At 70.3% G+C, this 56,193-nt stretch carries 53 protein-coding genes and 1 rRNA gene (1 of these 54 only partly in view); 21 read left to right on the forward strand and 33 right to left on the reverse strand.

From position 1 onward, the window contains the following. Nucleotides 1-95: ribosomal RNA gene (rrf, locus tag ACZ4N5_RS36125) — 5S ribosomal RNA — on the forward strand; the annotation flags it as partial. Between the two features lie 199 nt (nt 96-294). On the opposite strand, the gene ACZ4N5_RS36130 is transcribed toward rrf, so the two are convergent. From ACZ4N5_RS36130 to ACZ4N5_RS36140, 3 genes are all read right to left on the reverse strand, one after another. After that, nucleotides 295-606, reverse strand: a complete 312-nt coding sequence (locus ACZ4N5_RS36130) for a transposase (RefSeq protein WP_467761263.1) — start codon at nt 604-606, stop codon at nt 295-297. 103 nt (nt 607-709) lie between these two features. Further along, the gene (locus ACZ4N5_RS36135) at nt 710-2,386 is read right to left on the reverse strand and encodes a hypothetical protein (RefSeq protein WP_467761264.1); all 1,677 of its coding nucleotides are present in this window, start codon (nt 2,384-2,386) and stop codon (nt 710-712) included. Nucleotides 2,387-2,899: 513 nt separating this feature from the next. Beyond that, nucleotides 2,900-3,661, reverse strand: coding sequence for a CDP-alcohol phosphatidyltransferase family protein (locus ACZ4N5_RS36140; RefSeq protein WP_467761265.1), 762 nt, complete (start codon nt 3,659-3,661; stop codon nt 2,900-2,902). A 145-nt stretch (nt 3,662-3,806) separates the two neighbouring features. Between ACZ4N5_RS36140 and ACZ4N5_RS36145 the strand changes: the two genes are divergently transcribed. Beyond that, nucleotides 3,807-4,367 (forward strand): GNAT family N-acetyltransferase, encoded by a 561-nt coding sequence (locus ACZ4N5_RS36145; RefSeq protein WP_467761266.1) that lies wholly within the window; start codon nt 3,807-3,809, stop codon nt 4,365-4,367. A 226-nt stretch (nt 4,368-4,593) separates the two neighbouring features. Here ACZ4N5_RS36145 and ACZ4N5_RS36150 read toward each other — a convergent pair whose 3' ends face one another. The 7 genes from ACZ4N5_RS36150 to ACZ4N5_RS36180 all read right to left on the reverse strand — a co-directional run bounded on the left by ACZ4N5_RS36150 (nt 4,594) and on the right by ACZ4N5_RS36180 (nt 13,777). Beyond that, nucleotides 4,594-6,234 carry a type IV secretory system conjugative DNA transfer family protein gene (locus ACZ4N5_RS36150; protein ID WP_467761267.1) on the reverse strand — a complete coding sequence of 547 codons (1,641 nt, stop codon included), beginning with the start codon at nt 6,232-6,234 and terminating at the stop codon, nt 4,594-4,596. A 1-nt stretch (nt 6,235) separates the two neighbouring features. After that, nucleotides 6,236-7,660: an ATP-binding protein gene (locus ACZ4N5_RS36155; RefSeq protein WP_355841017.1), complete on the reverse strand. Its 1,425-nt coding sequence runs from the start codon at nt 7,658-7,660 to the stop codon at nt 6,236-6,238. Between the two features lie 14 nt (nt 7,661-7,674). Next, nucleotides 7,675-9,234 carry an SCO6880 family protein gene (locus tag ACZ4N5_RS36160; RefSeq protein ID WP_355841019.1) on the reverse strand — a complete coding sequence of 520 codons (1,560 nt, stop codon included), beginning with the start codon at nt 9,232-9,234 and terminating at the stop codon, nt 7,675-7,677. Continuing rightward, complete coding sequence (locus tag ACZ4N5_RS36165; RefSeq protein ID WP_467761268.1) at nt 9,231-10,562, reverse strand: hypothetical protein; 1,332 nt, start codon at nt 10,560-10,562, stop codon at nt 9,231-9,233. The genes ACZ4N5_RS36160 and ACZ4N5_RS36165 overlap by 4 nt, the downstream gene beginning before the upstream one ends. After that, nucleotides 10,552-11,406: a hypothetical protein gene (locus ACZ4N5_RS36170; protein WP_467761269.1), complete on the reverse strand. Its 855-nt coding sequence runs from the start codon at nt 11,404-11,406 to the stop codon at nt 10,552-10,554. The genes ACZ4N5_RS36165 and ACZ4N5_RS36170 overlap by 11 nt, the downstream gene beginning before the upstream one ends. Nucleotides 11,407-11,615: 209 nt before the next feature. Beyond that, nucleotides 11,616-11,924 (reverse strand): hypothetical protein, encoded by a 309-nt coding sequence (locus ACZ4N5_RS36175; protein WP_037622434.1) that lies wholly within the window; start codon nt 11,922-11,924, stop codon nt 11,616-11,618. A gap of 527 nt (nt 11,925-12,451) precedes the next feature. Beyond that, nucleotides 12,452-13,777, reverse strand: coding sequence for a S53 family peptidase (locus tag ACZ4N5_RS36180; RefSeq protein WP_467761270.1), 1,326 nt, complete (start codon nt 13,775-13,777; stop codon nt 12,452-12,454). A 386-nt stretch (nt 13,778-14,163) separates the two neighbouring features. Here ACZ4N5_RS36180 and ACZ4N5_RS36185 point away from each other — a divergent pair, with 386 nt between their 5' ends. After that, nucleotides 14,164-14,802 (forward strand): SRPBCC family protein, encoded by a 639-nt coding sequence (locus ACZ4N5_RS36185; protein ID WP_467761271.1) that lies wholly within the window; start codon nt 14,164-14,166, stop codon nt 14,800-14,802. Nucleotides 14,803-14,819: 17 nt separating this feature from the next. On the opposite strand, the gene ACZ4N5_RS36190 is transcribed toward ACZ4N5_RS36185, so the two are convergent. From ACZ4N5_RS36190 to ACZ4N5_RS36200, 3 genes are read right to left on the reverse strand one after another with little or no spacing between them, the layout of a single operon-like run. After that, a complete protein-coding gene (locus tag ACZ4N5_RS36190) occupies nt 14,820-15,080 on the reverse strand; it encodes a DUF397 domain-containing protein (RefSeq protein ID WP_467761272.1) in 261 nt (86 codons plus the stop codon). Continuing rightward, nucleotides 15,073-15,267 (reverse strand): DUF397 domain-containing protein, encoded by a 195-nt coding sequence (locus ACZ4N5_RS36195; protein ID WP_467761273.1) that lies wholly within the window; start codon nt 15,265-15,267, stop codon nt 15,073-15,075. Before ACZ4N5_RS36195 ends, ACZ4N5_RS36190 begins: the two co-directional genes overlap by 8 nt. A gap of 11 nt (nt 15,268-15,278) precedes the next feature. Further along, nucleotides 15,279-16,124 (reverse strand): helix-turn-helix domain-containing protein, encoded by an 846-nt coding sequence (locus tag ACZ4N5_RS36200; protein ID WP_467761274.1) that lies wholly within the window; start codon nt 16,122-16,124, stop codon nt 15,279-15,281. Nucleotides 16,125-16,333: 209 nt separating this feature from the next. On the opposite strand from ACZ4N5_RS36200, the gene ACZ4N5_RS36205 reads away from it, so the two are divergent. The 4 genes from ACZ4N5_RS36205 to ACZ4N5_RS36220 all read left to right on the forward strand — a co-directional run bounded on the left by ACZ4N5_RS36205 (nt 16,334) and on the right by ACZ4N5_RS36220 (nt 19,681). Beyond that, entirely contained in the window at nt 16,334-16,780 is a 447-nt protein-coding gene (locus tag ACZ4N5_RS36205; RefSeq protein ID WP_467761275.1) for an ATP-binding protein, read from the forward strand. 111 nt (nt 16,781-16,891) lie between these two features. Further along, nucleotides 16,892-17,671, forward strand: a complete 780-nt coding sequence (locus ACZ4N5_RS36210; RefSeq protein ID WP_467761276.1) for a trypsin-like serine peptidase — start codon at nt 16,892-16,894, stop codon at nt 17,669-17,671. A gap of 106 nt (nt 17,672-17,777) precedes the next feature. After that, nucleotides 17,778-18,785: a C40 family peptidase gene (locus ACZ4N5_RS36215; RefSeq protein ID WP_356784624.1), complete on the forward strand. Its 1,008-nt coding sequence runs from the start codon at nt 17,778-17,780 to the stop codon at nt 18,783-18,785. 194 nt (nt 18,786-18,979) lie between these two features. Further along, the gene (locus tag ACZ4N5_RS36220; protein WP_467761277.1) at nt 18,980-19,681 is read left to right on the forward strand and encodes a phosphatase PAP2 family protein; all 702 of its coding nucleotides are present in this window, start codon (nt 18,980-18,982) and stop codon (nt 19,679-19,681) included. 60 nt (nt 19,682-19,741) lie between these two features. Here ACZ4N5_RS36220 and ACZ4N5_RS36225 read toward each other — a convergent pair whose 3' ends face one another. Then, a complete protein-coding gene (locus ACZ4N5_RS36225) occupies nt 19,742-21,319 on the reverse strand; it encodes an FAD-binding oxidoreductase (protein ID WP_467761278.1) in 1,578 nt (525 codons plus the stop codon). A gap of 630 nt (nt 21,320-21,949) precedes the next feature. On the opposite strand from ACZ4N5_RS36225, the gene ACZ4N5_RS36230 reads away from it, so the two are divergent. Beyond that, a complete protein-coding gene (locus ACZ4N5_RS36230; protein WP_467761279.1) occupies nt 21,950-22,783 on the forward strand; it encodes an SCO4651 family lipoprotein in 834 nt (277 codons plus the stop codon). A gap of 130 nt (nt 22,784-22,913) precedes the next feature. Further along, the gene (locus tag ACZ4N5_RS36235) at nt 22,914-23,105 is read left to right on the forward strand and encodes a hypothetical protein (protein ID WP_467761280.1); all 192 of its coding nucleotides are present in this window, start codon (nt 22,914-22,916) and stop codon (nt 23,103-23,105) included. 38 nt (nt 23,106-23,143) lie between these two features. Here the strand turns inward: ACZ4N5_RS36235 and ACZ4N5_RS36240 are convergent, their stop codons facing one another. Next, nucleotides 23,144-23,500: a metal-sensitive transcriptional regulator gene (locus tag ACZ4N5_RS36240; RefSeq protein ID WP_467761281.1), complete on the reverse strand. Its 357-nt coding sequence runs from the start codon at nt 23,498-23,500 to the stop codon at nt 23,144-23,146. A 238-nt stretch (nt 23,501-23,738) separates the two neighbouring features. Between ACZ4N5_RS36240 and ACZ4N5_RS36245 the strand changes: the two genes are divergently transcribed. Both ACZ4N5_RS36245 and ACZ4N5_RS36250 read left to right on the forward strand, forming a co-directional pair. Then, entirely contained in the window at nt 23,739-24,359 is a 621-nt protein-coding gene (locus ACZ4N5_RS36245; protein WP_355841050.1) for a DUF47 domain-containing protein, read from the forward strand. Between the two features lie 7 nt (nt 24,360-24,366). Then, entirely contained in the window at nt 24,367-25,365 is a 999-nt protein-coding gene (locus ACZ4N5_RS36250) for an inorganic phosphate transporter (RefSeq protein WP_467761282.1), read from the forward strand. A gap of 707 nt (nt 25,366-26,072) precedes the next feature. On the opposite strand, the gene pstB is transcribed toward ACZ4N5_RS36250, so the two are convergent. The 11 genes from pstB to ACZ4N5_RS36305 form a co-directional block, all read right to left on the reverse strand. Then, a complete protein-coding gene (pstB, locus tag ACZ4N5_RS36255; protein WP_467761283.1) occupies nt 26,073-26,849 on the reverse strand; it encodes a phosphate ABC transporter ATP-binding protein PstB in 777 nt (258 codons plus the stop codon). Between the two features lie 48 nt (nt 26,850-26,897). Then, nucleotides 26,898-27,956, reverse strand: coding sequence for a phosphate ABC transporter permease PstA (gene pstA, locus ACZ4N5_RS36260; RefSeq protein WP_467761284.1), 1,059 nt, complete (start codon nt 27,954-27,956; stop codon nt 26,898-26,900). Continuing rightward, on the reverse strand, nt 27,953-28,960 hold the full coding sequence (gene pstC, locus ACZ4N5_RS36265; protein ID WP_467761285.1) for a phosphate ABC transporter permease subunit PstC: 1,008 nt from the start codon (nt 28,958-28,960) through the stop codon (nt 27,953-27,955). Before pstC ends, pstA begins: the two co-directional genes overlap by 4 nt. 100 nt (nt 28,961-29,060) lie before the next feature. After that, nucleotides 29,061-30,191 (reverse strand): phosphate ABC transporter substrate-binding protein PstS, encoded by a 1,131-nt coding sequence (gene pstS, locus ACZ4N5_RS36270; protein ID WP_467761286.1) that lies wholly within the window; start codon nt 30,189-30,191, stop codon nt 29,061-29,063. Nucleotides 30,192-30,648: 457 nt separating this feature from the next. Continuing rightward, on the reverse strand, nt 30,649-31,062 hold the full coding sequence (locus ACZ4N5_RS36275) for an NUDIX hydrolase (protein ID WP_467761287.1): 414 nt from the start codon (nt 31,060-31,062) through the stop codon (nt 30,649-30,651). 10 nt (nt 31,063-31,072) lie between these two features. Next, entirely contained in the window at nt 31,073-32,146 is a 1,074-nt protein-coding gene (locus ACZ4N5_RS36280) for a CHAD domain-containing protein (RefSeq protein ID WP_467761288.1), read from the reverse strand. Beyond that, nucleotides 32,127-34,358, reverse strand: a complete 2,232-nt coding sequence (locus ACZ4N5_RS36285; RefSeq protein ID WP_467761289.1) for an RNA degradosome polyphosphate kinase — start codon at nt 34,356-34,358, stop codon at nt 32,127-32,129. The genes ACZ4N5_RS36280 and ACZ4N5_RS36285 overlap by 20 nt, the downstream gene beginning before the upstream one ends. 316 nt (nt 34,359-34,674) lie before the next feature. Further along, nucleotides 34,675-35,649, reverse strand: a complete 975-nt coding sequence (locus ACZ4N5_RS36290) for a hypothetical protein (RefSeq protein WP_467761290.1) — start codon at nt 35,647-35,649, stop codon at nt 34,675-34,677. Continuing rightward, nucleotides 35,646-36,599, reverse strand: a complete 954-nt coding sequence (locus ACZ4N5_RS36295; RefSeq protein ID WP_467761291.1) for a hypothetical protein — start codon at nt 36,597-36,599, stop codon at nt 35,646-35,648. The genes ACZ4N5_RS36290 and ACZ4N5_RS36295 overlap by 4 nt, the downstream gene beginning before the upstream one ends. Then, on the reverse strand, nt 36,596-37,519 hold the full coding sequence (locus ACZ4N5_RS36300) for an ATP-binding cassette domain-containing protein (RefSeq protein ID WP_467761292.1): 924 nt from the start codon (nt 37,517-37,519) through the stop codon (nt 36,596-36,598). Before ACZ4N5_RS36300 ends, ACZ4N5_RS36295 begins: the two co-directional genes overlap by 4 nt. Then, nucleotides 37,516-37,902 (reverse strand): GntR family transcriptional regulator, encoded by a 387-nt coding sequence (locus tag ACZ4N5_RS36305; RefSeq protein ID WP_467761343.1) that lies wholly within the window; start codon nt 37,900-37,902, stop codon nt 37,516-37,518. The genes ACZ4N5_RS36300 and ACZ4N5_RS36305 overlap by 4 nt, the downstream gene beginning before the upstream one ends. A gap of 202 nt (nt 37,903-38,104) precedes the next feature. Here ACZ4N5_RS36305 and ACZ4N5_RS36310 point away from each other — a divergent pair, with 202 nt between their 5' ends. The 5 genes from ACZ4N5_RS36310 to ACZ4N5_RS36330 are packed head-to-tail and all read left to right on the forward strand — an operon-like array spanning nt 38,105 to nt 42,819. Next, nucleotides 38,105-38,647: an RNA polymerase sigma factor gene (locus ACZ4N5_RS36310; protein WP_261702099.1), complete on the forward strand. Its 543-nt coding sequence runs from the start codon at nt 38,105-38,107 to the stop codon at nt 38,645-38,647. Beyond that, complete coding sequence (locus ACZ4N5_RS36315; RefSeq protein WP_467761293.1) at nt 38,644-39,555, forward strand: cupin domain-containing protein; 912 nt, start codon at nt 38,644-38,646, stop codon at nt 39,553-39,555. Before ACZ4N5_RS36310 ends, ACZ4N5_RS36315 begins: the two co-directional genes overlap by 4 nt. Continuing rightward, on the forward strand, nt 39,552-40,412 hold the full coding sequence (locus ACZ4N5_RS36320) for an ABC transporter ATP-binding protein (protein ID WP_467761294.1): 861 nt from the start codon (nt 39,552-39,554) through the stop codon (nt 40,410-40,412). Before ACZ4N5_RS36315 ends, ACZ4N5_RS36320 begins: the two co-directional genes overlap by 4 nt. Next, nucleotides 40,409-41,980, forward strand: coding sequence for an ABC transporter permease (locus ACZ4N5_RS36325; RefSeq protein ID WP_467761295.1), 1,572 nt, complete (start codon nt 40,409-40,411; stop codon nt 41,978-41,980). The genes ACZ4N5_RS36320 and ACZ4N5_RS36325 overlap by 4 nt, the downstream gene beginning before the upstream one ends. A 17-nt stretch (nt 41,981-41,997) precedes the next feature. Beyond that, nucleotides 41,998-42,819 (forward strand): ABC transporter, encoded by an 822-nt coding sequence (locus tag ACZ4N5_RS36330; protein ID WP_467761296.1) that lies wholly within the window; start codon nt 41,998-42,000, stop codon nt 42,817-42,819. Nucleotides 42,820-42,855: 36 nt separating this feature from the next. Here the strand turns inward: ACZ4N5_RS36330 and mshD are convergent, their stop codons facing one another. Then, nucleotides 42,856-43,782 (reverse strand): mycothiol synthase, encoded by a 927-nt coding sequence (gene mshD / locus ACZ4N5_RS36335; RefSeq protein WP_467761297.1) that lies wholly within the window; start codon nt 43,780-43,782, stop codon nt 42,856-42,858. Between the two features lie 570 nt (nt 43,783-44,352). Between mshD and ACZ4N5_RS36340 the strand changes: the two genes are divergently transcribed. After that, complete coding sequence (locus ACZ4N5_RS36340) at nt 44,353-46,149, forward strand: bifunctional metallophosphatase/5'-nucleotidase (protein WP_467761298.1); 1,797 nt, start codon at nt 44,353-44,355, stop codon at nt 46,147-46,149. A gap of 134 nt (nt 46,150-46,283) precedes the next feature. Here ACZ4N5_RS36340 and ACZ4N5_RS36345 read toward each other — a convergent pair whose 3' ends face one another. From ACZ4N5_RS36345 to ACZ4N5_RS36360, 4 genes are all read right to left on the reverse strand, one after another. Then, the gene (locus ACZ4N5_RS36345; RefSeq protein WP_467761299.1) at nt 46,284-47,729 is read right to left on the reverse strand and encodes a HAMP domain-containing sensor histidine kinase; all 1,446 of its coding nucleotides are present in this window, start codon (nt 47,727-47,729) and stop codon (nt 46,284-46,286) included. Beyond that, on the reverse strand, nt 47,729-48,460 hold the full coding sequence (locus tag ACZ4N5_RS36350) for a response regulator transcription factor (protein ID WP_037622391.1): 732 nt from the start codon (nt 48,458-48,460) through the stop codon (nt 47,729-47,731). The genes ACZ4N5_RS36345 and ACZ4N5_RS36350 overlap by 1 nt, the downstream gene beginning before the upstream one ends. A 79-nt stretch (nt 48,461-48,539) precedes the next feature. Beyond that, nucleotides 48,540-48,722, reverse strand: coding sequence for a hypothetical protein (locus ACZ4N5_RS36355; RefSeq protein ID WP_467761300.1), 183 nt, complete (start codon nt 48,720-48,722; stop codon nt 48,540-48,542). Between the two features lie 14 nt (nt 48,723-48,736). Continuing rightward, nucleotides 48,737-49,954 carry a S1C family serine protease gene (locus ACZ4N5_RS36360; protein WP_467761301.1) on the reverse strand — a complete coding sequence of 406 codons (1,218 nt, stop codon included), beginning with the start codon at nt 49,952-49,954 and terminating at the stop codon, nt 48,737-48,739. Between the two features lie 446 nt (nt 49,955-50,400). Between ACZ4N5_RS36360 and ACZ4N5_RS36365 the strand changes: the two genes are divergently transcribed. Next, nucleotides 50,401-52,158, forward strand: a complete 1,758-nt coding sequence (locus tag ACZ4N5_RS36365; RefSeq protein ID WP_467761302.1) for a trypsin-like serine protease — start codon at nt 50,401-50,403, stop codon at nt 52,156-52,158. 105 nt (nt 52,159-52,263) lie between these two features. Here ACZ4N5_RS36365 and ACZ4N5_RS36370 read toward each other — a convergent pair whose 3' ends face one another. Both ACZ4N5_RS36370 and ACZ4N5_RS36375 read right to left on the reverse strand, forming a co-directional pair. After that, complete coding sequence (locus ACZ4N5_RS36370; RefSeq protein WP_355841090.1) at nt 52,264-53,286, reverse strand: LacI family DNA-binding transcriptional regulator; 1,023 nt, start codon at nt 53,284-53,286, stop codon at nt 52,264-52,266. Between the two features lie 23 nt (nt 53,287-53,309). Beyond that, nucleotides 53,310-54,128 carry a response regulator transcription factor gene (locus ACZ4N5_RS36375; protein WP_355841092.1) on the reverse strand — a complete coding sequence of 273 codons (819 nt, stop codon included), beginning with the start codon at nt 54,126-54,128 and terminating at the stop codon, nt 53,310-53,312. Nucleotides 54,129-54,380: 252 nt separating this feature from the next. Between ACZ4N5_RS36375 and ACZ4N5_RS36380 the strand changes: the two genes are divergently transcribed. The 3 genes from ACZ4N5_RS36380 to ACZ4N5_RS36390 form a co-directional block, all read left to right on the forward strand. Next, nucleotides 54,381-55,262, forward strand: a complete 882-nt coding sequence (locus tag ACZ4N5_RS36380; protein ID WP_467761303.1) for an alpha/beta hydrolase family protein — start codon at nt 54,381-54,383, stop codon at nt 55,260-55,262. A 65-nt stretch (nt 55,263-55,327) separates the two neighbouring features. Beyond that, entirely contained in the window at nt 55,328-55,582 is a 255-nt protein-coding gene (locus tag ACZ4N5_RS36385) for a MoaD/ThiS family protein (protein ID WP_467761304.1), read from the forward strand. Between the two features lie 8 nt (nt 55,583-55,590). Beyond that, nucleotides 55,591-56,193: the 5' portion of a hypothetical protein gene (locus tag ACZ4N5_RS36390; RefSeq protein WP_467761305.1), read on the forward strand. The gene runs 573 nt beyond the window's last position; only the first 603 of its 1,176 coding nucleotides appear in the window; its start codon is at nt 55,591-55,593; the stop codon falls past the right edge of the window.

The following is a 56,193-nucleotide window of genomic DNA, read 5'->3' on the forward strand; positions in this document are numbered from 1 at the left end:
AAACGCCCGGTTACATTCCGAACCCGGAAGCTAAGCCTCACAGCGCCGATGGTACTGCAGGGGGGACCCTGTGGGAGAGTAGGACGCCGCCGAACGAATTTTGAAGAAAACCCCCGTACCGGGAAACCGGTCACGGGGGTTTTCTGCGTTTACGGCCATTTTCCCGGACCTCCTATTCCGGATCTCCTATTGCGTACCTCGTATGCCTCATACCCTGTCTTCCTCGTACCCCGTCTCCCTCAATACCCCGTACGCCCCGCAGCCGGCATGTCCCGTACCTCCTGGGCGGTGTCTTCAACGGACGACGGTGGAGTCGACCGACACGAGCCGGTCGATGTCCTCGGCCGCGTCCGCTCTCGCCTGGGCGGCCTGGGGCATCCGCTCGAACGTGCCGTCCAGGGCCCACCGCCGGAACCGGGTGTGCAGTGTGGCCCACGGGCCGTACCGCTCGGGCACGTCCCGCCAAGCGGTCCCGGTACGGAACTTCCACACGATCCCGTTGAGCACCGTGCGGTCGTCCAACCGCTTCCTGCCCCGCAACGACTCGGGCGGCAGCGGCCGGACGAACTCCCACTCCGCATCCGACAGTTCATGGCGACGTATCACCCGACCGTGATCCACCACTCAAGATCATTTGAAGGCGCCGCCCGGAGCGGACCGTGTTCCGGCCGGGCCGCCATGGTTCGCGAGTCCGGGCCCCGTCCTCGTCTCAGTTTCTGCGGCGCCGCGCGACGACGAACAGGGGGCCGCCCGTGATCAGGGCGACCCCGGCCGCCGCGGCCGCGTACCAGGGCAGCGCGCCGGTGCCCGTGTCGGCCATCGAGCCCTGCCCCGTGCTGCCCGAAGCCGCGGTGCCGGAGCCGGCCGAGGCGGAGCCGGAGGTGCTGCCGCCGGATCCGGAGCCGCCGCCGGAGCCGGAGCCGCCCCCTGAGGAGGAGCCGGAGCCGTGGCCCTGGGAGCCGTCGGCGGTCACCGTGATCGCCGCGGTGTTGTCCTTGGCGTTGCTGTCCTGGTGCGGCAGCGTCACCTTGATGGAACCGGGTGCGAGGTCGGCCGGCTTGTCGATGCGGAGGTCGAACACGAACGGCGTGAGCTGTCCGGCGTCGAAGTACGAGTCGTTCGGGTCCTGGTAACAGGTGTAATGGGGGGCGCCAGGCTTGCCCCAGTGCCGGTCGTTGTCCGACGAGTGCCGGTCGTCGTCCCAGCGGCAGAGGTTCGGGACCTTCACCGCCGTCGTGCCGGGTGGGATCGTCACGTGGGCCTCGGAGGTCGGGCCGTCGGTGGGGCCTTCGCCGCGGTCGTACTGCTCGATGGAGGCGGGCCCGTTGTTCCGGACGCCCAGCTTCGCCTCCACCACCTGGCCGGCCGTGCCGTGGACGGTGGTCCCCAGCGCTTCGAGGTCGAAGGGGTTGTTCGTGTAGACCCAGCCGGTCCCGTAGTTCCGGTTGAACGGCTTGGGGCCGTCGGCCCGGGGGGTGACTTCCAGCGCCCGCCCGGTGCCGCGGTGGACGTCGGTCAGATTCAGGTGCTTGTAGTCGTATCCGTCGGTCGTGCCGTACACGGCCACGGACCACCATTCGACCCTCGCGGTCCTGCCGACCTTCGCCGAGAAGTCGTCGAGGTCATAGGAGCCGCCCGCTGTGACTGGGGTCTCGACGTAGCAGCGAGCCCCGACGCCGGCGCCGGCGTCCCCTATGCGGCCGTACTCGCAGTTGCTGAACTCCTTGCCGAACGACAGCCCCTGGCTGACGCGCATGGCGATGTAGACGCCGTTCAAGGGCCGGGAACTGAAGTTCGTGAAGCCGAGTTCGGGACGCACTGTCTCGCCGGTCTTCAGCCGGGTGTCGCTGGGGGTGCTCCGGTCGAGGAGCGGGCCCATGTCCGGCACCTCCGCCCTGAGCGTCGTCCCGCCGAGCGTTGTGTCACCGGCTTCGGCGGAGATCCGGACGTCGCCCGTGAAACCGGGATGCCCGGGCGAGAGGGTCTGGAATTGCAGGGTAAGGCCATGCATGACGTCGCCTGGCTGAAGTGGTTTGCCGTAGTTCAGCTTCTCGCCGTCGCACACGTACAGGAGCTGCTGCTTCTCGACGCAGGCGGCAGGGGGCTGCTCCAGGCTCATCTGGCCTTTGACGGCCGTGGCGTCGACTGTCACCGTGAAGTCCGTCAACTGCTGCGCCCCGGTGTTGCGAGCGTACAGGTAGGCGGTGGCGTGTTCACCTTGATACGGCTGCACCTGCAGCGGGTTGCCACCCTCGGCGACCGTGAACTCCAGTGTCTGCGCGGTCTCCGCGGCCTGGCCGAGGGAGGGTGCGCCCAGGGTCAGCAGGCCCGTCGCGAAGGCGGTGGCACTGGCCAGGAGGGCGTTACGGGGCAGAGGTCTCGGCACGGGTGCTCCTTCGGCGGACTTACGTTGAGGCGGACCGGCAATCCGATCGGCCACTCAGATCGCCGAGCGCGGGCAAAGGTTGTACGAACTCGATCCGGGTCAAACACCTCGGGGAACCCGCCAGTAACAGGCAGGAAATAGCACCGGCGGCACGGCACGGCACGGCGGATGGAACTCATGATGAGCCTTCACGAACGAGCCGCAACTGGGCAATGCTCCCTCACTCAGATGCCCTCCTGCCGCCCGCCCCCGGGCGCACGGGTGCGAGCAGCCTGGCTCGCCACGCCCCTCCGCAGCCGGACGCCGTGACGACGTAGCCGGGCGGCGGGCGGCGGCACGCTCCGGCTCAGCCGGGACGGCTGGGCCTGCACGAGCGCGAGGGTCTCACCCTCTGCCGCCTTGAGAGGGCCGGGGCTGGCGTGGGTGTGGCTGGGCGTTGTTGTGAATGGCGGGCTGGAGGACGGGAAAGGGGGCGGTCTCCTCGTGGAGACCGCCCCCTTTCCCGTGGTGCGGTTACTTCAGGCGGGACGACGCGACGATCGAGACGATGTGCGCGGGCACGAGCAGCCACACGATGGCCGTCACGGCGACGGTCGCGATCCGCGTGGCTGTCAGGTCGCCGGCCGCCAAGTCGATGACCGCGGTGACGAGCAGCAGGATGGTGCACTCGATGCCGTTGACCAGGCGGTGGAGACCCACGGCCGAGGCCAGCCGGCGGATCTGGGCGAGACCGCTGGAGCGCGGGACGACGGAATGGTCGGTCGCCTTCTCCATGCCGCTGTCGGAGCGGGCCACGTGGACGAGGTCGGAGGACGACTTCAGGAGAAGGACGCCGATGGCCGCGGCCAGGCCCGCCACCAGATAGGGGTCGAGGCCGAGTTGGGAGGCGCGGATGCCCATGCCGACCACGACGGCGGCGTCGGCGAGGTAGGCGCCGAGCCGGTCCAGGTAGACGCCGAGCGGGCTGAACTGGCGTCGCCAGCGGGCGACTTCACCGTCGACGCAGTCGAGCAGCAGATACAGCTGCATGAAGAGGACGGAGAGCACGGCGCCGCCGAGGCCCGGCAGGATCAGGGCGACTCCGGAGAGCATCCCCGCGAAGACCATGATCACGGTGATCTGGTTCGGGGAGATACGGGCGTCGACGAGGTGGCGGGTCACACGCAGGGAGAGTGACCTCATGTAGAGGCGGCCGGCCCAGTGTTCCGCCCTGCTGTCCAGCTTGCCCGCAGGGTGAATGACGCTGCGGAGTTCATCTAGTTGGACTTTGGGCATGCGGCGTTCTCCCTGGCGAGCTGGCACTGGATCGGGCGGCTGGCAATGTCGTACAGGGAAGAGCATGACGGGGGTCCCGGCGAAGGTGATCGGCAGGGTGGAAATCAGGTGATCGTTGTCGTACGCGCGTACTACGGTGACCGCCATGACCCCCAAGACCCACGTGTTCCGTTCCATACGCCCCGACGAGTGGGGTCAGGTGAAGCAGCTCAGACTCGACGCCCTGCGGGATCCCGTCGCGCACCTCGCGTTCCTGGAGACCTACGAGGACGCGGCCGCCAAGTCCGATGCCTTCTGGCAGGACCGGACGGCCGGGGCGGCCGCCGGTGTCGTCGAGCGGCAGCAGATCGTGGCCGTGGGCGAGGACGGGGTGTGGGCCGGGTCCGTGACCGTGCTGGTCGAGGAGGCCGGGGCGCGGGATGCGTTCGGCGCGGTGGCCGAGCGGAGCCAGGGGCATCTGGTCGGGGTCTTCGTGCGACCCGAGTACCGGGGGAGCGAGGCCGGGGTGACCCGGGCACTCTTCGACGCCGCTCTCGCGTGGTCCTGGGGGATCGGGCTCGAGCGCGTGCGGCTCTTCGTGCACGAGAAGAACGGCCGCGCCGAGGCGTTCTACCGGAAGACGGGTTTCCTGCCGACCGGACAGACGGTGCCGATGCCCGGGGACACCGGGGAGTTGGAGCTGGAGTTCGTGATCACTCGCGGGTAGGGCGGTCGGCGGGCCTCAGGCGTCAGGCGTCAGGCGGCAGGTCGGCACCGGCACCAGACCTCCGGCCGCGTCAGACCTGCAGCGGCAGTGGACCGTCGGGCCGCGTCAGATCTGCAGCGGCACCGGACCGTCGGGCCGCATCAGACCTGCATGCCCGTCTGACCTGCATGCCCGTATGACCGGCATCTGCATCTGACCGGCAATCCGCATCCGACCGGCATCCGCGTCATACCGGAAGCTCGTACTGCGGCCAGCGTGACCGGAGTTGTTCGCGGGAACGGAGGAGGGCCAGGGTCGGCAGGCCGCGAGCCGGGCCCGTGGTCAGGAGTTCCGGGAGCTGGGGGAGCGGGGCCACGGCCGCGATGTCGTCGAGGACGAGGGTGAGTGGTGGGTCGAGGCGACCGGAGGATGACCGTTCGGCCATGCGCCGGCCACGCTCGACCACGCTTGAGGCGAGGGCCGTCAGGAGCGGCATGGCGCCGGGGCTCGCTTTGGGGTCCTCGATGGGTTCACCGACCAGATAAAGCGTGCCCCCTTCATTGACGAAGGAATCCAAGGCGAGGCTGTCATTTCGGTTCGGAGTGCAGGATTCGCGGATGTTGACCGTGCCGAACGCCGCAAGGGCACGTGCCGTCAGCTCCTGCGCGATGTCCCGGCGTTCGGGGTGCGAGACGAGCGCGGCCTCCAGCTCGCCGGCGGCGCCGGACGCGGCCTTGGGGTTCGTCCGCAGGGCCCGTACGGCGTCCTGCACCTGTGCACCCTGGGCCCAGCGGTGGACATGGCGGAAGGGCTTGCCCTCCACCGCGGCGGCGTGCAGATAGCTGCGCATGAGCGTTTCCGCGACATCGGCCATCGCCTGGTCCGCCTTGGCGGTGGGGCGTACCGGGGCGAGGAGAGCGGTCGCCCTGGACGCCGCCGTCTCCTTGTCCTCGCAGCCGGTCGTGGGGGACCAGTGGAGCCGGGCCGGGGTGTCGCAGAGGTGGGCCGGGTCGTAGAGGAGGACGGGGCCCAGCTTGGCGCGGGCGTCCTTGGTCTCCGACCAGGTGCGGGGGTCGGAGGTGACGACGAGGGCCGGGCCCTCCGCGTCGCGTACGGCCTGGGCGGCGGTGAGGTGGCGGGTTTCGGCGGGGGCGAGGACGACCGCGCGGGTGGACGGCCACGCGGGTTTCGGCTGGGGTGCCGTGGCGGCCAGGGAGGCCGCGGCCTCGGCGGGAACGGCCTCGGAGGCGGCGGTGTCCCGGGCGCCCGCGTGTTCGCGTCTCTGTGAACCCGCATGTCCGCGCACCTGTTCGCGTGCCGGTTCGCCCATACCTTCGCGGGCCTGGGCGCCCGCCCGCTCGCCCTCGGCCGCTCGGTAGGCCGTCTCCAGGGGCTGTGCGGGCATCGGTTGCGCCGGCAGCGGCTGCTGTTCCGTCCTGGCCGTCGGCACCACCGGATCAGGGGTGTCCGTGGACGCGGCGGTCGCCGTGGCCTTCGCGGGCCTTCGCGCCCGGCCCGCCCGCCACCGTGCCACCGTCCCCATCACGAACACCGCGAGGACCAGCAGCACCATCAACTGACCGATGAACAGGCCCCAGAAGAGGCCGTAGCCGGACAACTGGGCGGCGGGGGTGTCGGGCCAGGCGCCGGCGATGTCGTGCGGCGCGCCGATCAGATGCCGCATGGCCAACGGCGTACGGGTGAAGGTGATCGCGTCCGGCCAGGCGCCGCGGGAGAACCAGCCCGCCAGGCCTGTCGCCGTCCACACCATCAACGTCATGCCGAGGAGGAAGCCCAGCACCCCGATCAGCAGGCCGTCGGGGATGCCGCCGGCCCCCTCGCGCCGGGGGTCGTACCGGTCGTCGTGCCGGTCGGGGTGCTGTCCCATCTCACGCCACCGTGGACTCGGTGGAGCCGTCGAGATCGCTGAGGTGCTGCTCCATGAAGGCCGCCGCCCGTTCCTCGGCCTCCAGTTCGGCGGCGCGCATCGCGTCGTCGGAGATGAGGTCGGCGGACGACTGCGTCATCGCCCGGTCGGTGAAGACCAGCGGGCGTTCGGTTTCCGTGATGAGGTGCTTGACCACCTGGACGTTGCCGTTGACGTCCCAGACCGCGATGCCCGGGGTCAGCGTCGGGATGATCTCGACCGCCCAGCGGGGCAGGCCGAGCACCCGGCCGGTCGACCGTGCCTCGTCCGCCTTCTGCGCGTAGATGGTCCTCGTCGACGCCATCTTCAGGATCGCGGCCGCCTCCTTGGCCGCCGCTCCGTCGACCACGTCCGACAGATGGTGGACCACCGCCACGAAGGACAGGCCGAGGCGGCGCCCGAACTTCAGCAGCCGCTGGAACAGCTGTGCCACGAAGGGGCTGTTGATGATGTGCCACGCCTCCTCCACCAGGAAGATGCGCTTCTTGCGGTCGGGCCGGATCCAGGTGTGCTCCAGCCACACACCCACGATCGCCATCAGGATCGGCATGGCGATGGAGTTCCGGTCGATGTGCGACAGGTCGAAGACGATGAGGGGGGCGTCCAGGTCGATGCCCACCGTCGTCGGGCCGTCGAACATGCCCCGCAGGTCACCGTCGACCAGCCGGTCCAGGACCAGTGCCACGTCCAGGCCCCAGGCCCGTACGTCGTCTATGGCGACGTTCATCGCCTCGGCCGACTCCGGTTCGGGGTGGCGCAGCTGCTCGACGATGTCCATCAGCACCGGCTGGCGCTCGACGATCGTCTCGTTGACGTAGGCGTGCGCGACCTTCAGGGCGAAGCCGGACCGCTCGTCGAGGCTGTGCCCCATCGCGACCTCGATGATGGTGCGCAGCAGCGCGAGCTGGCCCGTCGTCGTGATCGTCGGGTCGAGCGGGTTGAGGCGGATTCCCATGTCCAGGGCGGCCGTCGGGTCGAGCCGGATGGGAGTTATTCCCAGCTCCTGCGCGATGAGGTTCCATTCGCCGACACCGTCCTCGCCCTGGGCGTCGAGGACGACGACCTGGCGGTCGCGGAAGCGCAACTGCCGCAGGACGTACGTCTTCTCCAGGGCCGACTTGCCGTTGCCGGACTCTCCGAGGACCAGCCAGTGCGGGGCCGGGAGCTGCTGCCCGTACAACTGGAAGGGGTCGTAGATGTACCCCTTGCCGGAGTACACCTCGCGGCCGATGATGACGCCCGAGTCGCCGAGGCCCGGTGCGGCGGTGGGCAGGTAGACCGCCTGCGCCTGGCCCGTGGACGTGCGCACGGGGAGGCGGGTCGTCTCGACCTTGCCGAAGAGGAAGGAAGTGAAGGCGTCCGTAGCGGCGGACAGCGGATCCCGCATCAGTGCATCAGCCCCTACCTGCGGATTCCGGTGGCGAACGGCAGTGTGTTGACGAAGGCCCGGTGGTGCTCGCGGTCGCACCACTCCAGTTTCAGATACGACTTGCCGGCCGAGGCGCGGATGGTGCGCTTGTCGCGCGCGAGTGCCTCGGGGTTGCGGGAGGACACGGTGATGTAGCCGACGAGGTTGACGCCCGCGGCGCCGCTCGCGAGGTCCTCGCCGCGCTGGTCGAGGCGGTTGTGCGAGGCGATGTCGCGCGGGTCGACGGTCCGGTTCATCTTGGCGGCGCGGCTGGCCTCGGCCTCGTCGTTCGTCTTCTCGGTCAGCATGCGTTCGATGGCGACCTCGGTGGGTTCGAGGTCCATGGTCACGGCGACCGTGCGGATGACGTCGGGGGTGTGGACGAGCAGCGGGGCGAGGAAGTTGACGCCCACCGGGGTCATCGGCCACTCCTTCACCCAGGCCGTGGCGTGACACCAGGGCGCGCGGGTGGAGGACTCGCGGGTCTTCGCCTGGAGGTACGTCGGCTCCATGGCGTCGAGCTCGGCCGGCCAGGCGTTGCGCTTGGTCATCGCCTGGATGTGGTCGATGGGGTGGTCGGGGTCGTACATCGAGTGCACGAGGGAGGCAAGGCGTCCCTGACCGAGCGGCTGCCGTACGCGGATGTCGGCTTCCTGGAGCCGGGAGCAGATGTCGGTCAGCTCGCGTGCCATCACGACGGCGAGTCCGGCGTCCCGGTCGACCTTCCGGCCGCCCTGCGGTCGCGCCGCGCGCGCCATGGCCTGTGCCTCGGCGGCCAGCTCACGCGAGTAGTGCATGCAGGCGACGAGATAGGCCCGGTGCTGCTCACTGCTCGTGGACACCATCGACTGGAGCTGGTCGTAGGACTGCTGGAGCCATCCGGGAGCCCGCTCGTCCCCGCGTACGGAGACGTCCTTGGCGTGGGCGTCCGGGTCGGCGGGGAGGGTGCGGGCGAGCATCTGGAGGCGGGTGACGAAGCCGTCTCCGTTCGCCACGTGCTTGAGCAGCGTGCCGAAACGGTCGACGAGGGCCTCCTGGTCCTCGCTGTCGCGCAGACCGACGCCCGGTCCCTCGATCTCGATCGCGGCCGTCACGGTCCGCCGGTCGGCGTGCAGCAGCACGGCGATCTCGTCGGGTCCGAACGGGGCGGCGAGCCAGGAGATCCGCCCGATGCCCGGCGGCGGTCCGATCTCGACCTCTTTGCCCTCGAGGCGGGTGCCGGCCTCCATCACCTGACTGCGGTACGCCGTTCCCTGGCGCAGGCTCCGCTTGTAACTGCGGTTGATCTCGAACCACTTGTAGAACGTACGGCGCTTGTACGGGATGTACACCGCGGCGAGCGCGAGCAGCGGGAAGCCCATCAGCAGCACGATCCGCAGGGAAAGCACCGGGACGAGCAGGCCGCACATCATGCCCAGGAACGCGCCCCCGATGATGAGCGCGATCTCGCCGGACTCACGGTTCCGGCCGACGATCGCGTTCGGCCGGGCGCGGCCGATCAGATATGTACGGCGGGGCGTGACCGGATGGGACAAGTGGGACTCGGTCGTCAACGCCCTTCACCTCCCGTGCGGTTGGTACTGCTGTTGCGGGTATTGCTCGCGTGCGGGGTGTTGACCGGGCTGGTACGCGGCGGTGGGGCGGCGGAGGGGACGGATCCGCCGCCTCCGTTCGGCGTACGGGTGCTGTGCGCGGCCACACCGCCGGACGCGGGGTTGGCGGGGCGGGGCTGGCCGTTGCCGCCTCCGCCGCCGCCACCGTTGTTGTCGGCGCGCGTGCTGTGCGTCTTGATGCCCTGGGCGACCAGGGTGGCCGGCGAGCTGATCACGGCTGCGGCCTTGCCTTCGGCGCCCTGCATGATGCGGTTGTTGCGGGAGCCGGCGATCTCGTCGCCGAAGCCCGGTACGAAGCGGTAGATCATCGCGCTGGCGAAGATGGCGAGCAGGATGATGGCGAGCCCGGAGACGACGGCGGAGAACGCGTCGGGTCCGTTGTCGGAGCTGAGGGCTCCGGCGAGGCCGAGCACGATCACGATGACCGGTTTCACCAGGATCACCGCGATCATGATGCCCGCCCAGCGGCGGACGTGGCCCCACAGGTTCTTGTCGACGAGGCCCGCGTAGACGACGGTGCCGAGGAGGGCGCCGACGTAGAGCAGGGCGGCCCGGATGACCAGCTCCAGCCAGAGGATTCCGGCGGCGAGGATCGAGACCATCGAGACGACGATCAGCATGATGGGGCCGCCGCCGATGTTGCCGCCCTTGTTCAGGGCGCCGGAGAACGTCCCGAAGAACGCGTCCGTCTGGTTGCCGGTCGTCTTGGCGAGCACCTCCGTCACGCCGTCCGTGGCCGACACCACCGTGTAGAGGATCAGCGGGGTGAACGCCGAGGCCAGCACGGTCAGCCAGAGGAAGCCGATCGCCTCGGAGATGGCCGTGCTGAGGGGGACACCCCGCACCGCCCGCTTCGTCACGGCCAGCAGCCACAGCAGCAGCGTCAGGATCGAGGACGCCGCGAAGACGACGGCGTACTGCTGGAGAAACTTGGGGTTCGTGAAGTCGACGTTGGCGGTCTCGTTCACGGCGGCGGAGAGTTTGTCGACGGTCCAGGAGGCGGCGTCGGCACAGCCCTTCGCCAGGGAGGACAGCGGATCCAGGGTCGAGCCGACCCCGGGATCCCCACTGAGGCCCGACTTGCCGGATCCCTTGGTGCCGCTGTCGCAGTACTTTCTGGCAGGGCCGCGGACGAGTTCACAGGGGTTGCGGCTGGGAGTCGGGCTGGGGGCCGCGACCGCCTTGGTGGCCAGCAGGATGGCAGCCGACTGCATCGCTGCCACCGTGGCGGCGAGCGAGAGGACACGGCGCGGCTTGTTAGCGGGCATACGTGAACCCTCCGTACTCCTCGACGGCCTTGGTCATGTCGTCCGCGGTGGAGGCCTTCTGGTCCCGTCCGACCGGGACAGGACCGTCCTTCTGAGTGAAGTCGGTGACTTTCCAGTCCCCGTTGACCCACTTCAGCTGGTAGGTCGTCGTGTACCAGCTCTCCGACACAGGGTTGGTGGACCCGTCACCGGACAGGCCGAAAAGCGATGTGTACCAAAGTTCGACCGTGGCGCTGTCCGTGCTGGAAGCCTTGAGCTTGGTGCCGACCGGGATGATCCGCGAGATGAAGGTCTGACCGGCCGGCGCGGCACCGTTCTTGTCCAGGCCGATGTTGGTCAGGAACTTCTCGCTGGAGTACGCCGCGTCCAGGTCGGGCTGTCGTGCGGCGGCCACAGCGGGTGCGTACACGGCGTCGACGATGGCGTGCCGCTGATCGGTGTTGAACATGCCGGTCGAGCCCAGCGCGACCCCGTAATTGGTTGCCGCGCTCTGCGCGCCCTGGGTGGTGTGGGGGAAGCCGGTCGGGATGCCCGCGGCCTTGGAGGTCACCGGGTGGTCGCCGGAGGCCGCCGTGGGGGACGTCTTCGCCTCGTCGCCGCTGCTGCCGCCCGAGGAGGCCGTGTTGTCGCCGCGGTTCGCGAAGGCGATCGCGGCGATGAGGAGGACGACCACGCCGACGACCGTGATCAGGCTCCGCGAGGAGGATCCGCGCCCGCGCCGCGCGCCGCCGTAGACGTCGCCCGGGCGGTCGGGCAGGCGGGTGCGGGTCTGGCCGGAGCCGCCGTACCCCCCGTCCTCGCCGCGCGGGCCGTCGCCGTACCCGGGTTCGTCACCGAGACTCATGCCGCGTACGCCCCCTCAACCTCTCGCTGAACCAAGTAGTACGACGGTAGCCGTGCTGGTTCCCGCGCGGGCGCGGTGTGGTGACTCGACATCAGGGAAACGCAACCTCAGCCGGTGGGCACGACGGACGGGTGGGTCGATGGAGAGAGATTCCGGGCGCGCCCGGCCGGGGACTGACGGTGCGCCGGGTGCGGCGCGGCCCGGCCGGGCTACACGGCCATGCCGTACACGATGGTGAAGAGCGTGCCGAGGGAACCGATGATGAAGACTCCCGTGAGCCCGGCGATGATGAGGCCCTTGCCCTGTTCGGCGCTGAAGGTGTCGCGGAGGGCGGTCGCGCCGATGCGCTGTTTGGCCGCACCCCAGATCGCGATGCCGAGGCAGAGCAGGATGGCGACCGCCATCACCACCTCGACCATCACCTTCGCTTCGTTGCCCAGGCTGCCGAAGGGACCCCAGTCCGGGGCGATTCCACCGATGATTGTGTTGATGTCGCCCTTGTCGGCTGCGAAAAGCATGTAAGTCACCGCCCCTAGTGGGTAGTTCTGCACCCCCTGCCATTGCGCGCAGAGGTCGGGCCCATTCTCGCCGACAATGGCGCCGTCGCATGTCGACTTGACGTCATTGGTTGGCGGGATTCGTACGAATTCCTTGTCACCGGCGTACGCGGGACCCTCTCGGGAGGCGTGCGGCGGTATACGAAGAGTCGTATCGTCACTCTGTGTATCACGGCCGGTCACGCCGGGCAATGAAGTGGAAGCGAAACCTGGCGTGTGGTTCCGTCGTTGTGCCCTTCTACGGCTCACGCGCGCGGGCGAATTCGAACGGACGCGGCCCCGCTGTACGGCCTCTGACGGTCCGTCGAGCCGGTGTTCCCCGGGTCGTCGCGTCTGCGCGGGGTGGACGCCGTACGCCGAGCCGGTGCCCCGAAGGCTATCGCTCCGCCCCGTGCGCGAGGAACGGGCCGCGGCTGGTTGCCGCGGCCCGTTCGCCGGGTGGTGCCGGGGAACCCCACGTCTCCCGGCGGCCGCCCGCACTCCGGAGGTCAGCCGGTGAAGGCGGTGACACCCTCCGGGGTGCCCCAGCCGGTCGGGCCGTCGTAGCCCGTGGTCGCGGTGCAGAGGTAGCTGGTGGTGCAGGTGCCGTTGTTGCCCGAGGTCACGTCGTTGAGCGCCGAGGTGCCGGCCGCCGTGTACGGGAACTTCGCCGGGTAGGAGCCGCTGGACGGGGTGCCGCCGAGGGCGTAGACGCCCGCGATGATGGGTGACGAGGCGCTCGTGCCGCCGAACGTGTACCAGCCCGCCGTGATGCCGTACGAGTCGTACACCGCGACGCCGGTGGCCGGGTCGGCGACCGCCGAGACGTCGGAGATGGTGCGCTTGGAGCAGCCCGTGTCGGTCTGCCAGGTCGGCTTGGTGTCGTACGCGGAGCAGCCGGAGCCGGTGCCCTCGGTGCTGCTGGTCTTCCAGACCGACTCGGTCCAGCCGCGGGTGGTGGAGGTCGCCTTGGTCAGCGCGGTGCCGCCGACGGAGGTGACGTACTGCGAGGCGGCCGGGTACTCGGCGCCGTAGCCCGCGTCGCCCGCGCTCACGGTGATGGCGACACCGGTGTGCTTGAAGTACGAGGTGTCGTAAGAGGTGTCGGAGGACGACTCGGAACCGCCGTAGCTGTTCGAGACGTACTTCGCGCCCAGGGTGACCGCCTCGTTCACGGAGGTGCCGAGGTTGGCCATCGTGGCGGACTTGGCCTCGACGAGGAGGATGTTGCACTTCGGGCAGATGGCGCTCGCCATGTCGAGGTCGAGGGACTCCTCCTCGGCCCAGCCGCTGTCGCTGGACGGCAGTGAGGTGGTCGAGCCGGTCTGGCTGACCTTCTTGAAGCAGCCGTTGGCGGTGGTGCACGCCGTGAGGCCGTAGTACGAGCGGTAGGTCGCGAGGTCTGCCTCGGCGTTGGGGTCGTTGTAGGCGTCGACGATGGCGATGGTCTCGCCCGTGCCGTTGGCGGCGGCCGCGGAGGTCAGGCCGTACGCGGCCCGGAGGTCCGTCGGTCCGAATCCGGACGGCGTGGAGGCGTCGGCGGCCTTGGGGGTGACGCCCTTGGCGAAGGCCTTCTCCGCCGTGTACTCGGTGACCCCGCCGGTGACCCGCTTGGCGTCGCAGGCGGCGACATCGGGCTTGGTGGGCGTCGCGCACGCCCTGGTCCAGCTGACGTGCGGGGTGACCTTGGCGGCGCCGGTACGGGCGTCTGCGGTCCCGGCGGCGCCGAGGCCCGCGAGGACGAGGGCGGCGACGCCGAGGACGGCCGCGCCGGTTCGGCGCCAACTGCCGCGCGTCGGGCCGGCGGAAGGTCTCTGGGGGAGAGTGGTGCGCAACGGACAGCCTCCTGGAAGTGGTTGGCAGGGGCAGTGCGGGTGCGCCGCCGGTGCGGTGTCCCCGGCGGTGGGCCGTGCGGCCCGCGGACGACCATCCCTTGTTGAGTACGCGACAACAAGAGGCTTATGGAAGCCTTGCTTCCGCCTTACTGAACACGGCAGGAGCGTGACCTCCCCATGGCCCCCGGATGGCTGGAGGCTGACGGCCGCTTGACCCAACTCACAGCCCGTTCAGGGGAATTGCACTGGTGGCGCTGTCGCGTTCTCCGGACGGTCGTGCGCTTTCGTGATAGGGCACGCCCTGGGGGCCGAGCCGGTGCGGGGGAGCGGGAGCGTCGCCCGAGGGAGTCCGGCGACGGCAAGGCAAGACCTCCGGAGGAGCAACCGTGATCGACGTGAACCACCAGATCAACGCCGTGCGCCGCACCGTCGGCACACGCGACTTCAAGGCGGGCGCGGTCCGCGTGGTGACGCTGAGCCAGACCTACGACGCGACGGTCGAGGACGTCTGGGACGCCTGCACCAGCGCCGAGCGCATCCCCCGCTGGTTCCTGCCCGTCTCCGGTGACCTCCGCCTCGGCGGGACCTACCAGCTGGAGGGCAACGCGGGCGGCACGATCGAGCGGTGCGAGCCGCCGGAGAGCTACGCGGCGACCTGGGAGATCGGCGGCGACGTCAGCTGGATCGAGGTGCGGGTGACCCCGGAGGGGGACCGCACCCGGTTCGAGCTCGACCACATCTCCCGCGTCGGCGACGAACGCTGGGCGCAGTTCGGGCCCGGCGCGGTCGGCGTCGGCTGGGACCTCGGTCTGATGGGCCTGGCCGGCCACCTCGGTTCGCCGGGCGGCTCCGTGGAGCCGAAGGAGAGCATGGCCTGGCTGGGGTCCGACGAGGGCCGCCGCTTCATCACGCTGAGCAGCGAGAGCTGGTACGAGGCGAATGTCGCCGCCGGTGAGCCGGAGGACGGTGCCCGGGGCGCGGCGAACCGGACCACGGCGGCGTACACGGGCGCCGAACCGGAGTGAGGCCGCCCGCTCTCACCTCATGAGCGGCCCTCGGCGGGAGCCGGGGGCCGCTCGTCCTCCAGCCCCTCGACGAAGTGGTCGAACTCGCCGGCCTGGACGCCCAGGACGAACGCGTCCCACTTCTTGCGGGTGGTGGTGACGACGTTCTCCGGCTCACCGGTCTCCCTGATGTAGACCAAGTCGTCCTGACCGAAGGCGAGTTCGATCCAGGGGCCGGGCCCGGTCGCGTCGTCCGGCGCGGCCCGCACCCAGTCGAGGTCCGAGGGGATGTCAGTCACGGTCCTGTTCCTTCTTGAGAACGTGGAGGAGGGAGCGGAAGGCCGCGGGGGCGGCGGTGAGTATCGCTCCGCGGGGGTCGCCGGATTCGGTGAGGCGGATCGCGCCGGTGGCGCGCTCTCCGGCCACGTGGACGCAGGAGTTGCCCTCGGGGCAGTACGACGACTTCTGCCACGTGAGTGTGGGCATCACGGACTCCTTCACAGGTCCTTGAGGATGTTGTGGACGAAGGTCTGCGACTGCTCGGGGGTGAGGGCAGCCGCCTCCATGCGGTCGAGCGGTACGCGGTACTTGTCCAGCTGGGCCTCGGCGTCGAGGAACACGGGGCCGTGAGACTGGTCGAGGTTCACGGTGTCGAGCTGCGGCACGGGTCCCTCGGCGTAGTAGATCGATTGCCCCGAGCCGGGGAAGACCGCCGAGCTGAACGGGAGGACGTGGACCGCGATGTCCTCGCGCTCGTTCATGTCCAGCAGGTAGCCGAGCTGGTCCCGTGTCACCCGGGCGCCGGCGAACATCATGCGCAGGGCGGCCTCGTGAATGATCACCTGGTGCGGGGTCGGAGGACTGCGGAACAGGACGGCCTGCCGCTTCACCCTGAACGACACCCGGTGCTCGATGTCCGGCGGAGGTAGTTGGGGTACGGCCTGGCGGAAGATCTCGCGGGCGTAGTCGGTGGTCTGGAACAGGCCGGGGATGTGCACTGTGACGGCGGTGCGCAGCCGTTTGGCGTGGTGCTCCATCTCGGCGAGGTCCAGTAGCCCGGCGGGCAGGATCTCGCGGTACTCCTCCCACCAGCCGCGGATGCGCTCGGTGGCCATGTCACTGAGCGCCTCGATGAGAGCCCTGTCGCCGCAGTCGTAATGGCAGGCCAGGGTCCGCACCCGTTCAGGGCTCACTCCGGCGCGCCCGGCCTCCACGTTGCTGATCTGGTTCTGCTGGACGCCGAGCAGCTTGCTGGCCTGTGTGGAAGTCAGACCCGCGCGCTCCCGGAGCTTGCGCAGCTCGGTACCCAATCGGAGTTGACGACCCGTCGGGTTGTTTCTCACGGGGCAGGCCCGCCTCCCTCGCGCAGCAGGTCACCCACACGGGTGATAGATCATCACTTTCACGGAAACCGTGTAAGACCTTTTATGGCTGCCGCTACTTTATAGCTGGGACCCCGCCCGGAAGTACCCCGCTCGACGGAGCGGTCGCGGTCACTGGGCACCGTAGCGACACGACGCCACCCAACTCCCTTCCGTGATCGGAGACTTCCATGGCCACCGTATCCCCGCCCTGGTCGTACACCCTCCAACTCCCGCACGATCCACGCGCCCCGGGCATCGCCCGCGTCACCCTCCGGGCCGTTCTCGCCGCGCACGAGCTCTCCGAACTCACGCCCACGGCCGAGCTGTTGGCCTCCGAACTCCTCACCAACGCCCATCTGCACGCACCGGGCCCCTGCGCCCTGCGCGTCCTCTCGGCGGAACCCGGCCGGCTGCGGGTCGCCGTGTGGGACTCGGACCCGACCGTCCCGTCCGGGTTCCGGGAGGGCGCCCCCGTAGATCTGCCCCCTGGGGACGCCGAGCACGGCAGGGGGCTGCACCTTGTACGGGCCTGCGCCGACGCGTGGGGAGTGTCCGTACTGCGTGAGCTGGGTGCGTCGCGAGGAGGGAAGCTGCTGTGGGCGGAGTGCCGCGATGCCGGGCGGGCGCGGGGCTGAACCGGGGCGTGGTGCCCCTCGGGCGGGAGTGACGGGCGAGGTAGGGCTTCTCAGGTGATACTCGGACTGGTCCGAGGTTTTTCTCACCCGCTTGCGGCAAGGTGAGGGGCGATGAAGAGCATCCGCATCACCCGTCTCCCAGACACCCGGCGGCCCGCACTGCTCGGTGCGGCCCTCGTGCTGCTGGCGGTGACGTCCTCGTCCGTCGCGTCGGCCGATGACGGCCCCGGGCCGTTCGGCGTGACCGTCCAGGCCGCCGAGAACAGCCGGAACGTCCGCGTGGGCGCCCTGTTCCACGGGAGCGCCGCGAGCGCCGGCAGCGGCGGGCACTTCTGCACCGCCTCCGTCGTGCGCAGCGCGGGGCGGGACCTCGTCCTCACCGCCGCCCACTGTCTGGACGGTGAGGCGCAGCTCTCCTTCGCGCCCGGCTACCGGGACGGCAGAGCGCCGTACGGGTTCTGGGACGTCCAGGGCGTCTTCCTCCCCGAGGGGTGGCTGAACGACCAGGACGAGGACAGCGACGTCGCCTTCGCCGTCCTCGGCACCCGCGACGGCAAGGAGGTCGAGGACGTCGTCGGAGGCGGGAACGCCTTCGCCGCGCACCGCGCCACCGGGGCCACCGCCGTCACCGTCACCGGATACCCCGGCACCGTCGACACCCCCATCACCTGCACCGACAAGCCCACCGCACAGAGCCGTACGCAGCAGCGCGTCGAATGTCCTGCCTTCGCCGGCGGAACCAGCGGCAGTCCCTGGGTGAACGGGGACGGAGCGGTCGTCGGCATCATCGGCGGCCACGAGCAGGGCGGGGACACCGACGACGTCTCGTACAGCGCCGTCTTCGGGACCGAGGCCGACGAGCTCTACCGGGAGGCCGGCCGAGCCGGTTAGTGCCTGTCCGGCGGAACATGCCGCTCGGTCCTTGTGCGCTGCATCCCTCTCGCACGGAGCCCGCCTCTACACTGACGTCGGCGGACTCCTTTGCGTTGAGGGGCGGTTGACGGTGCGTAAGACGTGGATCGTGGCGACCGCTGCCGTCGGCGCCGGGATCAGCTTCATGATGCTGCTCGTCGTCGGCGTCTACGTGGTCGCCGGGAACCTCGCCAACGGGATCGGCGGCGGTTCGGTCGGACTCGCCAAGGGCGCCGTGCCCGCCGCGTACCAGTCCCTCGTACAGAAGTGGGGCAATCTCTGCGGCGCGATCAATCCCGCGCTGCTCGCCGCCCAGCTGTATCAGGAGAGTGGATTCAATCCGAACGCGAAGAGTCCGGCGGCAGCGGAGGGGATAGCGCAATTCATTCCGGGGACCTGGGCCACGCACGGAGTCGACGGCGACGGGGACGGTGTCCGCGACGTATGGAACCCGAATGACGCGATTCCGTCGGCCGCCTCGTACGACTGCGAGCTGGCCTCCTACGTGAAGAACGCTCCGGGAAACGTCACCGAGAACATGCTCGCCGCCTACAACGCGGGCGCGTACGCGGTCATCAAGTACGGGGGCGTGCCGCCGTACGCGGAGACCCGGAACTATGTGAAGACGATCACCACGCTGGCGAAGAGTTTCGCCGCGCCGGTGACCCGTGTGGACCCCTCGAAGCAGGCCGCGGCGGCCATCACGTACGCGCAGAAGAAGCTCGGCACGCCCTATCTGTGGGGCGGCAACGGAACCGCTGACCAGGGCGGACGATTCGACTGCTCGGGTCTGACCAAGGCCTCGTACGACAGCGTCGGGGTGACCCTGCCGCGGGTCGCCAACGACCAGTACAACGCCGGGCCGCACCCCAAGCGGGAGGAACTCCTGCCCGGGGACCTGGTCTTCTTCTCGGACGACCTCACCAACTCCCGTGCCATCCGGCACGTGGGTATCTATGTGGGCGGCGGTTACATGATCGACGCCCCCCGGCCGGGTGCCGTCATCCGTTTCGACCCTGTCGACACGCCCGACTACTTCGGGGCCACCCGGGTGACTGCGGATGGCGCGAAAGCATTGCCCACTTCGGTATGAAACCGCCCTCTGATCTGCGGCGATGTATCTCTCTTCGATAACGTATGCGTGATCATTTCGTGGAGTGTGGAACGTATTGGAGGGAACCGTGCGTTCCTTTTGACGTAGAGAACTGATCTACAACCACGGGGGTGGATCGAGCGGCGCGCGAAAGGGCGCGGCCGCGGGAAAGACGACGAAGGGGCCGCAGCGCCATGGCTGGACTCGCCGAATCCGGTTCGAACCCCGACGTCGACCTGCTGTACGACATCAATGGCCTGGCCAAGCACGCGCCGCACTGGTTCGACCGGACCATGGAGTTCGTCGGCGAGTGGGGTCTGTTGCTCGCGATGGTCCTGCTGGTCCTGTGGTGCTGGTCGACCGTGCGGCGGCGGGGCGGGGCCGACGCGGCGTCGGCCGTGGCCGGACTCGTCTGGGCGCCGCTCGCGGCCGGTGTCGCGCTCCTCGTGAACGTTCCGATAAGGGGCTTCGTGGAGCGCCCGCGCCCCTTTCGTGACCACCTGGGCCTCGACGTGCTCGCGAGCGGCAAGACCGACTTCTCCTTCGTCAGCGACCACGCGACGATCACCATGGCGATGGGCGTCGGACTCTTCGTCGTCAACCGGAAGTTCGGACTCGCGGGGATAGGGCTCGCGCTGCTCGAAGGGTTCTGCCGGGTCTACATGGGCGTGCACTACCCGACGGACGTCATCGGCGGTTTCGCCCTCGGCACGGCCGTCGTCCTGCTGCTGTCGCCGCTCGCCATGGCCCTGTTGACCCCGGTCATGAAGGCCGTGGAGAGGGCTCCGCGCGCGGGCCGGCTGATTCGCGCGCGGAGAGTCGCACCCGCCGGGCAGAAGACCCTGATCCCGGAGGCGCGCGCCGAGCACACGGAGGAACGGGACCTCGCCGCGTAGGTTCCGGACCGCCTGGCGCCCCGTCCGCGTGCGCCCAGGGCGCACGCGGGGCACCTCGGGTTACAGCGCCTGCGGGAACGAGAAGAAGCGGTTCGGGTCGTACTGGTGCTTCAGGGCCGTGAGGCGGTTGGCCGCGTCGCCGTAGTACGCCTTGCGCCAGTCGGTCAGCGTCGCGTCCGTGTAGTTCTGGTAGGCCGCGCCCGAGGCGTACCGGGCCATCGCGTTGTGGGCGCCCGTCAGCCAGGACTGGGCGGTGGTGCCGGAGGTGCCCGCCCGCCAGGAGACGATGTACTGGGCCAGCATGCGCGAGCGGCGGTGCACGAACGCCGTGGACGTGGGCGCGACACGGTTGACGGCGCCGCCGAGCGCGGTGAGCGCGATGCTGCCCGCGCCGCCGCGGACCGCGGAGATCTGGTTCAGGAGCGTCTGGACGCCGGCCGCCGAGATCGAGCGGTCGAAGAAGTCCGAGCGGGCCGCGTACGTCTCGCGGCCGAGGGCACCCTGCGGGCTGCGGCCCGGCGTCGAACCCGGCAGGTGGCACTGGGCGTCGGCGGAGAACGACGAGCAGCCCGCGTACACCTCCATCGACTCCTCGTACGAGCGCCTCTTGAGGGAGACGCTGCGCGCGGGCGAGCCGATCCGCTCGGCCAGCCGGTCCACGGCGTTCTGGAGTTCGCCGTAGGTGCCGAGCGAGAAGGCGGCTATGGAGACGGTGGGTGTGCCGCCGGCCGCGTTGGCCAGGTGGCAGGACGACCAGATCTCGTCCGGCTGGCTCGGACCCCACTCCTGCCAGGCCTTCACCACGGCGGCGGCCTTGGCCCACGGCCAGGTCATGTACGCCGAGACACCCTGCGGTGCCGGGTGGGTTTTGAAGCGGAGCTCGGTGACGACGCCGAAGTTGCCGTTGCCCGCGCCGCGCAGGGCCCAGAACAGGTCCTTGTTCTCGGTGGCGTTCGCGGTGAGCTGCTTGCCGTCGGCGGTGATCAGCGTCGCCTGGGTGAGGCTGTCGCAGGTCAGTCCGTACGCCCGTGACACGACGCCGTGGCCGCCGCCCAGGGTCAGGCCGGAGACGCCCACGGTGGGGCAGGAACCCGCGGGGATGGTGACGCCCTTCGCGGCCAGCGCGCGGTAGACGTCGATCAGCTTGGAACCGGCACCGACGACCGCTTCATTGGCCGAGGCGCGGATCTTGTTCAGCTTGGAGACGTCGATGACCAGGCGGCCGTCGCCGGAGGACCAACCCGCGTAGGAGTGGCCGCCGTTGCGGATCGACACCTTCACGCCGTGGGCGCGGGCGTAGTCCATCGTGGTGCGGATGTCGTCGGCGTGCGCGACATAGACGACGGCGGCGGGCTTCAGGTTGTCGAAGCGCGTGTTGTACAGCTGGTGGGCGGCCGGCCAGCTGTGGTCGCCGGGGCGGATCAGGGCGCCGTCCAGTTGGTGGGACAGGGCCGGCCAGTTGGCGGCCGCGCGGCTGCTCGTGGTCGCCGTGCGTATGCCGGTGGTCTCGGCCGCGGTGCTCGTGCTCCCGGCCGTACCGGCGGCTTTGCCGTCCCCGCTGTCACTGCCGTTGCAGGCGGACGTCGCCGCCGCCGCGAGGACGGCGGTGGCTCCGCCGATGAACGAACGCCGTTGCATGTGCGCCTCCCGTGGGTTCCGTGGAACGAGACGGGCCCCCGGGCCCGGGGGTTCCACGTGCACATGTCGCAGAACCGCTACAACACTCCGCATCCCAGCACGCCCGCTCCGGGGCCGGTGCGGCGGGGTGGGGTCGGGGGAGGGGCGGAGGCGACGCGGAAGCGGACTGAGGCTGTGGTGAGGAGGCCGGCGGGAGGGAGAGAGGGAGGGCAGGAAAAGGGAACGGGACGGTGTGCTGCGAGCCGTGAGCCGTGAGAAGTGGGCCGTGAGAAGTGGGCCGTGGGCCGGGAGAAGTGGGCCGTGTGGCGTCGCGGGCGAGGGCGGCCGGGGTGCTCAGCGGAGCTAGGCGGTCACCGCTCCGGCGTGGGTCGCTCCGTCCGTTCGGGCCTGGCTTCTCGCGCGGCGGGCCGGGCCTCGCCAGCCGCAGGTGCAGCGGGCCAGGCAGAAGGGGCCTTGCTCGACCGTGGTCGTCCTGTGGTCGGGGAGAGGGTCCGTCTCGTCCAGGTGCTCCACACCCACAACGTTACCCAAGCCAAGTGAACGGATTCCTGTCGCGTGACGGGCGCCCCTACCCGTCGTTAACCGGACGACGGGAAGGCCCGGGACGGACCGGCTGGGGGTCGGTGGACGATGGTGGCGCAGCAGCAGGGACGGGCGGCGGTCGTGGCCGCGTTCGTCGCGGCGGGGCTCATGGTCTGTGGCACCGGATGCTCGGGCGGCGGGGCGGCCGCGGAGGACGTCCACGCCGGCACCGACACCCTCCAGTCGCTGCGCGAGGCCGTGGCCGCGCTGGAGCGCGCCGGCAGCGCGAAGGCCAGTACGTCGATGGAGATGGCCACGGGCGGCACCCGGGTCACCATCCGCGGGCAGGGCGTGTACGACTTCAGGAAGCAGACGGGGCGGCTGAAGGTGCTGCTGCCGCAGGACCCCGCGGGGGCGGCCGAGCACCGGCCGATCACCGAACTCCTCGCCCCGGGCGCGCTGTTCATGAAGAACCGGGGCGCCGGAGTGCCCGCCGACAAATGGGTCCGCGTGGCGACGGCCGGTCTCACGGACGGGAACCTGGTCACGGGCGGCGCCACCGACCCGTACGCGGCGGCCGAACTGCTGCGCGGCGCGCGGGCGGTGACCTATGTGGGGAAGACCGAGGTCGCCGGGATCCCGGTACGGCACTATCGCGGGACCGCCGACCTCGACGTCGCCGCGCGGGACGCCTCGCAGGGGCAGCGGCCGGCACTGAGGGCGGCGGCGAAGGGGTTCGCCACCGCCGAGGTGCCCTTCGACGCCTACCTCGACGACCAGGGGCGACTGCGCAAGGTCCGGCACCGGTTCAGCTTCGTCAACGGACAGCGGAAGGGCACCGTCGCCGTCGCATCGACGCTCCTGCTGTACGACTTCGGCAGCCCCGCCGCCGTACAGCTGCCGGATCCCGCGGACATCTTCGCCGGGAAGATCGCGGAGTAGTGGGTTCCGGGGAAATGGGCAAGAGCATCCGGAGCCGTAGCTTCACAGGAGGGCCGGAAATGGCCCTTCCGTGCCATGCGCGGTGCGTAGGCCGCTCCCTACTCTAGGAAGTCGGTGACGGCAGGAAGAGGTGACGCACGTGGCTCCGGTCGGCGGTACGGCAGTTCAGGACCACGTGGCCCTCGCCGAGATCGAGCTGTGCGGCGAGCTGATCATCGCGGCCTCGGCAGCCCACGAGGACCGGCTCAGCCTGGAGAGCATCGACGCGGTGCTGAAAGTGGCCGAAGAACGTGCCCATGACCAGTGGGGCGCGGAGGACTAGTCCTGCCGGGAGCCCTGTCTCCCGCCCCCTCGCGTCTCTCAGGTGCGGAGCAGGCGGCCGATCGCCTTCGTCGCTTCCTCGACCTTCGCGTCGATCTCGTCGCCGCCCTTGAGGGCCGCGTCCGCGACGCAGTGGCGCAGGTGCTCCTCCAGGAGCTGCAGGGCGAACGACTGGAGGGCCTTCGTGGAGGCGGACACCTGGGTGAGTATGTCGATGCAGTAGACGTCCTCGTCGACCATCCGCTGCAGGCCGCGGATCTGCCCCTCGATGCGGCGCAGTCGCTTCAGGTGCTCGTCCTTCTGCTGGTGGTAGCCGTGGATACCGCGGTCGTGGTCGGTCACGATCTCCTGCGCCTCGCCGGAGTGCGCTGTCGCGCCGGCCTCGGTGGTCGTCATCGCGTCCTCCTGCTGGATCCGATCGGCGATCTTGTCTGAAACGCCACTTACATATACCCCTGGTGGGTATATGGTATCGAACTTTGCTGGGTATAGGGCCCTTGCCCGGCGGCCGTACCGGACCCCGTGCCGATCACCGTGCCTGATGGGCGACACTGGGGGACGGCCCATTAGCCGTGGCCGGATGATGCACCTAGCATCAGCCTGACCGAAACCGAAGCATCCCGAGGACCCCAACGTGCGCTTTCGTCTGACCCCCAGGGAGACGAGCTTCTACGACATGTTCTCCGCATCCGCGGACAACATCGTCACGGGCTCGAAACTCCTGATGGAACTGCTCGGGGCGGACGCTTCCGCTCGGGCCGAGATCGCAGAGCGTATGAGGGCCGCGGAACACGCTGGTGACGACGCGACGCACGCGATCTTCCACCAGCTGAATTCCTCCTTCATCACGCCCTTCGACCGCGAGGACATCTACAACCTCGCCTCTTCCCTCGACGACATCATGGACTTCATGGAGGAGGCCGTCGACCTGGTCGTCCTCTACAACGTGGAGGAACTGCCCAAGGGCGTCGAGCAGCAGATCGAGGTGCTGGCGCGGGCCGCGGAGCTGACCGCCGAGGCCATGCCCAACCTGCGGACCATGGACAACCTCACGGAGTACTGGATCGAGGTCAACCGTCTGGAGAACCAGGCGGACCAGATCCACCGCAAGCTGCTGGCCCACCTCTTCAGTGGCAAGTACGACGCCATCGAGGTGCTGAAGCTCAAGCAGATCGTGGATGTGCTGGAGGAAGCGGCCGACGCGTTCGAGCACGTGGCGAACACGGTGGAGACCATCGCCGTCAAGGAGTCCTGACCCCTTCATGGCCACCTTCGCTTTGATCGTGACCATTGGGGTCGCGCTCGGTTTCACGTACACGAACGGCTTCCACGACTCGGCGAACGCCATCGCCACCTCCGTGTCGACGCGCGCTCTGACACCGCGGGCCGCGCTCGCCATGGCCGCGGTGATGAACCTCGCCGGCGCGTTCCTCGGCAGCGGGGTCGCCAAGACCGTCAGTGAGGGGCTGATCCAGACGCCCGAGGGCTCGAAGGGGATGGGCATCCTCTTCGCGGCGCTCATCGGCGCGATCACCTGGAACCTGATCACCTGGTACTTCGGTCTGCCGTCCTCGTCCTCGCACGCCCTCTTCGGCGGCATGGTCGGCGCGGCGCTGGCCGGTGGCACGACGGTCTACTGGAGCGGCCTGCTCGACAAGGTCATCATCCCGATGTTCCTCTCGCCGATCGTCGGACTGCTCGTCGGCTATCTCGTGATGACCGCGATCATGTGGATGTTCCGGCGGTCCAACCCGCACAAGACCAAGCGCGGTTTCCGTATAGCGCAGACGGTGTCCGCGGCCGGCATGGCGCTCGGGCACGGTCTTCAGGACGCCCAGAAGACGATGGGTGTCGTGGTGATGGCGCTGGTCATCGCCGACGTCCAGGGGCCGAACGCCCCGATCCCGGTCTGGGTGAAGATCACCTGTGCGGCGATGTTGTCGCTGGGGACGTACGCGGGTGGCTGGCGCATCATGCGGACGCTCGGGCGGAAGATCATCGAGCTCGATCCGCCGCAGGGCTTCGCCGCCGAGACGACCGGTGCGTCGATCATGTTCACCACGGCCTACATCTTCAAGGCGCCGATCTCCACGACCCATGTCATCACCTCGGCGATCATGGGTGTCGGGGCGACGAAGCGGGTGAACGCCGTGCGGTGGGGCGTCGCCAAGAACATCGTCCTCGGCTGGTTCATCACCATGCCGGCCGCCGCGATCGTCGCGGCGTGCAGCTTCTGGGTCGTGAACCTGGCCTTCCTGTAGGAGCGTGATCGCTTCCGCGGCGCCTGTTTTTGTCGGGGCCGGTCCTCCTGGAGGGCCGGCCCTTGTTGTTTCCCTCCGCGGGACGCCGGGCGCCGGCTGTATCCGGCCTTCGCGGGCAGGGCAGGCGGCCTGGCCTTCGGGGGCTCGGCCCGAGGATTTCGCCCCCTCCGCCCCTTCCCTTCCCGACCCTGGGGGCTGCGCCCCCAGACCCCCTACGGCCTGAGCGGCCTCGTCCTCAAGCGCCGGACGGGCTGGATGGTGCAGGGCGCGTGAGATCGCGGGGGCGGGACGGGCTGCGAGTGGGGCAGCCCTGGGGCGGATGGCTGCGGGGGGCCTGCCCCGGCTTCCGGGGGTCGGGGGAATCGAACGGGTCCGCCCCCGGGAGCCAGGGACGGGGGGAATCGAAGGGGTCCGCCCCTGGGAGTCAGGGGCGGAGGGGGAATCGAACGGGTTCGACCGCGGGAGCCAGGGGCGGGGGAAACCGAGCCGCCCCGGGAGCCAGGGGCGGCGGAAAATCAAACTGATCCGCCCCCGGGAGGGTCCACCCCGGGAGCCAGGGCGGGGGAAACCGAACGGGTCCAACTCCGGGAGCAAGCGGCGGCGGAAAGCCGAGCGGGCCCGCCCCCGGGAGCCAGGGGCGGGCCCTTCTCGTCCTCGCGGTGGCACCGCCATGCAGCACCGCGAGGGGTTTTCGGGAGGAGGTCCGGTCAGCCGAAGCGACCGGAGATGTAGTCCTCCGTGGCCTGGACGGACGGGTTGGAGAAGATGCGCTCCGTGTCGTCTATCTCGATGAGGCGGCCGGGCTGGCCGACCGCGGAGAGGTTGAAGAACGCGGTGCGGTCGGAGACGCGGGCGGCCTGCTGCATGTTGTGCGTCACGATGACGATCGTGAAGCGCTCCTTCAGCTCACCGATCAGGTCCTCGATGGCGAGGGTGGAGATCGGGTCCAGGGCCGAGCAGGGCTCGTCCATGAGAAGGACCTGCGGCTCCACCGCGATCGCCCGCGCGATGCACAGCCGCTGCTGCTGACCGCCGGACAGACCGGACCCGGGCTTGTTCAGCCGGTCCTTGACCTCGTTCCAGAGGTTCGCGCCCTTGAGGGACTTCTCGACGACGTCGCTGAGCTCGGACTTCTTGTGGGAGCCGTTCAGCTTCAGGCCCGCCGCCACGTTGTCGAAGATCGACATCGTGGGGAAGGGGTTGGGGCGCTGGAAGACCATGCCGATGGTGCGGCGCACGGCGACGGGGTCGATCCCGTTCCCGTACAGGTCCTCGTCGTCAAGCAGCACCTTGCCCTCGACGCGGCCACCGGGGGTGACCTCGTGCATGCGGTTCAGGGTGCGCAGGAAGGTCGACTTGCCGCAGCCGGAGGGGCCGATGAAGGCCGTCACGGAGCGGGGCTCGACCGTCATGGAGATGTCTTCGATCGCCTTGTGGGCGCTGTAGTAGGCGGTGAGACCGCTTACGTCGATTCGCTTGGCCATGTCAATCACTGCTTCTTTCGCAAAGGATCGGGTCGCTGATCGGCCGCGTCAGCGGCCCGTCTTGGGGGCCTTCCAGCGTGCGATGGCGCGCGCCCCCATGTTGAGGATCATGACGAAGAGGATGAGCGTCAGTGCCGCCGCCCAGGCCCGGTCGGTGGCCACGTCGGTTCCCGCGGCGTACTGCCGGTAGATGTACAGCGGGAGCGAGGCCTGCGGACCGTCGAACGGGTTGTTGTTGATGAAGTTCGTACCCCACACCAACAGCAGCACAGGAGCGGTCTCGCCGGCGATACGCGCGACAGCGAGCATCACACCCGTGGTGATACCACCGATGGACGTCGGCAGAACCACCTTGATGATCGTGCGCCACTTCGGGATACCCAGCGCGAGAGAGGCCTCGCGCAGCTCGTTCGGGACGAGCTTGAGCATCTCCTCGGTGGAGCGGACCACCACGGGCATCATCAGGATCGACAGGGCCATCGCGCCGGCGAAGCCGGAGTAGCCCATGCCAAGGATCAGGATCCAGAAGCTGAGAACGAACAGGCCGGCGACGATCGACGGGACGCCCGTCATGACGTCGACGAAGAAGGTGACCGCGCCGGCGAGCTTGCCGCGGCCGTACTCGACGAGGTAGATCGCGGTGAGCACACCGATCGGCACGGCGATCAGGGTCGCGATGCCCACCTGCTCCAGGGTGCCGAGGAGCGCGTGGTAGATACCACCGCCGGGTTCGTTGTCGGCGACCACACCCATGGAGTGGGTCAGGAAGTACATGTCGAAGGCCTTCGCGCCACGCTTGAGGGTCTCCCAGATCAGGGAGGCCAGCGGGACGACGGCGACGATGAAGCAGACCCACACCAGGTTGGTGGCGACGCGGTCCTTGGCCTGGCGGCGGCCCTCGACGCGCGCGGCGACGACGTACGTACCGAGGACGAAGAGGATCGCGGCGATCAGGCCCCACTGGACCTTGCTGTCCAGGCCGGCGCCCAGGCCGATGCCCACGGCCACAGCGATGGCTCCCGCGGCGATGGCCCAGGGGGCCCACTTGGGGAGGTTGCCGCCGCGCAGCGTGCTGGCGTGCTTTCGGGTGACGGGTGCGTTGCTCATGCGTTGGCCCCCGAGTACTCCTTGCGGCGGTTGATGATGTAGCGCGCCGCGCCGTTGACCAGCAGTGTGATGACGAACAGGACGAGACCCGAGGCGATCAGGGCGTCCTGGCCGAACACGGTGGCCTCGTTGAACTTGCTCGCGATGTTCTGCGCGAACGTGCCGCCGCCCGGGTCGAGCAGGCTGGCCTGGATGTCGAAGCTGGGGGAGAGCACGGTGGCGACGGCCATCGTCTCGCCGAGCGCGCGGCCGAGGCCCAGCATCGAGGCGGAGATCACGCCGGAGCGGCCGAAGGGCAGCACCGACATGCGGATGACCTCCCAGCGCGTGGCGCCGAGGGCCAGCGCGGCTTCCTGGTGCATCTGCGGCGCCTGGCGGAAGACCTCACGGCTCACGTTGGTGATGATCGGAAGGATCATGATCGCGAGCAGGATGCCGACGGTGAGCATCGAGCGGGGCGCGCCGCCCTGCCACGTGAAGATGCCGGTCCAGCCGAAGTAGTGGTCGAGCCAGCCGAACAGGCCGTTCATGTGCGGTACGAGGACGATGGCGCCCCAGAGGCCGTACACGATGGACGGGACGGCGGCCAGCAGGTCGATCACGTACGCGATGGGTCCGCCGAGCCTGCGCGGCGCGTAGTGCGTGATGAACAGGGCGATACCGACCGCGACCGGGACCGCGAGGGCCATGGCGATGATCGCGGAGACCACCGTGCCGAAGGCCAGCACCGCGATGCCGAACACCGGCGGGATGAGGTTGGTGTTCCACTCGAAGGTGGTGAGGAAGTTGCCCTCGTTCTTGCTGAGCGCGAGCGAGGCGCGGTAGGTGAGGAAGACCGCGATGGCGGCCATGATCACCAGGAGCAGGATGCCGGAGCCGCGGGACAGCGCGAGGAACACGCGGTCGCCGGGGCGGGTGGCGCCGCGGGCGGCGCGCTTCCGCGAGGCACCCGAAGATCGTGGGGTGGGGGGAGGAGCTTCAGTGTTCTGTGTCGATATGTCCATCATGAGTCTCCGGTCTGCGGAGCCGGATCGAATGGCGGCTCCAGGCGGCGGTGCACCGGACGGTGCGGCCCGCCTCGGCGAGGCGGGCCGCACACTCGGGTCAGCTCAGGTTCGAGATGGCGGTACGAACCTTGGTGATGATCTCGGCGGGGATCGGGGCGTACTGGGCGGCGGTCAGCTGGTTCTGGCCGTCCTCGCTCGCGATGTAGGTCAGGAAGGACTTGGTGGCGGCCAGGGTGTCGGCCTTGTTGCCCTTCTCGCAGAGGATCTCGTACGTGACCAGCGTGAGCGGGTAGGCGCCCTCGGCGGTCGGCTTGTAGTTGAGCTGCAGGGCCAGGTCGTTGCCGGTGCCGACGACCTTGGCGGTGGAGATCGCCTTGGTGGCGTTCTCGACAGTGGCCTTGACCGGGGCGGTGGCGTCCGTCTTGAGGTCGACGGCCTTGATGCCGTCAGTGGCGTAGGAGAGCTCGAAGTACGAGATCGCGCCGGGGGTCTGCTTCACCTGCTGGGCGAGGCCGGAGGAACCCTGGGCGGACTGGCCGCCCTGCGCCTGCCACGCCTTGCCGCCGGAGTACTTCCAGTCCGCCGGGGCGGTGGCGATGAGGTACTTGGTGAAGTTGTCCGTGGTGCCGGACTCGTCCGAGCGGTGGAAGGCCTGGATCTTGGTGCTGGGGAGCTTCGCGGTCGGGTTCAGCTTCTTGATGGCCGCGTCGTCCCACGTCTTGATCTTGCCGTCGAAGATCTTGGCGATCGTCGAGGCGTCCAGGACCAGGTTGTCGACACCGGGGACGTTGTAGCCGACCGCGATGGGGCCACCGACCATGGGCAGGTCGATCGCGGCGTTGCCGCCACAGGCCTTCTTGGCGGCCGCGGCGTCCTCGGGCTTGAGGGCCGAGTCCGAACCGGCGAACGCGGTCTGACCCTGGGTGAACGCCGTGACACCGGCGCCCGAGCCCGTCGGGTTGTAGTTGATCTGAACGTCCTTGCAGGCGGCCGTGTAGGCCTTCACCCAGGCGTCGATGGCGTTCTTCTGCGCGGAAGAGCCGGAAGCCTGCAGCTGACCCTTGGCGTTGTCGCACTTGATGGCGCTGTTGTTGCTGGCCGAGGCCGAGCTGCTGCTGCCGCCGGTCGTTCCGGTGTCGTCAGAGCCGCACGCCGTGAGGGCCAGGGCGCCGGAGACGGCGAGAGCACCGAGGGTGAGGGCACGCCGGTTCATGCGCTGAAGCTTCACTTCGGGAGTTCCTTCCAGGAGCCGCCGTCGGAGTGGCGGCGTGCGATGTCTGTGTAATGCGGTCCGTAGCGATGAGGAGGGTTCGCCCTGGGGCGTCCTTCGCACCGTGTAAGGCCGAAATTAAGCAGATCAGGTGAAGGCGCCGAAGGCCGTAAGTGAACGGGGGGTGAACCCCTGACGGCGGTGCGGTGAGGTCACGGAACGCTTACGTCGAGGACACGGCCGTGTCCCGGCCGAGGGGGCCAAAAAGGAAACTCCAGGTAATCGAATGGGTGCGCAGGTGTAGCGCAGTACCCATGTTCCCGTCACGCCTCATTCGCCTCGATTTCCTCATGAGCACCAGCGAAGGGCTCGCTCGCTACGGTGAGTGCCCGTCGGCGGCTCCGCCGGGCTGTCCGCACGTGGCGAGGCACCGCTCCGGATGCCGGGGCGGCGCCCTCATATCCAGGGGAACACGTCATGCGAGACGCAGCGCGTCCAGAAGCGCGTCCACGAGGTCGCGGTCGCGGGGCTGGGTGAGGCGGTGGCGGGCGGCGGTGGGGGAGAGCCACAGGACGCGGTCGACCTCGTCGTTCGGGGCGAAGCGGCCGTCGGCCGCCTCGGCGGCCCAGTAGCGGACCTCTTTGGGGCGGCCGGCGACGAGATAGCGGAGCGTGGGGAGGACGGCGCCGGGGACGGCGTCGTAGCCCGTCTCCTCCTCCACCTCGCGCAGCGCGCCGGTCAGGAAACCCTCGCCGCGCTTCAGCTTGCCCTTCGGATGCGACCAGTCGTCGTACTTGGGCCGGTGGACCAGGCAGATCTCCAGTGCGGAGTCGACCGGGGAGCGGCGCCACAGGACGCAGCCCGCCGCTTGGATGGTGTCGTCGGCCATGGGGCCTCCCTCACGGGGTGCGTACGGCTTCCTTCTGCCATGCCTGCTGGAAGGCGAATCGCGCCGCCTCCACCTCGTGCCGCTGGTCGGCGTGCAGTACACCGAGCGCGTACGCCGTCGCCGGCGCGATGCGCGGGGTGCGTGCCGCCGACGCCGCGGCGGACGCGGCCTCCGCCGCGTCCCGGTGCCGGTTGAGCGCCTTGCCCGCGCCGAGCAGGCGTACGTCGACGGGGCACTCGCCCTGGTGCAGCGCCTCACTGGCGTAGCGGTGCAGTCGCAGCAGCAGCCGGACCTGGTGCCAGGGCGCGTCCTGCGGCTGGGGAGCGGTGTCGGCGGAGAGGCCGTGCACGAGGGCCTCCGCGTTGTAGGGGTGGCCCGCCACGACCAGCGGCAGCGCGGTGACGGCGTCGGTCAGCCGGTCCTGGGCCGCGGCGGCCAGCGGGCGCAGATCGGTGGTGTCCGCGGCCGGGGCCAGCGGGACCTCACTGGCGAGGACGGCGACGCTGTCGGCGACGGCGTGGAAGCGGGAGGAACCGAGCGCCTGGAGGGCCGCCGAGTGGGCGCGGGTGCGGGCGAGCGTCAGCTGGCGGTCGAGGAGCGCGCCCGCCTTCGCGGCGCCGATGGTCAGATGGCCCGTCTTGGGGGCCGCTGCCGCGGTCCGGCCGGCCTGGGCGGGCAGGGCGGCCGAGCCCGACAGCCGGTTCAGCGCGCCGAGCAGTCGCTCCAGGCGTGCGGCATAGGCGTGCTCGCGCGCCAAGGTGCCCGAGAGCCAGGCCAGTTCGGGGCGCATCCCCTCCGACCAGTCCGCGTCGAGCAGCGGCCGGAAGGTGTGCAGGCTGCCGCTGATGCGGCGGGCGGAGCGGCGCAGGGAACGCGCCGCGTCGCCGGACTCCCCGACCCCGCTCGCCGTGGCACCGGTCTCCCGGTGCTGGCGCAGCGAGCGGAGGAATTCCGTGGCCTGGGCCCGCAGATAACCCGCGAGGGCGTCACCGATCGGGGCACCTCCCTCGTCGAGGGGGGCCGGGGTCCTGGGGGCCGTCCCGGCCACGGAGCCGGTGGGGGGATCAAGGTGCTGCTGTGCCACGCCGGCGCCTCCGGGCGTCTATGAGCATCTCCTGGACGTTCCGCAGGGGCTGGCCGTCCGCGTCCATCGCGTGTCGGATCCACTCGCCGTCGGGGCCGAGGTGCCAGGAGGCCGTGGTGTCGGACATGCCGGTCTCCAGCAGCCGGTTGAGGGCTGCCCGGTGAGCCGGGTCGGTGACCCTGACCAGGGCCTCGATCCGCCGGTCGAGGTTGCGGTGCATCATGTCGGCGCTGCCGATCCACACCTCGGGTTCGCCGCCGTTGCCGAAGGTGAAGACCCGGGAGTGCTCCAGGAAGCGGCCGAGGACGGAACGGACCCGTATGTTGTCGGACAGGCCCGTGACGCCGGGGCGGACGGCGCAGATTCCGCGCACCCATATGTCGACCGGCACGCCGGCCTGGGACGCGCGGTACAGCGAGTCGATGAGCGCCTCGTCCACCATCGAGTTGACCTTGATGCGGACGAAGGCGGGACGTCCGGCGTTGTGGTGCTGGACTTCCTTGTTGATGCGCGCGATCAGGCCGTCGCGCAGGGACTTGGGCGCGACGAGCAGACGGCGGTAGGTCTCGCGGCGCGAGTAGCCCGAGAGCCGGTTGAAGAGGTCGGAGAGGTCCGCGCCGACCTGCGGGTCGGCGGTGAGCAGTCCGAGGTCCTCGTACAGCCGGGCGGTCTTCGGGTGGTAGTTGCCGGTGCCGACGTGGGAGTAGCGGCGCAGGGTGTCGCCCTCCTGCCGGACCACGAGCGACAGCTTGCAGTGGGTCTTCAGACCGACGAGGCCGTACACCACGTGGCAGCCGGACTCCTCGAGCTTCCGGGCCCACTTGATGTTCGCCTGCTCGTCGAAGCGGGCCTTGATCTCGACCAGGACGAGGACCTGCTTGCCGGACTCGGCAGCGTCTATCAGCGCGTCCACGATCGGCGAGTCGCCGGAGGTCCGGTAGAGCGTCTGCTTGATGGCGAGCACGTCCGGGTCGGCGGCGGCCTGTTCCAGGAAGGCCTGCACCGAGGTGGAGAACGAGTCGTACGGGTGGTGCAGCAGGACGTCGCGCTCGCGCAGCGCGGCGAAGATGTCGGGCGGGGACGCCGACTCGACCTCCGCGAGATCGCGGTGCGTGCCCGCGATGAACTTGGGGTACTTCAGCTCGGGCCGGTCCAGGGCGCCGATGCCGAAGAGCCCGGTGAGGTCCAGGGGGCCCGGCAGCGGGTACACCTCCGCCTCGGAGATCTTCAGTTCGCGTACGAGGAGATCGAGGACGTAGCGGTCGATGGACTCCTCGACCTCCAGGCGCACCGGCGGACCGAAGCGGCGCCGCATGAGCTCCTTCTCCAGAGCCTGGAGCAGGTTCTCGGCGTCGTCCTCCTCGACCTCCAGGTCCTCGTTCCGGGTGAGCCGGAAGGTGTGGTGCTCCAACACCTCCATGCCGGGGAAGAGCTCCTCCAGGTGGGCCGCGATCACGTCCTCGATGGGGACGTAGCGGTTCGGGGAGGCCTCCAGGAAGCGGGAGAGCAGGGGCGGGACCTTGACGCGCGCGAAGTGGCGGTGGCCGCTGACCGGGTTGCGTACGACGACGGCGAGGTTCAGGGACAGGCCCGAGATGTACGGGAAGGGGTGCGCGGGGTCGACCGCCAGCGGGGTCAGGACCGGGAAGATCTGGTGCCGGAAGAGAGTGAACAGGCGGGCCTGCTCCTTCTCGGTCAGCTCGCTCCAGCGGACCAGGTGGATGCCCTCCTCCGCGAGCGCGGGGGCGACGTCCTCCTGGTAGCAGGCCGCGTGCCGGGCCATGAGTTCCCGGGAACGGGCCCAGATCATCTCCAGGACCTCGCGGGGCTGGAGGCCCGACGCGGACTTGGTGGCGACACCGGTGGCGATGCGGCGCTTGAGGCCGGCCACCCGGACCATGAAGAACTCGTCCAGGTTGCTGGCGAAGATCGCCAGGAAGTTCGCGCGCTCCAGAAGCGGCGTGTTCGGGTCCTCCGCGAGTTCCAGAACGCGCTCGTTGAACGCGAGCCAGCTGCGCTCACGGTCCAGGAACCGGCCTTGCGGCAGCATGATCCCGTCCTGCACCGTGTCCTCGTACTCGTCGAGGTCGGCGTCGAGGTCGGGCTCCAGGTCGGAGACGTTGGCCGCGACGGTGTGCGGACGATGCGCGGCGATGGAGCCGACGGAGGGCTGCGGGTGCTGCACGGGTGCCTGGGCGCTTCGCTGGTTCATGGACCCATTCTTCCGTGCCGAAGGCGAGACCGGCGCGTCGGAGAGGGCGGGCACCAGAGCGCCGATGCGGAAATTTCCATTCCGCATGACTGGCGTACGCTCACTCCCCGTAGACGGTGAGGACTCGTTCTCCGGCGGGGGAGAAGGCTCGGGCACGACAGGCTGCATTCCTTGAGCGTCGCAAGGTCACCTGAATCGATGGTTACGGCGACATGACGTGCGGGCTATCGGGGGGCGGCTCCCGGACGTCTGCACGCCCGGGAGCCGTGTACACACCCACCCCCGTGAGGTGCGTGCCTGCTGGGGATACCGCGGGTTACGGAGTACGGCGGCGCAGCAGGGCGAAGGCGGCGGCGGTCGCGAGCCCCGCGACGGCCAGCAGCAGGCCGCTCTCCACGAGCTGGAGGGGCCAGAAGTGCGATTCGGGCTGGTAGGTGGCCCAGAAATCGCTCAGTCCGGTTCTCTTCACGCACTGCCTGATGTCGGCGGAACTGTCGAGGCCGACGCAGGCCAGGTCGTTTCCCAGGCGCTCACCGTCACTCGTGACGACACCCTGTTCGAGCGCCAGGGCGCCGTGCGGGAGGTGGAGCGCCGCCTGCCCGGTGACCGTCACGGCGGGCCACAGGCTCCTCCGGAACTGGTCCAGCACGTTGTGGAGGACGAGCGTCGCGGCGAAGGCGGCTCCGGCGGCGGGCACGGCTCTGCGCAGGACCACGCCCGCGAGCGCGCCGAGGGCGAGACCGGCGAGGGCGTACGCGACGGCGACCGGGCCGGTGGAGATGAAGACGTTGGTGTTGAACCAGCCGCCGACCAGGTCCCCGTCCTCGGCGCGGCGGGCCCAGGCGCCGAGCAGGACCGCCAGCGCGGTGCCCGCGGTGAGCAGGACCGCCGGTACGGCGAGTCTGGCGGCGAGCCAGCGCACCGGGGTGACGGACTGGGTCCAGGCCAGCTGCGCGGTGCCGCTCTCCAGCTCCCGGCCGATCAGCGAAGCCCCCGCCCAGGCCGCGACCGGGTACAGCAGATACGTGACGCCGGTGGCGACCATGTCGAGACCATAGGTGTGGATCTCGTCCACGTCGGTCGCCTGGAGGCGCGCACAGTCCGCCGGAACGGCGCCCGGCGAACCGCAGGAGCCGACGGCCGCGCGGGCGTCCGGACCGATGACGTACATCCAGGTCAGGACCGCGGCGGCGGCGAGCAGAACGGCGCCCCAGGCGTACAGGGCCGTGCGGTGCAGGCGCAGCACGGTCCAGGTCAGGCCGGACGGGCGTCGCAGGGTCGGGGCGCTCATGAGGTGGACGTCCTCCTCAGGACGCCGAAGGCGACGGCGACGAGGATCGCGGCGGCGGCCAGCAGGACGCCGGTCTCCAGGAGCTGGCGGGGCCAGTAGTCGGGGGAGGGCAGGTAGGTGCGGGTGAAGTGGACGACATCGTGCCGGGCGAGGCACGCGTGGCTGTCGTAGCACTCCGGGTCGGGGATCTCGGCGCCCGTGGAGGTGATCGCCCGGCTTCGGACGGACAGTTCCGGCTGCTGGTAACTGCCCTGGAAAGGCCAGGAGTTGGCGCGGAACGCGATGACCGCGAACTGCGCGAGACCGGCGACGGCGAGGGCGGGCAGGGTGCGGCGCAGGACGAGACCGGCGAGAACGCCGACGGCCAGGCCTAGGAGCGGTGCCGCGACGGTGGCCGGGCCGAGGGAGAAGTACAGGGCGCGCGGTCCGATGCCGGCCAGCAGGAGGTTGCTGTGGGCGGACCACAGCATCCGGTACAGCGCGACCAGCAGGCCCGTGCCCACGGTGATGAACAGCGCGGGAACCGCCAGTTTGGCGGCGAGCCAGCGGGCCGGGGTGACGGACTGGGTCCAGGCGAGCCGCGCGGTGCCGCTCTCCAGCTCACGGGCGATCAGGGAGCCGCCCGCGAAGACGGCGACGGCGAACGAGGCGCCGTTCAGCAGGGAGGCCGGGGTCTGGAAGAGGTCGTTGTAGGTGCCTGTGAAGGGGGAGTTCACGAGCCCGGAGGACCAGGCGTCGTCCTGCACCCCGGCGTAGCCGAAGGTGTCGAGCAGATGCTGCGTGTGGGCTGCTCCGGGGCCGTACAGCCACAGCAGCAGACCGGCGGTCAGCACCACGAAGCCGGTCCAGATCCACAGGGCGGTGCGGTGCAGCCGCAGGACCGTCCAGACCAGGCCGCGGGGCCCGGGCAGGGCGCGGCGCAGGGGGGACGTCATGGTGGTGGCGCTCATCGGGTCACCGTCTCGGGGGTCGCGGTCGTGCCGGGCGCGAGCAGCGCCGGGGCGGAGGGGGAGCGCAGATGGGCGAGGAGCAGTTCCTCCAGGGACGGCCGCTCGGCCTGCCAGTGGTCGTCCACCGGCCCGTCGTTGCGTATCAGGGCGGTGAGGCCTCGGCCGGTGGCGCGGGACTCGACGACGAGGTGCGGGTCGAGGTCGGCGGGGGTGCCGCGGCCGGTCACCAGGGTGTGCGCGAGGAGCAGGTCGTCCAGGCCGCCGCCGAGCCGGATGCGGCCGCCGCCCAGGAGCAGCAGATGATCGCAGGCGTCGGCGAGTTCGGCGACGATGTGCGAGGACATCAGCACCGTGGTCCCGCGCTCGGCGGCGTCCGCCATCAGGGTGCCCAGCAGTTCGTGACGGGCCAGCGGGTCCAGGTCGGCCATCGGCTCGTCCAGCAGCATCAGGTCGGGCCGCTTGCCCAGCGCGAGGGCGAGTGCCACGCGGGTCCGCTGGCCGCCGGACAGTCCCCTGATCCTGGCCCCGGGGTCGAGCGAGCCCTGTTCCACGATGGCGGCGGCGTACGAGGCGTCCCAGCGCGCCGGGTTGAGTTCGGCGCCCAGACGCAGTGTCTCGGCGATCGTGAGCTGGGGGTGCAGGGGTTTGCTCTGGGCGAGGTAGGCGATGCTCTCGCGTGCCTCGCCCGGGGTGGTGCCGAGCACGGTGAGCGTGCCGGCGGCGGGCCGCAGCAGTCCGGCCGCCGCCGCCAGCAGCGTCGACTTGCCCGCGCCGTTGGGGCCGACGAGGGCGCTGATCCGCCCGGCCGGGAGGCGGAAGGAGCAGTCGTCCAGGGCCGCGGCGGAGCGCCGGCCGTAGCGCACGGTGAGACCGTGCGCCTCGATGGCGACGGTGGATCGGGTGGTGCTGGTGGAACTCACTGGTCCCCCTTCGGGAAGTGTGCGTCCAGTACGGATCCGAACAGCGCTGCCACGTCCTCGCGGTCGAGGCCCGCCGCACGGGCGCTGCTGGCCCAGGCTTCGAGCTCTTCGCGCAGGGGCGAGTCCGCCGGGGCGGCGCCGAGCGTTCTGCGGACGAAGGTGCCGAGGCCGCGCCTGGCCTCGACCAGACCCTCGCGCTCCAGCTCCCGGTAGGCCTTCAGGACGGTGTTCGGATTGATCGCGGTGGCTTCCACGACCTCGCGGGCCGTGGGGAGTTTGTCGCCCGGTTCGAGGAGACCGAGGCGCAGTGCCTGCTTCGTCTGCTGGACGATCTGGACGTAGGTGGCGACGCCGCTGCGCCGGTCGATGCGGTACGCGACCACTCGGACAACCACCCTTTCACTAATTGAGTAGTGAAAGGGTGGTGGAAGAGGTGGGTCGCCGTCAAGTCGTGGACAAGCGGAGGGTGTTGTTCCGGCGGAAGGTCCGGCCGCCGGCCAGGCACGCGACGACGTTCCGAAGTGGCGTTCGGAAATTCTTGGCCGATGTGTGAACCGATCGGCAGGGCTCGTCCGATGAGGGGATGTGAGGGAAACGAGAAGCGACGGAGAGCTGCTGCGGGCCATCGCAGCGGACGGGGACCGTCGCGCCTTCGAAGAGCTGTACCGGCGGTACGCGCCATGGCTGACCGCGCGGTTGCGCGGCCGGTGCGCCGACGCCGGGATCGTCGACGACGTCGTCCAGGAGACCTTCCTCGCGGTCTGGCGCGGCACAGCCCGCTACCGCGAGGAGGGCGACCCGGCCGGCTGGCTGTGGCGCATCGGCTCGCGGCGCCTCGTCGACACGATGCGCGGCGACGGCGCGCGCGGCCGGCTCCGGCACGCGCTGGCCCGGCTCCGGCACCGCGACGAGGCCTCGGCGGAGGAGCGCGTGCTGGCAGGCGTCGAACACGGCGACCTGGCGGGCGCGCTGACCAGACTCTCCCCCGAACTCCGGGCGGTTCTCCAGGCCACGGTGATCGACGGGCTCAGCACCAGGGAAGCGGCCGTCCTGCTCGGTATTCCGCCGGGCACGGTCAAGACGCGGGCACTGCGTGCGCGCAAGCAGTTGCGGGAGGCGTTGGCATGAGCGACGACCGTCGCACAAGCGATGGCAACGACATGAGCGGTGACAGCCGTACGACCTGGCATGTGCCGGAGGAGGACCTTCGGGCCTATACACAGGGCGAGTTGACGCCGCCCCGCCTGTGGTCCGCCGACACCCACCTCGCCGCGTGCGCCAGGTGCCGGGAGACGCTGGCCGCGATGAGCGACCCGGTCGCACTCGACGCCGGGTGGGAGCGGCTCGACGCCGAGCTCGACGCCCCGCGGCCGGGCCCGGTCGAGTGGCTGCTCGTCCGGCTCGGCGTCGCCGACCACACGGCACGGCTGCTGACCGCCGCCCCGGCCCTGCGCCGCTCCTGGCTGGGCGCGATCGTCGCCCTCCTGGCCATGACCGTGGCCGCGGCCAACGCGGTCCGGGCCGGAGCCACGCCCACCCTCTTCCTGGCCCTCGCGCCGCTGCTCCCGCTCGCCGGGGTCGCCGTGTCCTACGGCCCGGCGCTCGACCCGACGTACGAGATGGCGGTCGTCTCACCCCTGCACGGCTTCCGGCTCCTGATGATCCGCACCGTCGCGGTACTCACCGTGGGCCTGGGGGTCAACGGCCTCGCGACCCTCGCCCTTCCCTCCTACGGACTGCGCGCCCTTGCCTGGCTGCTGCCCGCCCTGGCCCTCACCGCGACCGGACTCGCGCTCACCTCCCGGCTCGGTCCCGTCCTCGCCCCCTCCCTGGTCGGCGGCGGCTGGGTCGCCCTGCTGGCCGTGGCACGGGCGACCACGGAGCCCGACGTCACGCTCGCCCCGTTCACGGCGGCCGGGCAGGGCGTCTCCGGGGCCGTCGCGGTACTGGCGGCCGGACTCCTCTATCTCGCGCGGGACCGGTTCGACGCGTCCCGCCTCCCGCTCACCGACTTCACCGACAGGAATGCCGCATGATCCCCACCGTCTCCGCCTCCGGCCTGACCCTCCGCTTCGGCGGGACGCTCGCACTCGACGACGTCTCCGTCCGCCTCGGAGCGGGAGTCACCGGACTCCTCGGGCCCAACGGCGCGGGAAAGACCACCCTGTTGCGGGTGCTCGCCACCGCCGTGCCCGCCGACCGGGGCTCCTTCACGGTCCTCGGACACGACCCGGGCACCACCGCCGGACGCCTGGACGTGCGGCGCGCGCTGGGCTACCTGCCGCAGACCCCCGGATTCCACCAGGACTTCTCGGCCTTCGAGTTCGTCGACTACGTGGCGATTCTCAAGGAGCTGACCGACCGCACCGCCCGGCACCGCGAGGTGCGCCGGGTGCTGGAGGCCGTCGACCTGTCCGATGTGCGCGGCAAGCGCATCAAGCGGCTGTCCGGCGGTATGCGCCAGCGGGTCGCGCTGGCCGCCGCACTCGTCGGCGACCCCGGCTTCCTCGTCCTCGACGAGCCGACCGTCGGCCTCGACCCCGAACAGCGCATGCGCTTCCGGGAACTGATCGCCCAGGCGGGAGAAGGACGCACCGTCCTGCTCTCCACCCACCAGACCGAGGATGTCGCGATGCTCTGCCACCAGGTGATCGTGATGGCCGGCGGCCGCATCCGCTTCGAGGGCACTCCCGCCGAGCTGACCGATCGAGCGGCCGGCCGGGTGTGGAGCAGCACGGAGCGCGATCCGGCCGCCCGAGCCGGATGGCGTACGGGCACGGGCGCCTTCCGCAATGTCGGCGATCCTCCCGTGGGCGCCGAACTTCTCGAACCCACCCTGGAGGACGGCTACTTGCTCACTCTCGACGGCGAGACCGCGGAGGTGGCGGCATGAGCGCCGGCACGGACACGATCCCGCAGGCGGCTCCCACGGGGGTGGAGCCGCCTGCTCGGGGCAGGGAATCCCGGGTGGCCGCAGTCCTGGCCCTCGCCCGCTTCGAAGCACGCGAACTGCTGCTCCAGATCCCGGTCCTGCTCTTCCTCGCGCTGTATGTCGGCTACGCCGGCTGGAGGTTGTTCATCGGGGGCGACGGCATGGACGACTTCCCGGTCCTCCAGGACGCCGACAGGGCCACCCAGCCGACCCCCATGCTGCTGGCCGTCGCCGTGTTCATCTGCGTCAACCGCGCCGTGCTGCGCTCCCGCCGGCAGTCCACCGACCAGCACTTCGACATCCTGCCCATGGAGCACTGGCGGCGTACGGTGGCGCACGCGCTGTCCGTCCTGCCCCTCGGCGCGATCACGGCGCTCGTCGTCGGCTTCCAGTTCGCCTGGGCGGCACTGAAGCCGGGCGCCGTCGGACACGGCTCACCCGCCGAACTGGTCGTGGGCCCGCTGATGGTACTGCTGGCCGGTGTCCTGGGCGTCCTGCTCGCCCGGGTGATACCGGTCGGGTTCGTCGCCCCGCCCTTCGTGATCGGCGCGTTCGTCCTCACCACCCTGGTCTCCGCGGCCACCCAGGGAAAGCACTGGGTGAGCTGGCTCGGACCGGTCGTCGTGGAAGAGGGCGCCGACCCCTTCCCCTCCGACCTGCTGGGCCGCCCGGCCGCCTGGCACGCGCTCTATCTGACGGGCCTCGCGGTCCTGCTGCTCTGCGTCGCCGTGCTGGTGAGCGGCGGCCGGACGAGGCTGGTCACGTCGCTGACCGCTCTCTCCCTCGCCGCGATGGCCGTCGGCGTGGCCGGACAGTCCCCCGACGACTCGGCATCCCTGATCGCGGCCCGGGCCAAGGTGTCCGAGACCCCGCAGAAGGTGCAGACCTGCGTCCAGCGCGGGCGGTCCACCTACTGCGCCTACCCGGAGTGGGCCGGCCGCACCGCCGACTGGGCCGACGCCGTCGACCGCATCCAGTCCCGCGCGGGCGGTTCGGCCGGGGGCGAGCGGCTGACCGTGCGCCAGCGGATCGACGCCCGCTATGGCCTTCAGAGCGACGCCGCGATTCCCCCGTCCACCACGCCGGGCACCGTGACGGTCGGCACGCGCTGGGGCGGCAACCGCCTTCCCGAGTTCGCGGTCGGTGTCGCCTCGGTCCTGGTCATGGGCGACGAGGCAACCGCCGGGAGGGTCTGCGACGCCCGCGTGGTGACCACGATGTGGCTGGCACTGAGCGCACAGCCGGACCCGATCAAGTCCCTCCGCAACGTCCGGCTCGACGACAGCATCAAGGGCTCCGCCATCGCGCTGGCCCCCACGGACCCCGTCTCCATGTCCGCTCAACAGACCACCGTGGTGCGCGAGTTGCTTCAGAGGCCGCACTACAGCATCGCCGCCAAGGTGAAGGCCCACTGGACGGAGTTGACGTCGGCGAAGACGTCCACGGCACGGGTGGCCGAGCTGCTCGGCGTGCCGGCCGGTGGCGAGGGGACGTCGGCGGATTCGGGGAGTGGCTCGTGCGAGGAGTAGCGGGAGAGACGGGGGAGATGGGAGAGATGGGGGAGGTGGGAGCGGCGAAGGAAAAGGGAGAGACGGCGGAGAAGGCTGGTGGCGTCTCCGAAGCGAGGGACGTGTCCGGGGCGAGGGACGTCTCCGTAGCGAGGGAGGCGACGGCGGGTTCTGCCGGCCGCCCCGCCGAAGCCGCCGGGCCACCTGCCGCGTACGTCGTGGCCCTCGCCCTTCTCCGACCCGTGTGGCGCAGCCTGCCCCACCGGGCCCTGGTGACCGGCGCCGCCCTCGGACTGCTGCTGGCCGGCGCTTCCCGGATGCTCGCCGGTCCACCGGACCCGTGGCTGAGCCTCAACCTGTTGCGGGCCGTATCGCTCGCCTTCGCTCTGGGGCTGGCGTTCCTGCTGGACGATCCGGCCCGGCACACCACGGCGGCGGTGCCGACCAGACGCCCGGTGCGGACGGGGCTGCGGCTGGTGCTCGGCGTGCCGTTCATGGCGGTGTGCTGGACGGCCGCGCTGTTCCTCGTACCCGCCGAGGGACGGCCCCCGATGGGCGCGATCACCCTGGAAGCGGCCGCTGTCATGACCCTCGCGCTGACCTCCGCGCTCGTCGCGGTGCGGTACTCGGGGGCCACCGAACCGGGGATCGCGATATCCGCCGGACTGGTGGGCGCCTTCTTTGCCGCCGCGGTACTGCTTCCCGCGCGCTGGGAGCTCTTCGTCGGCCCGTCCGACCCGCACTGGGACGACGCGCACCGACGATGGGCGGCCGTCCTGGTCGTGGCCGTGCTGGCGGGCGCGTGCTCTCTGGCCGAACCCCTGCGGCGACGCCGGACAACCGTCCTTGCCCACCGCTGACTTCAGCCCCCGGAGCGGCGCTCGACCACCGGGTGGTCAGGACTCCGTTCGGTACATCAGGTCCGTCTCGTGGGTGACGAAGCCGAGACGCTCGTAGACCGTGACCGCCGCCGTGTTGTCGGCGTCGACGTAGAGCATCGCGGTGGGCAGGGCCTGCGCGGCGAGGTGGCGCAGCCCGATCGCGGTCAGGGCCTTGCCGAGGCCGCCGCCCTGGGCGCCGGGGCGCACGCCGAGGACGTACACCTCGCCCAGCCCCTCCTCGGCGTGGACCTTGGTCCAGTGGAAGCCGACGAGTTCGTCGCCGCGGAAAGCGAGGAAGAAGCCGGCCGGGTCGAACCACGGCTCGGCCGTCCGGTCGTCCAGGTCGCGCTGGGTGAGGGAGCCCTGCTCGGGGTGGTGGGCGAAGGCGGCGGCGTTCACGGCGAGCCAGGCGGCGTCGTCCTGGCCCGGCACGAAGGTCCGGACGGTCACTCCCTCCGGCAGCTTCGGCTCGGGCAGGTCGAGGTTCTCCAACGGGCGGCGCATCTGGCGAAGTTCGCGGAAGAGGGTGAGGCCGAGGACCTGCGCGAGATGCCGGGCGGCGGAGTGCCCACCGTGCGCCCACACCCGCAGCCGCTTCCCGGACTCATTGAGCATGGCCGAGCCGAGCGCCCGCCCGTGCCCGTGGCCCCGGTGCGCCGGGTGGACGACCAGCTCGGCGGCCGGAGCCTCGACCGGGTCCGTGTCCTCCAGCTGCGCGTAGCCGATCAGTTCGTCGCCGAGGGTCAGCAGCAGGTGCCGGACGCCCTCACGGCTTCCGCCCCTCAGCTGAAGCCGCCCCTGCTCGGACACCGCCTGCTGACCGTCGGCCCGAGCGGCCTCCGCGAGCAGCCGGAGCACGTCCTCGGCCTGATCCGGGGAGAGCACGGAGTAGGTCTCGATGGAGCGGGAGAGGGCGAAGGGTGCCGCGTCGTCGCTGGTCATGGATACGAGGGTACGGCTCGGCGGTGGAGGGACAAGGAGTTGGGCGACGTGGACATGAGTCGTGGCGGGGAGGGGCGGGCCGGGGAGGCGGGAGCGCGCCTCGGCGGACCGAGGGAGGGCCCCGAGGGGGACTGAGGGAGGGCCCCGAGGAGGCTGAGGTGAGGTGCCCGAGGGGCGGTGGTGACGTGGTTGTCGGTCTTCGGTGAGGTGATGGCAATCAGTCCGTAACCATGAACCCCCTTTTGCGCTACGCGCGTTGATTCTAAAGTGCGTGCAAAGCCACGGGTGTCACTCAGCCCGCGCAAGGTTCGCGCAGTACGTACGACCGGAAGGGCCCGCACAGCTCGCTTCACGTGCGGGCCCGGCAGTCAGCACAGCCCGCACCACCCGCGGGTCCCGCACGGCGCACGTCACCGGCGGGGTCCCGGCAGCTTGGACAGCTCGCAGTACCCGCGGGTCCCGCACAGCACGCGTCATCCGCGGGTACTGGCAGCCGGCACGCCACGTACCACCTGCTCGGCTCACGTACGGCACACCGCTTTCGCATCTCACCGTTCTCCAGGGGGAACCATGCCGCCCACGATCCGGTACAGACGCACGCATCGCCTTCTCGCGGCCGCCGCCGGTCTCGCCACCGTCGGTGCGCTGGCCGCGGCGATGCCCGCGAGCGCGCACCAGGACGCGGCGACACCGCTGCACCACCACGGCAGCGGCCGCTACCAGGACGTCCAGTTGCTGTCCTTCAACGACCTGCACGGCAACCTGGAGCCGCCGACCGGTTCCTCGGGCCGGGTCACGGAGCTGGAGGCGGACGGCACGACGAAGACCATCGACGCGGGTGGTGTCGAGTACCTGGCCACCCATCTGCGCAACGCCCGCAAGGGCAACAAGTACTCGATCACGGCGGCCGCCGGTGACATGGTCGGCGCCTCTCCGCTGATCTCCGGCCTCTTCCACGACGAGCCGACGATCGACGCGCTCAACGGCCTCGACCTCGATGTCACTTCGGTCGGAAACCACGAGTTCGACGAGGGCGCCAAGGAGCTGGCCCGGCTCCAGAAGGGCGGCTGCCACCCGACGGACGGCTGTTTCGGCGACAAGAAGTTCACGGGAGCCGACTTCCCCTACCTCGCGGCGAACGTGACCGACGAGAAGACCGGGAAGCCGATCCTCAAGCCCTACTGGGTGTGGAAGAAGAACGGCGTCAAGATCGGCTTCATCGGTGTCACGCTGGAGGGCACGCCGAACATCGTCTCGGCCGAGGGCGTCAAGGGCCTGAAGTTCGGCGACGAGGTCGAGACGATCAACAAGTACGCCAAGGAGCTCCAGCACCAGGGCGTGAAGTCGATCGTCGCGCTGATCCACGAGGGCGGGGCGCCGGCGTCGACGGCGTACAACTACGACTGCGACAGCCCCGGCGCCGGTGACGGCATCTCGGGGCCGATCGTCGACATCGCCAAGAACGTCACGCCGGCGGTGGACGCGCTGATCACCGGCCACACCCACCAGGCGTACGCGTGCACCATCCCCGACCCGGCGGGCAGGCCTCGCATGGTCACCTCGGCCTCCTCCTTCGGCCGGCTCTACACGGACACGACGCTGACGTACGACCGTTGGACCGGCGACATCGCCCGTACGGCGGTGAAGTCCGCGAACCACGTGGTCACGCGTGATGTCGCGAAGGCCGCCGACATGACGTCGCTGATCACCAAGTGGAAGGCGCTCTCCGCGCCGGTCGCCTCGCGCTCCATCGGCTACATCGCGGGCGACATCGGCAACACCGGCACCGAGTCCCCGATGGGCGACCTGATCGCCGACGCACAGCTCGCGTACGCCAAGTCCGTCGACCAGGAGGCCGACCTCGCGCTGATGAACCCGGGCGGCATCCGCGCCGGACTCACCTACACCGCGAGCGGTGGTGAAGGCGACGGGGTGGTGACCTACGGGGAGGCGTACACGGTCCAGCCCTTCGCCAACACGGTGAACCTGGTCGACCTCACCGGCGCCCAGGTGATCACCGCACTCCAGCAGCAGGTCAGCGGCGCCAACGAGGCCGCTCCGAAGATCCTCCAGATCTCCAAGGGCCTCACCTACACGCTCGACCCGACCAAGACCGGCGCGGCGCGTGTCGTCGCCGATTCGGTCAAGCTCAACGGCACGGCCATCGACCCGGCCGCCACCTACCGCGTCGCGATGAACTCCTTCCTCGCGGGTGGCGGCGACGGCTTCGCGGAACTCGGCAAGGGCACGAACGTCCGTGTCGGCGGCGACGACCTGGCGGCCCTGGGTGCCTACCTGACGGCCAACTCCTCGGCCGCGACGCCGTACCCGGTCCCGGCGGCGGATCGGATCACGATCGTCCAGTAGCTGATCACGAGAACGAGGAGCGGGATCGGGACCCGGGGCTTCCGCTTCGTCCCCGAGCTGCGCTGTGACATGAACGAGCCCCCACCCGTTGCGACGGGTGGGGGCTCGTTCACGGGAGTCGTTCAGGGCGTGTTTCAGGGCATGTCGGGCGGGGCCGTCGGAGCGCCCGGAAGCCGTACGGTGGCGACCGTGCCGCCGCCCTCAGCGGGGCGCAGCGACACCTCGCCGCCGGCCTGCTGGACCGTGCGGGCCACGATGGACAGGCCGAGGCCCGAGCCCGGCAGGGCCCGCGCGTCCGGGGAACGCCAGAAGCGGTCGAAGACGTGCGGGAGTTCGTCGGTGGGGATGCCGGGGCCGTGGTCGCGTACGGTCAGTTCGCCGTCCTTCAGCCGGACGTCGACGGTGCCGCCCCCGGGGCTGAACTTCACCGCGTTGTCGAGGATGTTCACGATCGCCCGCTCCAGCGCGGAGGGCTCCGCCCTGACGAACCAGGGGTCCAGATCGGCCGTGATCGTCAGTTCCGGTCCGCGCAGCCGGGCCCTGCGCAGGGCCGCTTCCACGGTTTCCTGGAGTGCCACGACCTCCACCCGGTCGGCCGGGTGTCCCGCGTCCGATCGCGACAGCGTCTGCAGGTCGCCGATCAACGCGGCCAGCTCGGTCATCTGCGCCGTCACCGAGGCGAGCAGCGCCTTGCGGTCCGCCGGGGGGATCGGGCGGCCGATCTCCTCGCTGCGGGTGAGGAGTTCGATGTTCGTACGCAGGGAGGTGAGCGGCGTCCGCAGCTCGTGCCCGGCGTCGGCGATGAGCTGTTGCTGCAACTCGCGGGAGCTCGCGAGGGAGGCGGTCATCGAGTTGAACGAACGGGAGAGCCGGGCGATCTCGTCGTCGCTCTCCTCGTCCACGGGGATGCGGATGGTGAGGTCCTCGGTACGGGCGACGTGTTCCACGGCTTCGGTGAGCTTGTCGACCGGGCGGAGCCCGGCGCGGGCCACCCAGAGCCCGGCCGCCCCGGCGCCGATCACTCCGATGCCGCCGACGAGGAGAAGGATGAGGGCCAGATCGTTGAGGGTCTTCTGGGTGTCCTGGAGGGAGACGCCGACTGTCAGAGCCACGCCGGGATAGAGCTGGGCAGCACCAGGACCGAACCCCACCACGAGCGGTGCGGTCCGGACCCGTACGTCGTTGCCATTCGTATCAGTGGTGTTGTGGAAGGTCTGCTTGTCCTGATCGGGGTTCGCGGCGATGCTCTTGTCCTGTGCCGAGGTCTTCACAACGCCTGTGGAGTCGCTGAACACGCAAGCGGTGCCGTTCGGCTTGACCACCTGCACGTAGTAGTCCCTGGGCCGCATGAGGTCGGATGAGTCGGCCACGGTCTTCGGGCAGGATGCGAGCAGTGCCGTGATCTGAGGTTCGGTCAACCTGAATTTTGCGCCGCCGAGTTGGGCGTCGACCTGCTGGTACAACTTCCCCTGCACGATGAACCAGCACGTCACCGAAACCGCCGCCACCGCGAATGCCACCGCCGCCGCCACCAGCAGGGCCAGCCGTGACCGCAGGGGCAGCGACCTGAATCTGCGCATCACTCCGCGCCGCCGGACCGCAGTACGTACCCCACGCCCCGCACCGTGTGGACCAGGCGCGGCTCGCCGCCCGCCTCCGTCTTGCGGCGCAGGTACATGACGTAGACGTCGAGGGAGTTCGACGACGGCTCGAAGTCGAAGCCCCAGACCGCCTTCAGGATCTGTTCGCGGGTGAGGACCTGGCGCGGGTGGGCCAGGAACATCTCCAGCAGGGTGAACTCGGTGCGGGTGAGCTCCACCGGGCGCCCCGCACGGGTGACCTCGCGCGTCGACAGGTCCATGCGCAGGTCGCCGAAGGTCAGCGCGTCGTCCTCGACGACCGCGCCCGCCGACGCCGCGTACGAGCTGCGTCGCAGCAACGCCCGGATGCGGGCGAAGAGTTCGTCGAGCTCGAAGGGCTTGACGAGGTAGTCGTCGGCCCCCGCGTCCAGCCCCGTGACCCGGTCACCGACCGTGTCACGGGCCGTCAGCATGAGGATCGGCGTGGTCGTGCCCGCGCCGCGCATCCGGCGCGCTGCGGTGAGGCCGTCCATGCGGGGCATCTGGATGTCGAGGACGACCAGGTCGGGCTGGTAGGCCGTCGCCTTCTCCAGGGCGTCCGCGCCGTCGACCGCGACCTCGGTGTCGTACCCCTCGAAGGCGAGGCTGCGCTTGAGTGCGTCGCGCACGGCCGGCTCGTCGTCGACGATCAGGATGCGCTGGGTGTCACGGTCGCCTTCGGCGGAGCTCATGGGTGTCGGGTTCCTCGGGTGGGATGGGGCGTGATCGGGTGCTTTCAGCCTCGCACGTTCCGGGCTGTCCCGGAATGGATCAGCTTCGTACGGTACGGCGGCGGCCGGAGGTCCGGTGTGGTGCGGGCCGGGAGACGGCGGGGGCCAGTTCCGGGGCGCGGCGCCGTGCGGGCGGATGCAGTTCGCGGGCGACCGCCAGGGCGAGGCCGAGTGCGGCCGCGTCGCCGGCGGCCGCGGTGTGCGGGACGCGCTTGATCATCATGGCGACCTCCGGGGTCAGCTGTCGGAACCGCCGGCCCGCAGCGTGGCCAGGTCGGACTTGACGGTGTTGATCGGGATGGCGAAGCCGAGGCCGACGCTGCCCGCGCTCGACGAGGACGACGAGGAGTCCGAAGCGGCCGAGTACATCGCGGAGTTGATGCCGACGATGTTGCCGTTCATGTCGATGAGGGCGCCGCCGGAGTTGCCCGGGTTGAGCGAGGCGTCGGTCTGCAGGGCCTTGTACGTCGTGGTGGAGGACCCGGTGTCGCCGTTGAACTGGCGGCCGCCGAACTCGAACGGCCACTGGCCGCTGCCGCCGCCCTGCTGTTGCTGCTGACCCTGGCTCTCGTCGGTGGAGACGGTCACGTCACGGTCGAGGGCGGAGACGATGCCGCTGGTGACGGTGCCGGTCAGGCCCTCGGGGGAGCCGATCGCGACGACCTGGTCACCGACCTGGATGCCGGCGGAGTCACCGAGCGTCGCCGGCTTCAGACCGGACGGCGGGTTCTCCAGCTTGATCAGCGCGAGGTCCTTCTTGCTGTCGGTGCCGACGGTCTTCGCGGTGTACGACTTGCCGTCGTTCAGCTGGACCTTGATCTCGGAGGCGCCCGAGATGACGTGGTTGTTGGTGATGATCTCGCCGCCGGTCGTGATGATCACACCCGAGCCGGTGGACGAGCCCGCGTTCGAGGTCGCGCTGATCTCGACGATGCTCGGGCTGACCGCCTTGGCGACGCCGGAGACCGTGCCCCGCTGGCTGGTCGGCACCACGCTGGTGCTGCTGCTGGTGCTGCTGGAGGCGACGGTGTCGTTGCCGGTCAGCTCCTGGAAGGCGTACGCGGTGCCGCCGCCGATCGCCGCGGCGACGATCGCCACGGCGGCGAGCAGGGCGAACGGGCCCTTGGCGCGGCGCTTGGCGGTGGCGGTCGTGGGGGGCTCCGGGTGGCCGGGTGCCGTCGTGGCGAACACCGCGGTGGAGCCGACGGGGTCGGGCTCGGGGTAACCGGCGTACGGGCCGGCGCCGTGGCCGCCGTCCCCGCCGCTGCCACCGTGACCGGAGCCCGGCCACACGGTGGTGCCCGGCTCGACGTGGACCGGCGCGGCCGGGTCGTACGCCGGCGGTGGAGGCCACTCGGGGTTCACGGAGGAGGGATGCGACTGCTGCTCGGGGTACGCGGACCCGTGGTCGTCGCCCTGGGGGTACTCGCCGCTGCGGCGGAAGCTGTCGGTCATGAAATAAGACTGTCCCCGGATCATGAGAGCTCCCTGAGTGGTCCCTGAGAAGCCCGACAGAACCTCGTATGCCCGATATAAAGACGCTTCCTGCGAGTCCTCTGCGAGCCCTCTGTGCGTTCCCAGGCGTGCCCGGAGCCGCCCGCGGCCGCCCACCGGAGCGTTCGGGACGGCCCTCGGCAACCGGACCTCCCCTCTCCGGCGAACGGCAGGTTGCGCCCGGGTGATGTCCCGGAACGCCGGGGACGAACACTCGTCCGACCGCCGTGAAGGGCGTGTGTCGAGGGGCGGGTGAGGCCTACGATTTCCGGGCCGGAGGGGGGCTCCGCGGTTACGCCCGATGTCGATGCAAGCGATTGCCGTCGACGATCGGGCCGGTGCGTCGTATGCCCTTCTCGGGCCTCTGACGAAGAAGACAGCACACGCACCCACACCAGGAGTCCTGAGTGATACCTGCCCTGCGCGACCGCTGGAGACGCCCCGCCACGGCGTTGCCGACGGCCGCTCTCGCGCTGGCGCTGACCTGCGCCGGCGCCCTCGCGGCGCAGCCCGCCACCGCGGCCGACCATCCGGCCGGACTGCCCGACGCGAGCGTCGCCCAGTCCACGGCGGCGCCCGCGCCGACCGCCTCCGACAAGGAGCTGCGCCACCGCGTCGTCGAGGCCGCCAAGACCCAGGCGACCCCCGACACGACTCCCAAGAAGACGCCGTTCATCATCGGCGGCAGCGAGACGACGATCTCCTCCGCGCCGTGGATGGTCCAGCTCTCCTATTACGACAGCACGGCGCAGGTCGGCTACTTCTGCGGCGGCACCCTCGTCGCCCCGAACAAGGTCCTGACGGCGGCCCACTGTGTCGCGGGTCTGGACTGGACCGACAACGGCGCGGTGGTCGCCGGTGCCACGGGTCTGCTGGACGACACCAACGGCACCGTCGCGGGCGTCTACCGCCAGTGGAACCACCCGCACTTCAACGACTCGACCCTCCAGAACGACATCGCGGTCCTCACCCTGGACCGTCCGCTGGAGCAGCAGTGGGCGAAGCTGGTGGCCGCGGGGGACAGCGCCTCGTACAAGGCCGGCAACTCCGCCACCGTCTACGGCTGGGGCCTGACCTCCGGCGCCGCGGACGCCGATCTGTCGGCGAACCTGCGCAAGGTCACCCTGCCGCTGGTCTCCGACTCCACCTGCAACAGCGCGATGAACTCGGTCCTCGGCGAGGACGACTTCGTCGAGGGCTCGATGTTCTGTGCGGGTACCCCCGCGACCGGCGTCGACGAGGGCACCAAGAGCCCGTGCAACGGTGACTCCGGCGGTCCGGTGATGGTAGGCGGCAAGATCGTCGGCATCGTCTCGTGGGGTGTCTCCGGCTGCACCGCGAAGGGCGCCTACCCGGTGTTCACCAAGGTGTCCTCGTACACCTGGGCGGCCCAGCCCCGCATCGACGACACGGACCTGACCTTCGACGGCCGTGCCGACCTGCTGGAGCGCACGCCTTCCGGCGGCCTGTTCGAGCAGGACAGCAAGGGCACCTCGCTCGCCGCCCGCGCCTACCAGGGAAACAACTGGCAGAGCGCCGGCTGGGTCCTCCAGGCGGATCTGGACCGGGACTTCTACCAGGACCTGATCGAACGCGACAAGAGTGACGGCAAGCTGTACCGCAGCTACATGAACCACAGCACGGGCCAGTTCGAGTGGATGCAGATCAGCTCGGTGTGGGGCGGCTACAAGTCCTACGCCGTCCCCGGTGACCTGACCGGTGACGCCCGCCCCGACCTGGTCGCGGTGGACGCCGACGGCTCGGTCTACCTCTACCCGGGCAAGGGCACCGGCCAGTTCTACGGCCGCGTCAAGATCGTCGACAAGGCATGGAAGAACGTCAAGATCTTCGGTCACGGCGACCTGTCCGGCGACGGCCGCGCCGACCTGCTGGTCCGCAACAGCTCGGGCGTGCTGTACCTCTACCGAGGCACGCAGGTCGAGAAGACCCCGTTCTCCGCGCGCATCCAGGCTCGTACGGGCTGGAACTTCACCGCGAACGTGGCCAACGGCGACGTGACCGGTGACGGTATCGCCGACGTCGTCGCCCGCGACTCGGGCGGCACGCTCTGGCTCTACCCCGGCACCGGCAAGGCTTCCAGCAGCCTCTTCGGCACCCGCAAGAGCCTCGGCACCGGCTTCAACCAGTACAACCTGCTGTTCTAGTTCCTGGCTGTCCCACTGCCGCAGACAGAGATCCCCGCGCCCCTCAGGGGCGCGGGGATCTCCGCAGTCTGTGCGTGCGTTCGGCGGCGTCGGGCCCGCCGGGGCCTACTCGCAGCCGCAGGAGTGGCGTACCACCAGCCGTGAGGGGAACAGCTTCAGCCGCTCGCGGCGGGATCCGGGCACCCGCAGCCCGTCGTCCAGTACGAGGTCCACGGCCGCGCGGGCCATGGCCGAGCGGTCCGATGCGATCGTTGTCAGAGGAGGGTCGGTCAGGGCCGCCTCCTTGACGTCGTCGAACCCGGCGACAGCCAACTGACCCGGCACGTCGATGCGCAGCTCGCGCGCGGCACGCAGCACACCGATGGCCTGGTCGTCCGTGGAGCAGAAGATGGCCGGCGGCCGGTGCGGTCCGGCGAGCAGCTCCAGGCCGACCTGGTAGGCGTCGTAGCGGTTGTACGGGGCCTCGAAGAGGCGTCCCTCGGTCGGCTTGCCGGCCTCCTGCATGGCGCGCCGCCAGCCCTCGACGTGGTCGGAGACGGGGTCGCCGACGGCGGGCGTCTCGGCCGTACCACCGAGGCAGGCCACGTACTCGTACCCGTGCTCCAGAAGGTGCCGGGTGGCGAGCTGGGCGCCCCCTATGTCGTCGGTGACGACGGCCACGTCGTCGATCGCCTCGGGGCGTTCGTGGAGGAGCACCACCCGGGCGTCCCACGCGTCGATCTCGGCGGCCGCGTGGTCGTTCAGCGCGTGGCTGACGAGGATCAGTCCGGAGACCCGCATGCCGAGGAAGGCGCGCAGATAGTGGACCTCGCGCTCGGCGATGTAGTCGGAGTTGCCGACCAGGACCATTTTTCCGCGCTCGGCGGCGGCCTGTTCGACCGCGTGCGCCATCTCCCCGAAGAAGGGCTGGCGCGCGTCCGGCACGATCAGGCCTATGAGCTCCGTCTTCCGCGAGGCCATGGCCTGGGCGACCCGGTCGGGCCGGTACCCCAGCTCCTTGATCGCGGCGAGAACGCGCTCGCGCGTGGCCGGGGCGACCGGCCGGGGTCCGTTGTTGATGACATAGCTGACGACGGCGGTGGACGTACCCGCCAGTCGCGCTACATCATCCCTAGTCACCTTGGCCACGCGCGGAGTCTACGCGGATGGACCTACCTCTGGGCAGGGCGTACGGCGGCTTCCTGCGGCTCCACGGCGGCCTCCGCCGGGGCGGCGCTGTCCAGGTGCGCCGTCTCGTCCGCATCCTCCGGCTTTGGCTGGGCCGCCTTGGCCTTCGCCCCGTCCGCGGCGCGGTCCACCTTCTCGGGGGTAACGAATCGATAACCGACGTTCCGGACGGTTCCGATCAGCGACTCGTGCTCGGGCCCGAGCTTCGCGCGCAGTCGCCGTACATGGACGTCGACCGTCCGCGTACCGCCGAAGTAGTCGTAGCCCCAGACCTCCTGGAGCAGCTGGGCGCGCGTGAAGACGCGGCCCGGGTGCTGCGCCAGGTACTTCAGGAGCTCGAACTCCTTGAAGGTGAGATCGAGGACCCGGCCCTTGAGTTTGGCGCTGTACGTCGCCTCGTCCACGGAGAGGTCGCCGTTGCGGATCTCCATCGGGGAGTCGTCGTTGACGATCTGCTGGCGGCCCATTGCGAGCCGCAGGCGTGCCTCGACCTCGGCCGGGCCGGCCGTGTCGAGGAGTACGTCGTCGATGCCCCAGTCGGCGGTGACGGCCGCGAGGCCGCCCTCCGTCACGACGAGGATGAGCGGACAGCCGGGTCCCGTGGAGCGCAGCAGCTGGCACAGGCTGCGGACCTGCGGGAGATCACGTCGTCCGTCGATCAGGATGACGTCGGCACCTGGGGTGTCGACGAGAGCTGGGCCTTCCGCCGGAGCCACGCGCACGTTGTGCAGCAGCAGGCCGAGAGCGGGAAGCACCTCCGTCGACGGCTGAAGGGCGTTGGTGAGGAGCAAGAGAGAACTCATCGCGCCTCACCCGCCTGGGTCGTCCTGCCTTCGTGCACGGTTCGCTCGCCCATAACGTCTGGTTCCTCCTCGGTCCCTGCGAGGACGTTTACGGCACTGCCCTGTACATGCGGCTCCCGCGCCCCTGGGATCCGCTGCGCGTCCGAGGCCCGTACACCTGCGGTTTCCCGCTTCGTATACAACGCTTCTGAAAGCACAAAAGGACCCGGGGGCTACTCTGCCCGAGTCCTCATGCCCAGCAGAATAGCCCACATGAGCTCAGGTCCGGCAGGTCAAGTGACGCGATCTTTCAAGAGTCCACGCCTTGAGACAACGTCGCGCACCCCTTTGCGGAAGTTTCTGCGCACGGTCGACGGGGTGACGATCGACGCCGCCTACGACCCCGGAACGGAGTCGTCCGGTGACCTTGCGTTCATCGTCGCACACGGATTCACGGGTGATCTGGACCGTCCGCACGTCCGCCGCGCGGCCGACGTCCTCGCCCGCAGCGCGGCGGTGGTCACCTTCTCCTTCCGTGGTCACGGCGGATCGGGCGGCCGTTCCACGGTCGGTGACCGCGAGGTCCACGATCTGGCGGCCACGGTCGCCTGGGCGCGGGAACTCGGGCACACCCGGATCGTGACCGTCGGCTTCTCGATGGGCGGCTCGGTGGTGCTCCGGCACGCCGCGCTGTACGGGGAGAAGGGGCCGGGGCCCGGTGGTGAGCCGGTGCCCGGCCGGGAGCACGAGGGGCGCACAGGGGCGCATACGGACGCGGTGGTTTCGGTGAGCGCACCGGCCCGTTGGTACTACCGGGGGACGGCCCCTATGCGGCGGGTGCACTGGCTGGTAACCCGCCCGGAGGGCCGGATCGTGGGCCGGTTCGGTCTGCGGACCCGGATCCACCACCGCGACTGGAACCCGGTGCCGGCGTCCCCGGTCGAGTGCGTTCCGCACATCGCGCCGACCCCGCTCCTCATCGTCCACGGCGACCAGGACGGCTACTTCCCCCTCGACCACCCGCGCATGCTGGCCGAGGCCTCCGGCGGCCACGCCGAACTGTGGCTGGAGCACGGCATGGGGCACGCCGAGAACGCCGCCGCCGACGACCTGCTCACCCGGATCGGGGACTGGGCCGTCACCCACGCGGGCTAGCCTGACGGGGTTCACGCAAACAGACGCGCGGACACCACACACCAGATCGCTGATTGAGGAACGAGATGGCAAAGGGCACGGTGCGTTACTGGGCCGCCGCCAAGGCCGCGGCAGGCGTCGACGACGAGCCGTACGACGCGGACACGCTCGCCGAGGCACTCGACGCGGCCCGCGAGCGACACCCCGGCGAACTCGTCCGCGTCCTGCGGCGATGCTCGTTCCTGATCGACGGTGATCCCGTGGGGACCCGCGGGCATGAGACGGTACGGCTGGCCGAGGGCGGCACGGTCGAGGTGCTCCCGCCGTTCGCAGGAGGGTGAGCGAGACGATGAGCAACCAGCCGTACGAGGGTCGGCACGAGGGACACGACCCGTATCAGCAACCCCAGCAGCCCCAGCAGCAGGAGCCCCCGCAGCAGCCCGAGTGGCCGCAGCACACCCAGCAGTGGGAGGGGCGGACCTGGGAGACGCAGGCGCAGACGCCGGTCCCCGCGACGGACTCCTCGTATCTGCCTCCGCAGGGGTACCAGACCTACAGCGGGCCCCAGGGGTACGGCGTCGTGGGCGCGCCCCTGCCCCCCGAGGCTCCGGCGCAGCCGTGGACCCCGGCGCACGCGCCGGCCGCCGATGCGGCACCCGGCGCCGACCCCTCCAGCTCCGGCGGCACGCTGCGCGACAGCGGGACCCCTCCCGAGAGCGCGAGCGGGGCCGCCGGGTACGGGCCCGCGACCGTCATCGGCCAGAGCCGGATCACCGACGCCCAGCGTGCACGCGCCGAGGGACGGTCGCCGATCATCGAGCCGGGGATGCAGCCGGCCGCGCTGACGGCGCTGCTCGCGCTGCTGCTCTCCGGGGCGGCGGCCATCGGGGAGTACGCGCTCGTCGTCCCCCTCGTCCTGCTCCAGGCCGTCACGGCGGCGGGCTGGTTCCGG

It is taken from the genome of Streptomyces sp. NPDC026500 (genome assembly GCF_055567635.1).

Bases quoted from the DNA above. Each gene is read 5' to 3' on its own strand.
- ACZ4N5_RS36350 (WP_037622391.1), bottom strand. From the start codon at position 48,460: ATGAGCTCCGCCGAAGGCGACCGTGACACCCAGCGCATCCTGATCGTC.
- ACZ4N5_RS36155 (WP_355841017.1), bottom strand. From the start codon at position 7,660: ATGCGGGATCCGCTGTCCGCCGCTACGGACGCCTTCACTTCCTTCCTC.
- ACZ4N5_RS36375 (WP_355841092.1), bottom strand. From the start codon at position 54,128: ATGAGTTCTCTCTTGCTCCTCACCAACGCCCTTCAGCCGTCGACGGAG.
- ACZ4N5_RS36140 (WP_467761265.1), bottom strand. From the start codon at position 3,661: ATGCCCAAAGTCCAACTAGATGAACTCCGCAGCGTCATTCACCCTGCG.
- ACZ4N5_RS36275 (WP_467761287.1), bottom strand. From the start codon at position 31,062: ATGGCCGACGACACCATCCAAGCGGCGGGCTGCGTCCTGTGGCGCCGC.
- pstA (WP_467761284.1), bottom strand. From the start codon at position 27,956: ATGAGCAACGCACCCGTCACCCGAAAGCACGCCAGCACGCTGCGCGGC.
- pstB (WP_467761283.1), bottom strand. From the start codon at position 26,849: ATGGCCAAGCGAATCGACGTAAGCGGTCTCACCGCCTACTACAGCGCC.
- ACZ4N5_RS36220 (WP_467761277.1), top strand. From the start codon at position 18,980: ATGGCTGGACTCGCCGAATCCGGTTCGAACCCCGACGTCGACCTGCTG.
- ACZ4N5_RS36210 (WP_467761276.1), top strand. From the start codon at position 16,892: ATGAAGAGCATCCGCATCACCCGTCTCCCAGACACCCGGCGGCCCGCA.
- ACZ4N5_RS36330 (WP_467761296.1), top strand. From the start codon at position 41,998: ATGGGAGAGATGGGGGAGGTGGGAGCGGCGAAGGAAAAGGGAGAGACG.
- ACZ4N5_RS36195 (WP_467761273.1), bottom strand. From the start codon at position 15,267: ATGCCCACACTCACGTGGCAGAAGTCGTCGTACTGCCCCGAGGGCAAC.
- ACZ4N5_RS36150 (WP_467761267.1), bottom strand. From the start codon at position 6,234: ATGGGACAGCACCCCGACCGGCACGACGACCGGTACGACCCCCGGCGC.
- ACZ4N5_RS36165 (WP_467761268.1), bottom strand. From the start codon at position 10,562: ATGCCCGCTAACAAGCCGCGCCGTGTCCTCTCGCTCGCCGCCACGGTG.
- ACZ4N5_RS36345 (WP_467761299.1), bottom strand. From the start codon at position 47,729: ATGCGCAGATTCAGGTCGCTGCCCCTGCGGTCACGGCTGGCCCTGCTG.
- mshD (WP_467761297.1), bottom strand. From the start codon at position 43,782: ATGACCAGCGACGACGCGGCACCCTTCGCCCTCTCCCGCTCCATCGAG.
- ACZ4N5_RS36340 (WP_467761298.1), top strand. From the start codon at position 44,353: ATGCCGCCCACGATCCGGTACAGACGCACGCATCGCCTTCTCGCGGCC.
- ACZ4N5_RS36170 (WP_467761269.1), bottom strand. From the start codon at position 11,406: ATGAGTCTCGGTGACGAACCCGGGTACGGCGACGGCCCGCGCGGCGAG.
- pstC (WP_467761285.1), bottom strand. From the start codon at position 28,960: ATGGACATATCGACACAGAACACTGAAGCTCCTCCCCCCACCCCACGA.
- ACZ4N5_RS36145 (WP_467761266.1), top strand. From the start codon at position 3,807: ATGACCCCCAAGACCCACGTGTTCCGTTCCATACGCCCCGACGAGTGG.
- ACZ4N5_RS36360 (WP_467761301.1), bottom strand. From the start codon at position 49,954: ATGACCGACAGCTTCCGCCGCAGCGGCGAGTACCCCCAGGGCGACGAC.
- ACZ4N5_RS36175 (WP_037622434.1), bottom strand. From the start codon at position 11,924: ATGCTTTTCGCAGCCGACAAGGGCGACATCAACACAATCATCGGTGGA.
- ACZ4N5_RS36290 (WP_467761290.1), bottom strand. From the start codon at position 35,649: ATGAGCGCCCCGACCCTGCGACGCCCGTCCGGCCTGACCTGGACCGTG.
- ACZ4N5_RS36285 (WP_467761289.1), bottom strand. From the start codon at position 34,358: ATGAACCAGCGAAGCGCCCAGGCACCCGTGCAGCACCCGCAGCCCTCC.
- ACZ4N5_RS36205 (WP_467761275.1), top strand. From the start codon at position 16,334: ATGGCCACCGTATCCCCGCCCTGGTCGTACACCCTCCAACTCCCGCAC.
- ACZ4N5_RS36385 (WP_467761304.1), top strand. From the start codon at position 55,328: ATGGCAAAGGGCACGGTGCGTTACTGGGCCGCCGCCAAGGCCGCGGCA.
- ACZ4N5_RS36250 (WP_467761282.1), top strand. From the start codon at position 24,367: ATGGCCACCTTCGCTTTGATCGTGACCATTGGGGTCGCGCTCGGTTTC.
- ACZ4N5_RS36240 (WP_467761281.1), bottom strand. From the start codon at position 23,500: ATGACGACCACCGAGGCCGGCGCGACAGCGCACTCCGGCGAGGCGCAG.
- ACZ4N5_RS36230 (WP_467761279.1), top strand. From the start codon at position 21,950: ATGGTGGCGCAGCAGCAGGGACGGGCGGCGGTCGTGGCCGCGTTCGTC.
- ACZ4N5_RS36295 (WP_467761291.1), bottom strand. From the start codon at position 36,599: ATGAGCGCCACCACCATGACGTCCCCCCTGCGCCGCGCCCTGCCCGGG.
- ACZ4N5_RS36325 (WP_467761295.1), top strand. From the start codon at position 40,409: ATGAGCGCCGGCACGGACACGATCCCGCAGGCGGCTCCCACGGGGGTG.
- ACZ4N5_RS36355 (WP_467761300.1), bottom strand. From the start codon at position 48,722: ATGATGATCAAGCGCGTCCCGCACACCGCGGCCGCCGGCGACGCGGCC.
- ACZ4N5_RS36315 (WP_467761293.1), top strand. From the start codon at position 38,644: ATGAGCGACGACCGTCGCACAAGCGATGGCAACGACATGAGCGGTGAC.
- ACZ4N5_RS36380 (WP_467761303.1), top strand. From the start codon at position 54,381: ATGAGCTCAGGTCCGGCAGGTCAAGTGACGCGATCTTTCAAGAGTCCA.
- ACZ4N5_RS36320 (WP_467761294.1), top strand. From the start codon at position 39,552: ATGATCCCCACCGTCTCCGCCTCCGGCCTGACCCTCCGCTTCGGCGGG.
- ACZ4N5_RS36225 (WP_467761278.1), bottom strand. From the start codon at position 21,319: ATGCAACGGCGTTCGTTCATCGGCGGAGCCACCGCCGTCCTCGCGGCG.